Annotated in this window: 39 protein-coding genes (2 of these 39 only partly in view); 27 read left to right on the top strand and 12 right to left on the bottom strand. The window is 39.7% G+C overall.

Translation table 11 applies throughout. The annotated features are described in order from the left end of the window. From WAE59_RS24885 to WAE59_RS24855, 7 genes are all read right to left on the bottom strand, one after another. On the bottom strand, positions 1 to 802 hold the 5' portion of the coding sequence (locus WAE59_RS24885; protein WP_337858722.1) for a hypothetical protein. 275 nt of this gene lie to the left of the window's left edge; 802 of the gene's 1,077 nt are visible here — the first part of the coding sequence; its start codon is at positions 800 to 802; the stop codon falls past the left edge of the window. After that, positions 774 to 1,073: a hypothetical protein gene (locus WAE59_RS24880; RefSeq protein WP_337858721.1), complete on the bottom strand. Its 300-nt coding sequence runs from the start codon at positions 1,071 to 1,073 to the stop codon at positions 774 to 776. The genes WAE59_RS24885 and WAE59_RS24880 overlap by 29 nt, the downstream gene beginning before the upstream one ends. Before the next feature lie 322 nt (positions 1,074 to 1,395). Beyond that, a complete protein-coding gene (locus WAE59_RS24875; protein ID WP_337858720.1) occupies positions 1,396 to 1,674 on the bottom strand; it encodes a hypothetical protein in 279 nt (92 codons plus the stop codon). Positions 1,675 to 1,790: 116 nt separating this feature from the next. Continuing rightward, positions 1,791 to 2,930, bottom strand: a complete 1,140-nt coding sequence (locus tag WAE59_RS24870; protein ID WP_337858719.1) for a hypothetical protein — start codon at positions 2,928 to 2,930, stop codon at positions 1,791 to 1,793. Positions 2,931 to 3,093: 163 nt separating this feature from the next. Beyond that, a complete protein-coding gene (locus WAE59_RS24865) occupies positions 3,094 to 4,230 on the bottom strand; it encodes a histidine kinase (RefSeq protein WP_337858718.1) in 1,137 nt (378 codons plus the stop codon). Between the two features lie 200 nt (positions 4,231 to 4,430). Next, a complete protein-coding gene (locus WAE59_RS24860) occupies positions 4,431 to 5,177 on the bottom strand; it encodes a LytR/AlgR family response regulator transcription factor (protein ID WP_337858717.1) in 747 nt (248 codons plus the stop codon). A gap of 72 nt (positions 5,178 to 5,249) precedes the next feature. Beyond that, positions 5,250 to 8,072 (bottom strand): lantibiotic dehydratase, encoded by a 2,823-nt coding sequence (locus tag WAE59_RS24855; RefSeq protein WP_337858716.1) that lies wholly within the window; start codon positions 8,070 to 8,072, stop codon positions 5,250 to 5,252. 289 nt (positions 8,073 to 8,361) lie between these two features. On the opposite strand from WAE59_RS24855, the gene WAE59_RS24850 reads away from it, so the two are divergent. The 3 genes from WAE59_RS24850 to WAE59_RS24845 all read left to right on the top strand — a co-directional run bounded on the left by WAE59_RS24850 (position 8,362) and on the right by WAE59_RS24845 (position 10,024). Then, positions 8,362 to 8,949 (top strand): Crp/Fnr family transcriptional regulator, encoded by a 588-nt coding sequence (locus WAE59_RS24850; protein ID WP_337858715.1) that lies wholly within the window; start codon positions 8,362 to 8,364, stop codon positions 8,947 to 8,949. 221 nt (positions 8,950 to 9,170) lie between these two features. Beyond that, on the top strand, positions 9,171 to 9,635 hold the full coding sequence (locus WAE59_RS25915; protein ID WP_443147272.1) for a MauE/DoxX family redox-associated membrane protein: 465 nt from the start codon (positions 9,171 to 9,173) through the stop codon (positions 9,633 to 9,635). Between the two features lie 77 nt (positions 9,636 to 9,712). Next, positions 9,713 to 10,024: a hypothetical protein gene (locus WAE59_RS24845; RefSeq protein WP_337858714.1), complete on the top strand. Its 312-nt coding sequence runs from the start codon at positions 9,713 to 9,715 to the stop codon at positions 10,022 to 10,024. Between the two features lie 41 nt (positions 10,025 to 10,065). On the opposite strand, the gene WAE59_RS24840 is transcribed toward WAE59_RS24845, so the two are convergent. From WAE59_RS24840 to WAE59_RS24825, 4 genes are all read right to left on the bottom strand, one after another. Next, positions 10,066 to 11,562 (bottom strand): TlpA family protein disulfide reductase, encoded by a 1,497-nt coding sequence (locus WAE59_RS24840; protein ID WP_337858713.1) that lies wholly within the window; start codon positions 11,560 to 11,562, stop codon positions 10,066 to 10,068. A 1-nt stretch (position 11,563) separates the two neighbouring features. Continuing rightward, complete coding sequence (locus WAE59_RS24835; protein WP_337858712.1) at positions 11,564 to 12,970, bottom strand: RagB/SusD family nutrient uptake outer membrane protein; 1,407 nt, start codon at positions 12,968 to 12,970, stop codon at positions 11,564 to 11,566. 9 nt (positions 12,971 to 12,979) lie between these two features. After that, complete coding sequence (locus WAE59_RS24830; protein ID WP_337858711.1) at positions 12,980 to 16,501, bottom strand: SusC/RagA family TonB-linked outer membrane protein; 3,522 nt, start codon at positions 16,499 to 16,501, stop codon at positions 12,980 to 12,982. A gap of 121 nt (positions 16,502 to 16,622) precedes the next feature. After that, positions 16,623 to 17,759 (bottom strand): FecR family protein, encoded by a 1,137-nt coding sequence (locus tag WAE59_RS24825; RefSeq protein ID WP_337858710.1) that lies wholly within the window; start codon positions 17,757 to 17,759, stop codon positions 16,623 to 16,625. A gap of 1,998 nt (positions 17,760 to 19,757) precedes the next feature. Between WAE59_RS24825 and WAE59_RS24820 the strand changes: the two genes are divergently transcribed. The 13 genes from WAE59_RS24820 to WAE59_RS24760 all read left to right on the top strand — a co-directional run bounded on the left by WAE59_RS24820 (position 19,758) and on the right by WAE59_RS24760 (position 37,285). After that, positions 19,758 to 20,420, top strand: coding sequence for a class I SAM-dependent methyltransferase (locus WAE59_RS24820; RefSeq protein ID WP_337858709.1), 663 nt, complete (start codon positions 19,758 to 19,760; stop codon positions 20,418 to 20,420). Positions 20,421 to 22,421: 2,001 nt separating this feature from the next. Further along, positions 22,422 to 22,982 (top strand): hypothetical protein, encoded by a 561-nt coding sequence (locus WAE59_RS24815; RefSeq protein ID WP_337858708.1) that lies wholly within the window; start codon positions 22,422 to 22,424, stop codon positions 22,980 to 22,982. Positions 22,983 to 23,013: 31 nt separating this feature from the next. After that, positions 23,014 to 24,225, top strand: a complete 1,212-nt coding sequence (locus WAE59_RS24810; protein WP_337858707.1) for a 6-bladed beta-propeller — start codon at positions 23,014 to 23,016, stop codon at positions 24,223 to 24,225. Then, positions 24,206 to 24,805: a hypothetical protein gene (locus WAE59_RS24805; protein ID WP_337858706.1), complete on the top strand. Its 600-nt coding sequence runs from the start codon at positions 24,206 to 24,208 to the stop codon at positions 24,803 to 24,805. Before WAE59_RS24810 ends, WAE59_RS24805 begins: the two co-directional genes overlap by 20 nt. Positions 24,806 to 24,893: 88 nt before the next feature. Continuing rightward, positions 24,894 to 26,024: a 6-bladed beta-propeller gene (locus WAE59_RS24800; protein ID WP_337858705.1), complete on the top strand. Its 1,131-nt coding sequence runs from the start codon at positions 24,894 to 24,896 to the stop codon at positions 26,022 to 26,024. Further along, complete coding sequence (locus tag WAE59_RS24795; RefSeq protein WP_337858704.1) at positions 26,024 to 28,849, top strand: TonB-dependent receptor; 2,826 nt, start codon at positions 26,024 to 26,026, stop codon at positions 28,847 to 28,849. Before WAE59_RS24800 ends, WAE59_RS24795 begins: the two co-directional genes overlap by 1 nt. Before the next feature lie 42 nt (positions 28,850 to 28,891). Continuing rightward, on the top strand, positions 28,892 to 29,914 hold the full coding sequence (gene lepB / locus WAE59_RS24790; protein ID WP_337858703.1) for a signal peptidase I: 1,023 nt from the start codon (positions 28,892 to 28,894) through the stop codon (positions 29,912 to 29,914). Between the two features lie 389 nt (positions 29,915 to 30,303). Then, positions 30,304 to 31,254 carry a hypothetical protein gene (locus WAE59_RS24785; RefSeq protein ID WP_337858702.1) on the top strand — a complete coding sequence of 317 codons (951 nt, stop codon included), beginning with the start codon at positions 30,304 to 30,306 and terminating at the stop codon, positions 31,252 to 31,254. After that, positions 31,235 to 32,611, top strand: coding sequence for a hypothetical protein (locus tag WAE59_RS24780; RefSeq protein ID WP_337858701.1), 1,377 nt, complete (start codon positions 31,235 to 31,237; stop codon positions 32,609 to 32,611). Before WAE59_RS24785 ends, WAE59_RS24780 begins: the two co-directional genes overlap by 20 nt. A 4-nt stretch (positions 32,612 to 32,615) precedes the next feature. Further along, positions 32,616 to 33,755: a glycosyltransferase family 2 protein gene (locus WAE59_RS24775; protein WP_337858700.1), complete on the top strand. Its 1,140-nt coding sequence runs from the start codon at positions 32,616 to 32,618 to the stop codon at positions 33,753 to 33,755. 111 nt (positions 33,756 to 33,866) lie between these two features. Next, positions 33,867 to 34,709, top strand: a complete 843-nt coding sequence (locus WAE59_RS24770) for an AraC family transcriptional regulator (protein ID WP_337858699.1) — start codon at positions 33,867 to 33,869, stop codon at positions 34,707 to 34,709. A gap of 695 nt (positions 34,710 to 35,404) precedes the next feature. Next, positions 35,405 to 35,656 carry a hypothetical protein gene (locus WAE59_RS24765; RefSeq protein ID WP_337858698.1) on the top strand — a complete coding sequence of 84 codons (252 nt, stop codon included), beginning with the start codon at positions 35,405 to 35,407 and terminating at the stop codon, positions 35,654 to 35,656. A gap of 675 nt (positions 35,657 to 36,331) precedes the next feature. After that, complete coding sequence (locus tag WAE59_RS24760; protein WP_337858697.1) at positions 36,332 to 37,285, top strand: glycosyltransferase family 2 protein; 954 nt, start codon at positions 36,332 to 36,334, stop codon at positions 37,283 to 37,285. On the opposite strand, the gene WAE59_RS25910 is transcribed toward WAE59_RS24760, so the two are convergent. After that, positions 37,271 to 37,624 (bottom strand): GtrA family protein, encoded by a 354-nt coding sequence (locus WAE59_RS25910; protein ID WP_443147275.1) that lies wholly within the window; start codon positions 37,622 to 37,624, stop codon positions 37,271 to 37,273. The genes WAE59_RS24760 and WAE59_RS25910 overlap by 15 nt on opposite strands. A 303-nt stretch (positions 37,625 to 37,927) precedes the next feature. On the opposite strand from WAE59_RS25910, the gene WAE59_RS24755 reads away from it, so the two are divergent. The 11 genes from WAE59_RS24755 to WAE59_RS24705 all read left to right on the top strand — a co-directional run. Further along, on the top strand, positions 37,928 to 39,304 hold the full coding sequence (locus tag WAE59_RS24755) for a S41 family peptidase (RefSeq protein ID WP_337858696.1): 1,377 nt from the start codon (positions 37,928 to 37,930) through the stop codon (positions 39,302 to 39,304). Positions 39,305 to 40,635: 1,331 nt separating this feature from the next. Next, the gene (locus WAE59_RS24750; RefSeq protein WP_337858695.1) at positions 40,636 to 41,226 is read left to right on the top strand and encodes an RNA polymerase sigma factor; all 591 of its coding nucleotides are present in this window, start codon (positions 40,636 to 40,638) and stop codon (positions 41,224 to 41,226) included. Between the two features lie 202 nt (positions 41,227 to 41,428). After that, complete coding sequence (locus WAE59_RS24745; protein ID WP_337858694.1) at positions 41,429 to 42,607, top strand: FecR family protein; 1,179 nt, start codon at positions 41,429 to 41,431, stop codon at positions 42,605 to 42,607. Positions 42,608 to 42,736: 129 nt separating this feature from the next. Beyond that, a complete protein-coding gene (locus WAE59_RS24740; protein WP_337858693.1) occupies positions 42,737 to 46,339 on the top strand; it encodes a SusC/RagA family TonB-linked outer membrane protein in 3,603 nt (1,200 codons plus the stop codon). 11 nt (positions 46,340 to 46,350) lie between these two features. Beyond that, positions 46,351 to 47,886: a RagB/SusD family nutrient uptake outer membrane protein gene (locus WAE59_RS24735; protein ID WP_337858692.1), complete on the top strand. Its 1,536-nt coding sequence runs from the start codon at positions 46,351 to 46,353 to the stop codon at positions 47,884 to 47,886. A gap of 27 nt (positions 47,887 to 47,913) precedes the next feature. Next, complete coding sequence (locus WAE59_RS24730) at positions 47,914 to 49,032, top strand: TlpA disulfide reductase family protein (protein WP_337858691.1); 1,119 nt, start codon at positions 47,914 to 47,916, stop codon at positions 49,030 to 49,032. Between the two features lie 670 nt (positions 49,033 to 49,702). Then, positions 49,703 to 50,269: an RNA polymerase sigma factor gene (locus WAE59_RS24725; RefSeq protein ID WP_337858690.1), complete on the top strand. Its 567-nt coding sequence runs from the start codon at positions 49,703 to 49,705 to the stop codon at positions 50,267 to 50,269. A 75-nt stretch (positions 50,270 to 50,344) separates the two neighbouring features. After that, positions 50,345 to 51,508, top strand: a complete 1,164-nt coding sequence (locus tag WAE59_RS24720) for a FecR family protein (protein ID WP_337858689.1) — start codon at positions 50,345 to 50,347, stop codon at positions 51,506 to 51,508. A gap of 116 nt (positions 51,509 to 51,624) precedes the next feature. Next, complete coding sequence (locus tag WAE59_RS24715) at positions 51,625 to 55,293, top strand: SusC/RagA family TonB-linked outer membrane protein (RefSeq protein WP_337858688.1); 3,669 nt, start codon at positions 51,625 to 51,627, stop codon at positions 55,291 to 55,293. A 10-nt stretch (positions 55,294 to 55,303) separates the two neighbouring features. Next, a complete protein-coding gene (locus tag WAE59_RS24710; protein ID WP_337858687.1) occupies positions 55,304 to 56,743 on the top strand; it encodes a RagB/SusD family nutrient uptake outer membrane protein in 1,440 nt (479 codons plus the stop codon). 34 nt (positions 56,744 to 56,777) lie between these two features. After that, positions 56,778 to 57,671: the 5' portion of a TlpA family protein disulfide reductase gene (locus tag WAE59_RS24705; RefSeq protein ID WP_337858686.1), read on the top strand. Its footprint extends 402 nt past the window's final position; the window shows 894 of its 1,296 coding nt (coding positions 1–894); its start codon is at positions 56,778 to 56,780; its stop codon lies off the right edge, out of view.

The raw sequence follows: 57,671 nt of genomic DNA, 5'->3' as shown, positions 1-57,671 counted from the left end.
CTCTGCCGGGAACGGCAGGTTTGAAAACCAGCTTGACAGCGTATGCGGGTTGACTGACAAAAGAAAAATCAAGGCCGAATCCACCGGAACCTACGATGATAGCCAGCATCCGGGCGAGGTTTTGTTTCTTATGGGCAGGGCGAAGGTCATTAATGTCCGCGAAACGGCATAACCGGTCCAATGGAACCACAGTTTCAAATGTACCCGAAGAAGCCAGTACATGCGCCAGTTTGGATAGGTACATGACCAGTTTTTTTCGGCTATCCCCACCACGACCTTTGCCAACAATCCTATAGCATTCTGCATTCAACGTATAATAGCGGCTTAAAAAGCCATTCATCAGTTCATCAGATACCCGGATATCATAGATCTTCTGCTCATTTGAACTGCGTACAAAGTTCAGCTTTAAATCCTTTAGAATAGGAAAACTGTGAAGCTGAACAACAGCATCTTTCATTTTGTAGCTATAGGATGAACTGAATATCAAGTTTCGCTCCAGCATCGTGTACAAAGCGAAATCCAATACCGTCTGGAAAGCAAATCCTTGGATAACAGGAGGCAGAGATTTGCCGGAAACAAAGTCAGGGTGTATCAAAGCCAGTTCCTGCCGCCGCCGGCCTGTGTGTTTACAGAAATCCTGGATAGTGAAACGGGTATACCCGAAAAGGTCGGTTTTTAGACGTTTCGAAATAAACACGATAAAGTCCTGAACGATCCCAGCCTGAGCGCCGAAAGAACGCTGAATGTCCTGGATATTGTCAGCAACCGCGCGGTCAATCCGACTTAGTAATGAGTTGTCCATAATGAATATGTTTGATCAATTCCAGTGAAGCATTTAGGCTAGCCACCTGTATGCGGTCTAGCCTCCAGCTGGCATTTAAATCGCCATCCTTGTACGGTGTAATCAATCCTTCATCAAGCCAGCCCAAAACTGTCCTTTTGCCGTACAGGCGGAATGCTTCTGATTGTTTTATATAAGGCCGTATTTTGCCGCAGGCGCATAGCGTCTTCAAAGCGCCGAGTCTGGCCGATTGCTGCAGTAGCAATTCCAGTATATGCAAGCTGATTTCCATGATAAAAAAATTAGTGAATACGAAGTCGTGTTGAGTTCCCGCCTCTTCGACTTCTCCATCCAAGGATGAGAAGCCTAGCCTGAGATGGAATGAGCTTAAACACAAAGAGGGAGACAGCTAAACTGCCTCCCCCTTTGCTTCTTTCGGATCTACCTGCGTCAGGGATTTACCTCCCCGGCCAAAACTAGCTGCCTACGGTTCAATGCTTGGTTCCAGGTGATCATAAAAAAACCTGTGAGCAAACAAATTCACATAATTTACCCACTCCTCGCGGGTAAATGCTTCGATCCAATAGAAATCAGTACTTCGCAGACGACTACGCCTATCTATCTGCCACTGGCAGATAACTAGCCCGGTTACTGGCCCGGGCTACTGCCTCAAGCTTTAACCGGTCAATAAATTTTTTTGAGCTGGAATTTTGTTTCTTTACCGGATGGATCAGACCTTCCAGAATCCAGCGATCCACATTAGACCGGCCATAGATTCCGTAAGCCTGAGCTTTGGTAAGCGTATCAGGTAGCACATGTGTCGCCTGCAAGGCTTCATCCGTTCCTTTACTCACTGCATCCAGCATTATAAAACTCAATTCCTTTAGTCTCATGCTGCAAATCAACCGGAATTTAAGTAGGCAAAATAGTGTACAGGGGTGGAAATCAAATTCCACCCCGCCTTGAATAGGTCTAGAGCGCGTTTTTAAACGAAAATAAATTTATTTTTTTACCTCATTGCCCGGTTATGTTCTTTTACATGAAAGTTTACTTCTAACCATTCCATGCTGCTTTTAAAAAACCGGTACAATCTCAGGGCATCAGGCAGGCGGACAGAAGTCGATTTATCCTGTAAACTTTTTGCCGAGATGAAGTTTGCATTCTTAGTATAGAAGTTTGAAGAGAAAAATTTAAACAAATCAGCCATTTTAGCTTGCTGGACAATATCTTTCTCAACAAGCAGTCGGATAAATAAGCCAAGCTGAGGAACTGAGGTGTTCAATAATATCCTCAGCAAATGATCCGGCTCAAACCTGTCTTTTAGTTCATGCCTTTTAATTTCCATCAACGCATTTGTATGCTCATATTTCTCATTTAAATAATTTAGAAAATCTAAGCTGATCGCGGGGCCTTGGTTTGTGAACTTTAAATCAGTGAATTCCCTGGCCCGGAACAGTTCATCTTTTTCCAGTACGATTAATTCAAGTTGCTTATGAAGACCCCCAAGCATTAGTAATCTGGCATGAAAGCGTTCTGTGATGTATTTGTAAAAAGCGGGTGTATTGAAATTGTGTCTGATGAGTTCCATAATCAAAGCGCTCGTTGAAACTTTCTGGGTGGTTAAAAGTGTATTTGCAATACATAGCACGTAATGGTGATTCTCGGGAGAATATTTTTTAGTAAACAAAAGCTGTAATATATCCTTAGACATCAAATGAATTAAGTCAGGATCTACCAGGTGCATGCCCAAAAAGTGCTTTAAAGTATACACTTTACTTTTGGCTGCCGGGATTACCAGCCGAAGCTGGCTGCTGGAATATTTGACCTGATTATTGAAGTAGGGGGAATAATTTGTCGCCAAGTAATTCAACAAGTGATCCAACTGACTTTGAGAATAGGCATACATAGCTTTAATTTCCCTGAAATCGGTATGGCCCGACCAAAGTGGCCGTTCCGTAAAAAGGTAATCGTTGATTTTGTCGTTTTGAGCCACGAGCAGTTCCTGCAGGTTTCTCATGGATTTTGTTTTAGCTTCATCAGCATCCTCTCCTAAGAACCTGGTGTCCAGCCGGAATTTGAGTTCCTCTGTGAAATTTCTGACTGAGGCTTTCCATATCTTGAAATCAGCCATGTTTAGGCTTCTTTCCATGAGCTTTGAGGGAGCGATGGAAAAAGCTACGAAGTGTTGTAAGTTTTTTGAATAGTTATGCATTTAGGAATAATTTTTAGATTACATTAATTTCAGGCAATAGTTTGCCCCTCCACCAGTTTGCGAAACAGGTAGATGAGTTATTTTGGGGAATGAATGATTTTTAGCTTGGCCTCTGGTATGACTTTAGGTGAATAAAGACGCTGACGACAAACTTATTCTTGGAGACAGGGCCATAATTGATCATTGCTGATTCTCCATAGATGTAATTCAGCCTGTGTTCTATATTAACCAGGCCAGAATGATTTCCGGAATCATTACGTCCTTCATGAATTGTATTCTCCGTTATGATTAAGAATGCATCATTATATTTTTTAACAGAGATCCTTGCAGGGCTTTCCGGATTATAGATGTCACCATGTTTAAATACATTTTCAGTTAAGGTAAGCAGCAGCAGCGGGATTGTCAAAACCTCCATCGCGGCATCGTTGTACTCGAAGCGGATGTAGATCCTGTGATCTTTAATGATCCGCCAAAGTTGTATCAATGAGGATACTTGTTGAAGTTCCTCTTTTAATGGGACAACAATCGAAGTGTATTCAGCACTGCCTGCAAACCGTGTGATCTTAGACAATAAATGTATCAGGTCAGCAACTGCCGGAGATAACTTCCTAGTGTGACTGTGCAGGAAATTCAGTGCACTATTCAGAAAATGCGGACTAATTTGAGCTTGAAGGAACGCGTTTTTAGCATTTGATAGCTCGACAGCAGTTTGCTGTTCCCGGAGTTCTGACTTTAGTGCGTTTCGTTCCAACTTACTATTTTCATACTGCGCTTTAACAAATGCGTTTAGGAAATAGAAGCCGAAAGACAGCCCGATATAGAAACTCGATCTCCACAGTGACCCGGTAACGAAGGTTTTATCGAAGTTAACTGTTACCAGTCCATCGGCAATCTGCTTTGACAATAACATATTCTTTAACGCATATGCTATTATCAAATAACCGCAGATTAGAAGTATCATCAAAACCGGTAGACGCCAAAAGGCATGTCTTCGCTGTTGGAAGACTATCGGTAATATGACCAGCGCATTGAAATAAAACAGGCCGATGTTCAGTCCGTAGAATGCAATGTAATTTATTGGCGGTCCAAATTCGCCTGAGGCGTATCCGGCAGCGAATACTTCATTCAGGATAAAGCAAGACCAAACCAAAAAATGCACTTTATATCTTTGGAAAAAGCGGTCAAGTTCATCTCTAAAAGAATTTATCGGTTTCGTGTAAGTGAAAGGGTTGGTCATGTAATTTTTAATTGCTAAGCGTCAAAAGCAGGTATTTTTAATCATGAAAAAAAATAAGAGCCTTCTTTTGACATCCAAAACTGTATACGTTTTTAAGTCAAATCATCAGAAAATGATAAACCTATCTGATCCGACTTTGGGGACCTTGACCGTCGTCAAGACAGGAACAAGATTAGACAAATTTGAAACTCAAAAGTTGATCATGCCGAATTAATCCGGCTTGATCTGAGGGTAGAGGCATTTAAATAATTGATAAATTTTTCATTGTAGTTGGTACTCATGGAAACCTTGTGCCCCAGCAGATAAATTGTGTTCCCGTCAATCTTCTTTATATGCCTTTCATTAATAATGTAAGACTTCTGTATCCTGTAAAAACGTTGATCTCTTTCAAGCAGGGCCTCCATTTCCAGCATCGTCATATAAGTGGACAGCCTCAAATCTTCGAGAAAGACATCGACATAATTGCCGGCACCTTGGATGTAGATGATGTCCTTCTTGAGGACTCTGGTTAGCTTGTTGCGCTCCCCTGTGCGCAGGAACAAAGCTTCTGCATCCTGATAGGGTTCAATCATCCAGTCAGGGGTATGTGCGATCACATCGGTTACAACATCCACGAATTCACCTAGGCCTATGGGCTTAAGTAAATAATGACGTGCTCTGACCCGGAACGCATCTACCGCATAACCTGAATGGGCAGTAGTAAAAATAATCTGAAAACTTCTATCCTTAAGTTTCTGGGCCAGCTGCAAACCTGAATAATGCGGCATATCAATGTCCAGGAATATCAATACACTTGTCTGCATCACAGATAATTCACTGGCAGCTTCAATCGAGTTCGTGTAAGTTTTTAAGAGCTGTAGCTTAGGTAAGTGCTTGATGTAATCTTCAAGCGTATCAATGGCAAAGCGGTCGTCATCTATAATGACGCAGTTGATTTTTTTATTCATAACAAGAGGGGGATTGCAAAATAGGTAAAAAATTATAGAAATGGACTAATAATAATCCTGGTTTAGCTGTTTTTAGTTATTTCTGACTGAAACACCAGCCCTATCATTTGCTTTATTCATGAGGAAGTAGAAATTCATCTCATATTCCCGCTGTCGGGTCGTAAATAATCGGTTGAAATGCATATGTAGGAAGTTGACGAAGATATTTTGCCGTTTAGAAGCCTTACATTTACTCAGGCACCTGATGAATGATGTGGTAAAATTTTCAAAACATGACTTTTCATAGGCTGCTAACTTGGGAAACTCCATCTCATAATATCTTTCACACGCCTGGTTCATCACTTTGAAATCTGAAGGTTTCAATTCAAACTCAGCGTTGTAACATTCCGACGTAGTGCTGATCCAGGCATTCAAATAATCCGCTTGAACAACTCCAGATTTCAGAATCTGCACGATGGCTGATTCGACCAGTTTGAATAACTGGCCACTGCTGAATTTGAGGGGCAGGATGGAGCTGACAAATTCACTATCAAAACAGAAATGACTTTCAACCATTTCCATGTTTAGGTCACGGTAGCGTTCAGATTCTCTTTTGTAGGTTTTGATGAGAAAATCCGAAACTAAACCCAATTCCAAATCGGAGTGCAGACTTGCTGAAAGCTCAGGGACGATCTTGCTTGAATCGCAAGGATCATGGAGCTGCACTCGCAGTCTTAAATGATCTCCGTCTTCATTATAACGGACGAAAAACCAGTTTTTTATACGTTGTGTGTGATTTGCGATCAGTGGTTTAACCACTTCCAGCATCAACTCATCCATGTAATTTGGATGGCAGTAAATTTCAAAGTATAACCAGTCGCCGCCGGGAGGGATAATGGATTGTTCCCCAACATGAAGCTGATTTAATTCCTCTGTCAGCCCCAGATAAACTTCTGAATCATGAAAAAGGGTGAATACGAACTCCTCCTGATAACTATCCCCGTTTTGGTCCTCAACAGCGCCACCTGTAGCTCCAGCTACCTCTGAAACGTAAAATGCCTTGTTTTTTTTCAGGTATAGACAGAAGGCCGAGGTGTCAGCGCGATTATCCAGATCAAAATAAAGCGTTTGATCACCGAATCCAGCTTTAAAGCAAAGGGGTATAGCCTTCTTCATAAAATGACTGATCACAAACTCTTCTAATCTATCACCAGAAGCCATGTTAACATCATCCAGTTTGATTAACCATTTCGCCGGGGACAAGATAATATTACCGAAATAGACCCTCGGATAAAAGTTAAGGTTCGGAAATATTTGCTGTAAATCAAGTTCCAGGTTAGTGGTCATCTCCTGAGATTGCAGATCACATAGAAACCGGAAAAGCGACAAATCAGATCTCTTGTAATTATATGCACTGGCAATCTTCGGAATCAATCTTTTTTTGAGTCTTAAAGATCTCAAGAATACTTTTCCCGCGTGGACACGTACCATGATATCTGATATCAGGACAGGATCTTCAGAATGGTCGAAGTTCAGGATGTTCAGCTCATAAGTATAAATTGATGCACGCCTGTTGATATTGTCCGTATGTGGATCCCCGGTATATCCGACATCAAATAAAATCACATCAGGATTAGCTTGCTGCTCAATATCCGCGATATTTTTACAAGCCTCAGTCCACTGCTCATCTTCCAAACTGAAACGACCAAAGATGCCATTTGCTGTACTTCCACCAATGGATTGGATCCATAAATCATCGGCTCTGGTAACAGCCATAACATTAAAAGTATTTGGAAAAGCATGTACATTAAACAGGCCTTCCGTTTTTACAGTTGCTAAGTCAATACCATTCTTACTAAACTCCCTACCTGAAGTTAAAGAAGATAGCAGCATATTTTTGATTTGTCGATCTGCCCGCTCTTCAGTCTTCGAACGATCCAAATTGGAGAAGAGCGCATCAGCCTCCGCAACCATCTCTAGGTCATCATACCCAACACCAGACTCGATATCCAGGGCTTGCATCAAAGGGATTTCTCGGTCGCCAAACTTAGCATAGAATCTGGATGCAAAGTTTGAAAGCGCCACACTCACATTTCCCTGGGAGATTTTAGCCAGTTTTTTAATCATCGGAACTAAATGCCTAACTAAGACTGGCTTGATATTGCCAGATAAGTGCTCTCGTTTAGCAATTACGTATCTCTTTTCGGCAATTACCTGGGGAATCAATTCCCTTAAGTAATCTCTACCAATGATATTTTGCTGCCGGGAGGAAAAGAGTAGCTGAACCTGTATCATTCCATTTAGCAGATCTTCAGCCAGTACCACCCTCATCTCTTCAACTGAAAGCGATGTCATCATCTGCTTAACACATATCGGGTCTGCGCATAAGTTCAAGATCTTCAGAATCAACTCAGAACTTCTAAACTCTGAGATCTGAAACTGCTGGTCTAGACATGTGATCACACGAATCTTACCTTTTATGCGATAGTAACTGCTGTTGGTAAAAAGTAAAACTCCCGGCTCATCATCGACAACGTACCGATTTCGGGAATCCCCCACAGCGCTCCAGTCAGCAAAGTTGCGGAGCTGTTGTTGCCGGTTGATAACTATCCGTCCTGAGTGTTTCGTGCCCAGATGTTTGACCAAAGAGACTGCGCCAAAACTGGCGAAAGGTGTACACCGATACCTTGCCCGGTTAAAATACTTCCACAGAGTAAACTTTACACGAGTCGGCAGCTGATCTAGATCAGCATACTCGCAGTCCTTAATCAGCCCATAGAAATCCTCAGAGGAGGACCGAATAGCCATTTTCAATTCCTGGAGATTATCAGACATTTCAGCTTGAACCGGAAGGAGGGGAGTTCGGAGCATTGCTGTTGAATGCAACCGAATATTATAGTTTGTTTTATTTGTCACATGGGCCAAACTAGCCTTAGCCAGCCTATTGGCCTAAAAGATTACACGAAACCAGGATTAGTCTACACGAAATCGACTATTTCTGCAAGAAATTCTGTCGTAACAGGCTTGGTGTAAGTAAAAGTCGTGCAAGTGTAAGTCTTGAGTATGGTGGCGTAAAAATTTAGGAACGAAAGGTTTTATTTTTTCAACTTGGAATCAACACGCCCATAGCTGAGTAGAGGAATACCCGTTCAATACTGTCCTTTGCAAGAGCTAAGTTCAATCACTTTCAATCAAACCAATTGTCATGATATCCGAACATGCCTTCAGATTCTTTTTAAGAACCCTCGAAAAGTTCCAGGCCCTGGACCCCTTGCTGAACAAAAAACTTCGAACTCATCTTCATGAAACAGAAAGCCCCAGAGGCGAAATCATGCTGCGTACCAGAACCCAGCACCCAGTATTGTACTTTATCATTTCCGGATCTGCCAGGGAAGTAACCATACATCCCCAAACAGGAAATGCCGAAACCACATGGATGTGGTTTCCGGGAGATTTTGTGTATACCAAGCCTGGCTTTTTTAGCCAGCAACCCTCAGCAAGCCGGGTAGAAACCATGGAAGAAAGTATTCTTCTTTATGTCGAAAAAGAACATTTTGATCAACTGGAATCAGAGTTCGGAGAGTTACGCCCATTGACAGAACGTGTCCGCGACCATTATCACCAATTGCTAAAAGCGCACGCATTCGCTCTAGCCGCCTCAACAAACCAGGAACGATATGATCAATTCGTTCGAAGGAGACCAAAAGCTTTAGCTACCCTAAACCACAAACACATCGCAAGTTTCCTGGGCATCAGGGACAAAGGACTGGACAGATATTCCCAGAAAAAATAATCATCCTACGAATTCCACATTTGTGGATCAGATTTCCACATCTGTGGAATTTTTGCAAGAAAATCTTTCAGAACTTTAGGTTAATCAAATCACCCTATTATGAAAATCACTCCAAATCAATCACAAGAAACTTTTTTCATAATGTTTATTTTAAGGCAGGTAGTGGCAAGCCCTGCTGCCTGTTTTAACTGGTCTTAGGTCTAACCGCTCATTTTAAGACAATGAATTTTATCAAATTGAAGCATCGAAACATTACTTCAGCGGTAGGCAGGAAAGGGATAATCGTAGATATTATTTCAGCGATTTTTATCGGGCTATTTATTTATACAGCTTCCGATAAGTTATTTACAATCCAAGGATTCATTAAGTTCATAAATGGACTGGAATTTTTAAACTTCGCTCCAGCGATTATCGCATGGTCTATTCCAGTAATTGAAATACTCATCTCACTCTTATTGCTTTTTCCAAGGACACGGTTTATAGGTTTACTTGCATCAGGAATATTGATGATCGCTTTTACTGGTTATCTAGTTTATATGAAGATGACAGTTGAGCACCTGCCTTGCCATTGTGGGGGAGCCATTAGTAAACTTAGTTGGGTCCAACATATTTGGTTTAACATCCTTCTTATCGTGATAGCCGGTTTGGGAATCCTTCTTCACCGGAGCAATTCAACGGACAAATGATATTTATGCGCGTAGATCAGGTTAATGCTGTATCCTGTGGAAAATACGGCTCTATTTTAAATTTAAACTAAAGTAAAATGAAAAATTTCAAAAACATCGCTTTCGGCCTGGTAGCAGGTATGTTAGCATTCGGCTTCAGTGCATTCACCAATGCAAAAGCCGCAGCTGGAGATGTCTATGCTCAAACAGGATCGGGAACCTATCAGCGAATTAGCAATCCGGGAGCTTATAATCCTTCATCAGACTGTACGCCTACGTCAAGTTCACCTTGCGTTTTTGTTCAGCCCGCTTCTGACACCAATGATCATGGTGATGTACTTACGATTAACCAAGCTCAGGACTTGGAACTGAGTCCTAGTTCAGATGGCACTTACATCGGTCCATTTTAAATCACAAGGGCGCCCTAATTAGGGCGCCTTCGTTACAGCCACTATTTACTTAAAGCTTCCTGAATCAAATTGATCATTTGTGTTGGGTTATCAGACGGAGGTGTTGCCTCATACATCTTTCCTTTGTTGAGAATAAAAACTGTCGGGTAGCCCTGAATCCCATAGGCCGCTATAAGCGGGTTGATAGATCCGGTATCACTACCTTTCCCTCCAGCGTAAAGATTAATTGATGACGGGTGCGTGTACTTCCCTTCCTTTATACTCTTAATCCAAGTTGTCTTGTCCTTGTCAATACTAATTGATACAAATTTCACATAAGGATTGGTCTTAAAGCGGTCTACTACCGGGGTCATTATTTTCGCTAGCTTCACACAATTAATGCAGCCAGTATACCAAAAATCCAATATCACTATGTCGCTCTCAAAATCCTTAAGTGTATAAACTTTTCCCTGTTCATCGGCTAAGGCGAAAGGGTGAAATGGAATTCCTTTACCATATTTTCTTTCAAGTTCCAGCAAAATATGTCTGTAGTCAGTTTTAGTTACTATACCGAGTGCTTCGTCCATGTAATCATCAGTATGTGGCAGTTTTTTATAGCACAGAAAAAACATCGTTAGCAACTTGTCTCTAATGATTCCTGTATAATTCGTTTTGATCCTTTGAAATACCCTTTTTCTGTGTTCAGGACTTTTGTCTACTTTGCCATCAGCATCAAATACAACACTCTCCATTTTGATTTTTTCAAAGAGATAATCACAGTAATTGGGCGATGCAATTATAAATTCAGGAGGCACCCTGCTGATCATGGAAGTAGGAGCTTGCTGAAATTCTTCACTTTCGAGGAAAGCCAGGACTTGCTCAGGGTCGTCAGAGACCAGGAACTGAGACCAGAACCATGAAAAATACCTCAATCCATAACAATTTGCCAAGAGGACTTCCAATATATCTTTAGGTAGTTTGGTAGAATACCCATTTACTGTAGCAATTCTAATCTTGAGAACCGAGTCAGCTTTAGCATTGATGTAAGCGATGTGTTTTTTAAATTGTCGTGAATTTATTAGGTCTTTTGATGTATTGTCGAACGTAAATTGATGCTTATACATTTCACTTTGACATTGGAGTTTTTCCGAACCTTTTCCGGAAAAATAGAAGAACTCACCAGATAGTTCACATGAAATCTCATCTCCTTCCTCTAGAATATAGACGTTGGCAAATGACTGCCAGTTTTCCATGCCTCTTAATCCATCAAAGAATAAGGTCATGTAAAAACGTTCAGCCGGAGCAGGTATAATGAATTTGAATAATTTGTTGTACTTGGTTTCGAGGGTATAAGATGTAATAGGTGCGATTGTAGGATTGCTGGAAAAACTTGAAATGTTAACTGTAACCTTGATCTCTTTTTCAGGGAACAAGTTCCAAGCAGCATCTGTTATCCGGCCTTCTATGGTTACTTGGCCTTCGTTTGTCTTTTTTTCAATAATACTGGCGCTGGCAAAGTTCGCCAGAAGCGCCAGGCACATGAATAGTAATTTCTTCATTTTATCTTGGGTTTTGTGGTATTCCTGAAAGCGAAACTTCATTGTCAGGGATGGGAAAGACGTATCTTTTGTCATTTGGAGCCAGTGTATATTTATTGGAATTGACTGTTCGTGTGAGTGTAATTGCTGCCCCCTCTTTATTCAGACGCTTTAGGTCAGTCCAACGTAAACCTCTCCATACCAGTTCCTTTTGCCTTTCTATTAGAACTGCCGCCAGGGCTTCCTCAGGAGTAGTGGAAATAATTTCTTGGAAAGGTTTAGCTGGTATTGTAGCGTTGGCATCCCACCGCTTTATTTTCAATTGATTTAGGAATTTCATTGATTCAGAAACCTCGTTCCTGCGCGCCAGGCACTCAGCCTTAATTAAGTAGATTTCATCCGTTGCCAGACCGACAAAAGGGAAAGCACCTCCATTTCCGTAATACGTTCGCTTTGGATCATATGTCCCGTCTAATTGCTTACTAAAGTAAATCGGCAGTCTAAGGTCGTTGGGTTCATACATACTGATTATTTCTTTAGACATCTCTATGGATGTATTGTTGCCTATTGAGGTATAGGTTCCGTCTGCTATCGCCAATCGCGCGTAGATTTGTTCGTCATGATTATTTCCGAAGGGGGCAGTAGCAGTTTTGTTCAGGGTTTTGTAGTCAATTAGCTTATTATATAACAGCAGGCATGAATCTGAGTGAAGCTCGGCTAAAGCGTATTCCCTCATACTTAAATAGACTCTGGATAATAGCGCGTGTACAGCCGCTTTTGATGGTCGTGTTCTTGCTGATGGCAGGTCATTATTGAATAGTTGGCTGGCAATGGATAGGTCCAATAAAATCTGGTCAAAATTTTCTTTTACTGTCGATCTTGGCCGAAGCTCATCCACTGAAGGTTTGAGCCGGATGGGCACGCCTAGGTCAGTCGCAGAAGTAGTTGCGTCATAGGTGTTAGAAAAATTACTCACCAGATCATGGTAAGAAAATGCCCTTACGAAAAGAGCAGAAGCCCTGACCCTGCTCCATTCTTTATTGTTGAGGTTCGTGACTTCGATTTTTTCCAGTCCTGAGACGATATTATTCGCATAAAATATTGTGGAATAAGGTAAGTTCCAGTGAAGGCATGGTTCCCCTTCATAAAGATCCTTTGACCAGATGTAAGAATTCCTGGAAAGCGCTGTAAAAGAAGATTGCCATAGCAGGTCACTGCTGAATGCATATTCATCAGAAGCTAGAATACCCAGTCCTATACCGACGTTCATGATCTCGGTATTGTCTAGAAGCTTTTGAAATTCCTCCAAGCTTGTCGGTTGTATAATTTGAGTGCTAGGTTTGATGTCTAGAAAATCCTTTTTACATCCTGTGCTTATGATTGTAAATACCACCATGAACACGATAGTTATTATAAGTTGCTTTTTCATTTGTTGAAATTAAAAAGATGCTTTCAGGCCAATGGCAAAAGATGTTGGGGTAAGATATCCTGATCTCTGATCTGGATCTATTCCATGCTCATTAGCACGCCAAAGCAAACCGATGTTTGTGATGTAACTATAAATATTTAAACTTGTGAAGGGCAGTTTCCCTAACTGGCTTTTCTGAAGCGAGTAGTTGAAATTAATGTCCTGAAGCCGGATATGATTTCCTTTGCTAACCAGTATTGCTGCATCTGTATAGAATGCAGATCTGGAGGAATTGTTGGGGTAGACAGCCGAAGGTACGTTTGTTTTCAACTCATCGCCGGGATTTTGCCAACGCTGCTCGTAATCAGGTTGAATAAACGAGCCTCCCGCTACATAGAGGTTAGAATAATTCACAGACAGTCGTTTGAAATAGTAACCCATCTTGTAGGTCACATTAAAGGAAAGCTCGAAATTTTTGAATTGAAATGTGTTCCTCACCGCACCAAATGATGTTGGAGTGGCAGAACCAAAGTAATCAAGCTGGTTTCTATCCTGAGAACCTCTTATTTTGGTATAATCCAGGCTGACGAGATTGTCTAAATATCCCTGGGGGTTTCCATTAGCGTCCAACCCTGCCCATCTGTAAGCGAAAATGGAATTTATTGGGTATTGTTCCAGGGGAGACAAACTATTCGTACTGGAGCTCACTATGCTTCCATTGTTGCCTATCGATGCTTTATATTCAGTGATCTTATCCTTGACGAAGTTTAATATGAAATTCGTCTCCCACCTTAAGGAACGATTTATATTCTTCGTATTCAACTGCAGGTCTATTCCTGCGGTGTGAGTGTTGGCAGTGTTGCCTGTAAAGGTCGATATCCCAGTTTGTGGAGCGATTGGGCTAGTCGCAATCAAATCGAGGCCGTCTTTGACATAATATTCAACACTTCCCGAAATTCGATTTTCCTTTAAAGCGAAATATAGACCTAAGTTTATGTTTTTCACCCGTTCCCAGCGTAAACTTTCGTTGGGAGGGTTGACAATCGTGTAATAAAGTGAATTGGTAAACTGATTTGTAAACGACGGGACAGCAGTAAGATATGCTGATATTGAGTTATTGACATTTCCGTTATATCCGTAACTTGCTTTTATTTGAAGGGCAGACAACCAGTCTGCAGTTAAGAAATTCTCTTTTTGAAGGTTCCAGGCTAATCCCAATGACCACAACGGTACGCCTTTTTGATTTGCTTTTACGCCAAAAAGGTTCGATTCGTCCCGGCGGTAACTGCCCGTAATGGTATATTTTTCATCATAAATATAGGTGGCATTGGCGTAAAATGATAGGTATCTGTTCTTAGTGGCGGACTGGACCATACCTGAGGGAATTCTGGACAAACCCGTGTTATAATAGTTTCGGAATTGGGTGACATAATCCACTGCTATGTTAGTAGCTGTTTCAGCGTTATATCCATATAGGGTGTATGAATTATTAGAAAATGAATCGTCCCGAACCTCATACCCCGCTATTGCAGTGGTTGAATGTTTTGGGTTCCAGGTAGAGTTGAAGTTTAACTGAGCCCGGCCGTAATTCGACCTTCTGGCCGTAAATGTAGGAGTATAAATATCTCCGGTTGGAATTGGTAATGTAGCTACACCTGTATTGGAATTGACCTTACTAAAGCTGTTTATGAGGTTCCGGGTATAAAACGAGTCCTTGCCGTATGTATTCTCTGCCTTGGTATTAGCAGAATAGAACTGATAATTCAACCCAAATGTAAGCCCTTTAATAATCCTGTAGCTGATACCAAGATTTAGTCTGTAATCGGTTAGATCTTGCTCCTGGTTTGATGTTCCGTACTTCAGCTCATCGAGTGGACGATATTTCCAGTCGAGTAGCGCACCCCTGCCAGCAGTGTCTGTGTAGGAAGAGCGTAAACCAGAATTAATTACAATTGGTAAGGCATTGCCGTTCTCATCGGCGACCTGTTCGTAAGGTAAATACCCAGTCCTGTTATAGGTGAATGCGTTATCAGACTTGGATTTAGAAAAATTCAGGTCTGTAGTCAAATTAATACGATCATTCAAAAATTTATAGGTATTCGCGCCTTTTAGCGTAATCCTCGAGTCAGACTGGGCGACGGCGTTCGGCCTATTTTTATCCAGACCGACGGAAAAATAATAAGACTGATTTTTACCACCGCCCGCAATGTCAGTGGAGTAGTGTTGCTGCAAACTCCTTCTGATAAAATATCTGCTCCGCTGCTCTCTATAATCCAACTTTCGGAAAACCTCAATTTCTCCATTTACCTGACTCGCTAAACTTGGGTCTTGTTTTAGCTTTTGTAGCAGTGCAACTACTGGAGATATGGTTGCGTAACCATTATTGATCGTCGAATTGAATGCACCCCTCTCGAACAGAAATTTTTCAATGTCAATATAATCACTTGAATTTAACTGGGGCTGATGATACAGATCCGGTTTTTCACCAATAGTCACATCGGTTTTTACACTGACCAAAGCTTTAGCATTCAATAGGCCTCTTTTTGTAGTAATTACAATCACACCATTTCCGGCACGAACGCCCCAAATAGACGCGGCTGCGGCATCCTTAAGTATGGTGATATTTTCAATATTATCAGGATTGATTGCATTTAAATCACCCTCGAAAGGAAAATTATCAACCACAATTAAAGGCGTGGTATTCGAGAAAATTGTACTTCGCCCGCGGATGCTAAGACGAGTTGAATTGCCCGTGCTGTTATCTAACAAAAGACCATTTGTCACTCCTTTTAAGCGGCTTATTAGATCCGGGGATACCGTCCGGTTTAATAGCTTATTGTCGATAACAGTAAAAGATCCGGTAGTTCTTTCTTTTGGGATTTCCTGGTATCCAGTGCTTACTATAGCCACCTCTGAAAGGAGATCAAAGCCTGCTTTAAGCGTAATCGTAAATGGCCCCAGGTTTCCAGGGTTAAATATAATTGAAGTACTTTCGTAACCAACATACTTTACCATTAAAACGCCTTCAGAAACATCTGACATCAATCTGAAGTTTCCTTGTTCATCTGTTACAGTCCCAAAAGATGTATTATCTATCGTCACGTTTGCCCCTGACAGTGGAACACCAGCAGTATCTAACACACGTCCACTAATTTCAATCTGCTTAGATGGATTTGCCAGGCGCTTTTGCGCAAGCTTATCTTTAATCACGATCGTTTTATTGACAATACTATATTCCAGCTCCGTACCTGATAGTACTACCCTCATTACTTCGGGAATGGGAGAGTCCTTAAAATTTGCGGCGATCAGTTTGTCACCATCTAATTTCGCTTCATTCCAGGTCACCCTGTAACCAGTTTGTTTTTTGATTTCCTTGAAAAGCTGAGCAATACTAATCCTGTTATTAATATAATCCAGCTTCTGCGCAGCCAGCTTCGTACTTAAACAACTTAGTAGAACGACGATCAATACGGTGGTTATTCGCACAAATCCCGTCGGGAATAGCGCATGCCTTAAGCATTCACCCAAATTTTTGGTATAAATTTTATACATTTGAATCGATTGGTTTAGTTATAGTATGATATCCAAATTTTTTACAATCCGAACCGATCGCCAGGAGTGCCCCCAAGCACTCCTGAATTTTGCCATCTAATTCGGATTGAAGCTATTACCTTTATTTCGTCACCGCAATCCTCCTTCCTTCAATCTTGAATTTTACATCGCCAGTACGCTCCAGCATACTTAAAACCTCGATGATCTGATCAGACCTTGATATAGCACCCCCAAAAATTTGACGTTTAACCTCCGGATCACCATAAACGAAAGACACATCATACCACCTGGAGATCTGCGCCAAAATATTCCCTAAAGGCTCTTTTCTGAAAATAAACTCCCCCTTTGTCCAGGCAACAGCCATATCAGTATCCACCTGCCTGATCACAAACTCATCCCTCTCAAAATGAGATTGTTCACCCGGCCTAAGAATTTTCCCCATATTCAGACTAACAGAACCCTCAACCAGCGTAGTGATAACCGGCTCATTCGCATAACAGCTGATGTTAAAACTTGTCCCAAAAACCTGAGTCATCTGCCCACCTGAACGCACTACAAAAGGATGCTTCTTATCCGGCTTCACCTTAAAAAAAGCCTCACCTGAAAGCTCAACCTCGCGTTTCAAAACCCCGGCAAAAGAAGAGGGGAATTTAAGGCTCGATTCCGCATTGAGCCAGACCTCAGTACCATCCGGCAATACGAGATTAAACTGACCGCCTCTTGGAACCCGCAATACCTGCAAACCAGGCAGCGGGGAAGATGAAGCAGCGCCAGCGCTCACCTTAGAGCCATCAAGATAACTTATATCTTCCCCACTAGCCACAATTCCAGTTTTCCTACCATCCAAAACAATCGTGCTCCCATCCGCTAGCACTAAGCTGGCTTTATTGCTTCCCGGCTGAATAACAGTAGCAGTCATTGGTTTAGAATCTCGATTCAGCAAATCGTTCCTGCTAATCAGGTATCCAGCAGCGGCAATTGCTAAAGCAGCTGCTGAAGCAATCAGCCAGGAATCCAATCTGGGGAGCCGCTGCAAAAAGCCCACCTTTCTACTACGATCCGCACCTCTTTCATCCTCCAGCATCTGTTCAAGCCTAGCCTTCACCACAGCGGAAATCCGCTCAACCTTCTCCTGCCAGTCCCCAACACTCTCGTGCTGGAGCTGCATATACCAGTCATCCAGCAATGCAACCTCTTCTTCAGTGCATTCCCCCGCATTATATTTTTTAATTAAAAGCTTAGCCTCTTCATCTGTCATTATTCCTATTCAGTTAACGGATTTGTTATGATGACAGTGAAAAGAATCTATTTACCTAGATGAAACTTAAAAAGATTCTACTTTCTCACCTGGTGGAAATGTTCGCCATGTCTGCAGCCACAATGATTTTGATAGATTAACTGCGGACATCTCAGGGTGAGGGATATGGTTATTGTCACTTTAGGGTGGTCACGAGCCGAGATTTTCCGCGTCTGTTGGATTTTAGTTCGTCATACAAATTGGGACTTTTGAATTACGACCTCTCGAAAGTTAGGTAAAAATTAAGAAGGAGTTGGTAGGATTGAATTCAACTTATAGATAGAAATATGATAATTTTAAAAATAACCAGAAATAATCATTTCACAATTTTTAACCAAGAATAACCGTATGAAAAAACAATCAGAAAGAACTTATTTGGTTCATCTACAGTAACTCAGTTGCGGGAGTAAATTATTATGTGATTTACACATTTACCTATGTTCACGACTTTCCGACGTGTCATAATACATTTAGATACTGAGTCTGTGGTGGCCAGATTCAGATTTGAAATCTGCCGAGGCTTTCCTCGGTTTAGCAGAAATTAAAAAACGTCAAATGAAAGTCTTGGCACGCAAATAAACCCGTTGTCGCTCCCGATGAACTTTGACAGAAATCATGACCTATTACTTTAACTTATGATAATGAAGCAATCTGCGTTACTTACTTTTCTCCACTACGCTTTAGTGTGTATGATCTTCTTCCTCTTGCATCAATTTAAATTTCTAGCACTGTCTCCTCTGCATGCTAATCTTGACCTATGCGATGCCTATTGGTATAATGATATGCGAACAGGGGGCTATGAGTTCATTGCGAACAAGATGTGTAACATGGCATATTTTCCATTGTTTCCAGTTTTCTGGTCGATTAGCAACCTGAATTCTCTAGGTATCACTATCTTGAATCTGATGATTTTCTGTATTTCGTATAGTTTTTTGATGCGTAAATTTAAATATCATTGGTCGTACCTGATTTTGATTTGTTCGATGCCAAGCTTCATATTTTTCGCTCTCCCTTATTCTGAATCATTATTTTTTTTGTTTGGAGTTATTTTGATTACCGGGTACCAAAAAAACAATAATTATCTTATTTTTCTCGGGTTATTAGGATGTGGATTAACTCGCTCCGTGTCCACATTTTTCATACCTGCGATAATTTTGACTGAATATATTAATTATCGCAGCAATCGTATTAATGTTCAGCTTTCCGTATTTATAAAACGTTCCGTTTTATACTCATCTGCCTGCTTGATCAGTATTTCTGCCGTATCTTGTATGCAGTTTTTACAAACCGGGCACTGGTTCTATTTCTTGAAAATTCAAAAACTTTGGGGCCGGCATTTCGAAATGCCGCAGCTTCCTTTCACTACAGCGTCTCCGGAGAGAGTGCTAGGCGTGGATTCGATTGCGCTAGTTATTGGGATTTGCGCAATGTTTTTTCTGTTCAGGTGGATTATTGCCGCCTTTTTGCCACATTTTAAATCCTCAACGTCAATGTTGACCATGAGACTCCCACGCGAAGTTGTATTTTCTATGTTATATCTTGCAGCCATCGCATTTCTAGACAGCTTTTTTACTGATGCAGTTGATCAGAGGACTAAGATATGGAGCATGAACAGGCATATTTTTTGCACACCCTTTGTTGTTTGTTTTTTGATTTGGTTATTCCAGCATAGACCTGATTCAATAGACAGGAAGGCCATGATTATAATTTTGATTGGCGGAATCTTATTGACGTCATTATTTCAATATCCATATCACTTATTCTATTATGTGTTATTTTTCATCGTATTTCTCCCATCCTTTCTACTCCCCAGAAAGGTAGGCATACCATTTTCTAAACTAATCCTCGGTACCTTCTATATTACAAACATCGTCATCTTCCTTAAATTTTATCATTCATTCTTGAATGATTTGTGGGTAGGTTGATAAGCAAAAAGTCATTCTATTAAAAAACGAACATATGAAAAAGTCATCATTAAAAGCTTATCTGCGAAAGTCTCATCAAGAAGTATCTCATAGGAAAAGAATAGAAATCCTTTCTGATATTCTAGCCACTAATATGTCATCACTCAGTAATCATTCTCTTTGGAATTGCTTAGATATTGGATGCGGTGACATGAAGATTTCTAGCCTTATATCGCAGAAGGCCAGCCAGATTAATTTCAAATGCATCGATGTATTCCCAAAACCTGAAAATCGAATTGATATCAACTGGGATAATTATTTGCAATATGACGGGGTTCAAATACCCTACGAACAAAACTCTTTCGATGCTGCAATATTAGTAGATGTACTACATCACTGTACAGATATTACGGGCACTTTGAATGAGGCGAGAAGGATAACACCTTATATCATTGTCAAAGATCATTTAGAGTACGGGCTTGTTTCAAGAACGCTTCTACAACTGATGGATTTCTATGGTAATTGGGCCTACGACGTAAATGTTCCAAAGCGCTATTTTTCGAAAGAATCATTTGAAAAGCTATGTAAAGAATGTGGATTCAAAATACTCAGCATGCAAATTGGCATAAACCTGTACAAAACATTACCATTGATTGCACGAATTACAAAGCCTGAATGGCAATTTATAGCAGTTTTAGAGCGCGAACAAATTGATTGAGTCGCACATGATACTATTCAAGAATATCAGCGTGTGTATATCAAAAAAGGTGAGTGCAATTTTATGCTTACTTATTTCAACATTAATGCTATGTTTTCTCGCTATTTACAACGGTTATCCCCTTGTTTTTAATAACGATTCCGGCATGTATATAGAGAATGCATTCGACAACTGGGTTGCTCCGGACCGGCCTAAGTTGTACGGTTTATTTATCTTGGTTTCGAGTTTAGCTAGGTCTCTTTGGCTTGTAGTTTTTGTACAAGCCTTGATAGTATCATTAGTATTATGGTACTATTTTAAATACTTCGCGACTGGAAAATTTCACCTCACCTACTTACTGTTCATGGCAACGATCTCATTTGGTACAAGTGCTTCGTTTGAGGTGAGTTGGATTATGCCAGATGTTTTCACCTCAGTGTCTATATTATCCCTTGGGTTGTTGCTTTTTGCTGGAAATATTACGAAGCGTGACGCAGTTATCAATTCTCTGTTAGTTGTGCTTAGTATAAGCGTTCATAACTCCCACTTCTATATTTGTCTACTTTTAGTAATGATTGTTTACGCTTTATTTTTCGTCCCAGTAGTGAGAACACTTTATTATAAATTAGGTTTGAAGCACTCAAAAGGCCTCTATTGTTTTTTTTTGATTCTATTTAGTTATTTCTTTATGGGCGCTGTTCACTATCTAAACGACGGCCACTTTAAGACTACCAGAGGTGGTAGTGTTTTTATTTTGAGCAATTTTATAGAAATGGGGGTTGTTGATATATATTTGGATGATAATTGTGACCAGCACTCCTATAAATTATGTAAGTACAAAGATTCATTACCTAATAATTTCCTTTGGGACTACAATAGCCCTATTAAAAAAACTGGCGGGTGGGAGGTTAATCGCGTTGAATACTCCGCTATTATTAAGGAAATTATCTCAACGCCACCCTATCTTAAAATGGTAATATATCAATCTACTATTTACACTTTCAAGCAATTTTTTAATTTTGATTTCGTCGATATATGGAAGCCTAGTGAGCGGATAAACAGCGCCATACGATTACATTTCCCTCAGGAGTATCCATTGCACATGAGTACTAAAGAAACTAATTTCAAACTACATGTTGCCCTCATGCATTACCTGCAGAGTCTCATCATTGGTGTCATTTTGTCCTGCTACGTATTAATATTTTTATTCACTAAAATACGCAGCACCGATAACTTAATACTTTTTTACATATTAATGGGGATGTTAATCAACGCTTGGATATGTGGGACGTTTTCGGGCGTATTCCCTCGTTACCAAGCTCGGGTGGTTTGGATGTTACCTTTACCATTGTTTCTGATTATAAGTCGATTGAACATTTATGCGAGCATAGCTCAGTCTTTAAGTTTGCAACGAAGTAAGACAGGTTGATAGATAACTTATGAGAATTATATTAATTGAAGGTTTTAGCGAGTTTTCCTGATATAAATTCCTACGGCTTTGTGATCACAAGCGTAGGCTAAAGGCTATCGCTAATCTGTATCACCGATTAGATTGCTGTTTTAGTATTTTTTAAGTTGGGTAGAAACGAGTAAATACATGGTAGAATCTAGGAAGACTTGAACGATGGTTTTAGTTAAATTTAAACTATTCAAATATTGCAGCTCTAACAATTACATAATCACCAATTATAACCCTATTATATGAAAACTTACTCATTTGACGCTAGTCCATGATTTAGCTAACTCCCACTGGAAATTAAATTTGCTCAGTTCCCTTACAGTTAATATACTCGTATCTTCTTCGACCACCTAAGTCAGGTTTGAACTTTGGACAGGACTGAAATGTCTGCTGTATGAATATCGAATTGCTATTATTTGTCTTGGAGAATCAGTTTTTAGCACAGGCAAACCATTAATTCAAATAATAATTTTAAAGTTCTGTTAAGCTCATAATTTTTCCTCATTAGCATCAAGGAGCACGTAGTGCTTAATTACATAATAATTTAATTTAAACCCAATGTTATGAAAAAAAACCTAATTAAAATATCTGTAGTTGTATTCGCAGCCGCAATGTTTTTTCTGAACATCAATGTCGTGATGGACACGGAAGCTGAATCAAATTTTCAGCTTAGTGCCATTTCAGATGTTTTCGCCCAGACAGCTTCCAGTACGACTTCGAGCACCACAAGTAGTGCCACAAGTAGTGCTACTTCAAGTGCTACCAGTAGTGCAACATCGAGTACTGTTACCAGTACGACTTCAAGTACCGCAGGTGGATCAAATGCCTATCCAAACATGCCACCTCCTCCTTCTTCCTGGGGATCTGGCAATCCTTTTGGGACCGGTCTATACTACTACTATCTTCCCGTAACAATGTCAGCTGGACAAACTATTCAAGATATCTCCAAGGACGGCGGCACGACATGGGCCTTCAATGCCTCATTATTTGGACAAGGGTTCACAATTGGCAATCCAAGCGGAAATGGCAGTACTATAACCCGGACGATCACATTTACCTCTACCTTCACCCTAAAGTGCTGTAGCCGAGGCGGAACTGATAGATGTGATTTTCCTACTTGCTAACGCCCATTTTATTAATCAAATAAATAATTAGATGAAAGCAATGCGTGACTCCCTGACTGCTAAGTATTACAACATTAAAGAATGTTCAACTAAATTTTTCACCTTGATTTGTGGTTTACTACTCATAACTGCTGTAACAGGGTGCCAAAGAAAGTCTAACTTCAAAATCAACCCGTTAACATTTGATATTGACTCCGTCGGTCAAGGTAAAGTGAAATTTATTAAAGGCCTTTCCCTCATTAATCTATCTATTCCAAATGAACGTATTTCCTATATCGACAAACTCTATTCAACTGATAAGTATATAATAATATTTGATAAATATAGTTCGAGGGTTTCAGTGTTTGACCACAGAGGAAAGCATTTACGTGATATCGGGACACCGAAAAGTAGCTTGGGCGAAAAACCAGTAATAAATGATGTAAACTTCTATGAAGAGACAAACGAAGTTGAAATTTTTTCGCTCCCGGAACGAAAGCTAAAAATATATGACTTGGAGGGAACCTTAAAACGGGAGATCAGCAGTAAGTATGATTTTTTAACCATGCACAAAACGAAAGATGGATATTGGGTTTATGGCTGCTTTGAATCCAACATTAAGCGCAGTCTATTTACTTTCACTCGGAATAAGTCCAATCTACTTCTTCTTTCAGAGGATTTGCAGTCTATAAAAGAATCCTATTGTGAGTCGGAAAATTTTTATGATCGTTTAAATTCTAATGACAACTTCCATACAAATTCCAGAGGTGAACTTTACTTCAATTATGGTTTTAGTGATATCATATACAGAATTGAGGGAAAAGATGTTCAGCCAGCTATCTATCTGAATTATGGGCTTGAAAAGCTTCCTTATGATCACCTAAAAACCATAACAAATAGAAAAGAGTTTGACGATGAAGTTTATACATCTAAGCAGCTTTATCCAGGCTACAAAACACGGTTACAAATTGGTGATAGCCACATATCGTTTATTTCATCGTACTACACATTTGGGTTTTCGGATCAATATTCTGTCATATGCTCAATGATAGACGGAAAAATGAAATTATCCGGAATCAGTGCGGTAACGAAGCAGCCGTTATTATCCAATCCTGTGGGTATAAGTAATGGTAAAATGTTTTTCATGATAAATCCACTAACTCTAAATGCCGAGGATAAAGAAATGTTGAATGCTAATTATGACGTCGAGCCCACAGAATTTTCCACCTTATTATTTTATACCGATGAAAAAAATGTCATTTAACAAGTTCCTTATGCCAATATGCGTGGTCGGTCTACTGGCCGTTAACTTTTATTTGTGCTATACATTGTTACAAAAGAACAAAAGTGAACGCCAATTGGCATCGAAAAATACGGCCTTAACTAAACGTAGTTCGTATATGCTTGCGACCTACAAGCAGGCACTTGATCTCGACCTTGAAAGTGGACTAAAAGAAATAAAAGTTGGAGTCTATTTGAACCTTTTGACCTGTGGGAAATGCAATATGGAAACAATAGCATTTGTAAAGAAGAAATTCGAATTATCGGATCTGATTTTCTTTATTGATGATCAGTTTAAGAATGGTGTAGGACAACTTGATATTAAAGGTGCTGAAATTAAGTTTGTCAAAAACGATCATTTTTTTCAATCTAATTCACCGTTTTTTTTCGTTCAGGCTCGAGGTGTCAACGTTTTAAAATATACTCATGATAATAATTATCCAGACCTGACAGTTACCTACATCCGTAAAATTGAAGGCTACGTGAAATCGATTAAAAACAGGAAGGTCTACACAGGTCAGTTTGTTAATGATCACAGTAACGTTATCCAAATCTCTAACTAATAAATAGAACATGCGTCAGATCTTTAACTGTATACTATTGCTCTTATTCGCAACTTTGCCTACGGAAGTCAAGTCTCAGGCAACTCCAATGGAAATCAGATTTGATCCAGCCATGGCAGGAGGTTTACCCGCTTCGGATATCTTCGACCAGGTGACATACATACCTTTAGAAACGACCAAGGAAAGTGCTTTTGGCACTATTTCGCAACTTTATTGTACAGATAAATACTTTATTATCTTTGATCAAACTACAAGTGCTATCTTGATTTTCCTCAATAACGGGAGGTTTCTTCGGAAGATACTGAAAGATCCGTATAGTGGTCCAAAAATCTACTTTGATCGTCCGAGGGAGCGTATAATGGTACCGAAGGGATCCAATCTTCTGGCGTATAGTTTGGAAGGTGAACTTCTAAGTAATCTGCCTACACCGCACATTGGTGTGCCTTATTTTTTGACGAAGAACACAACCGTGTATTATGATTATCGCGTAAGTAATGAACACTTACCTGATACAGTTAATCACGAACTATATATTGTTCAGGATGGAATCCGTCGAGCGGAATTTTTACCGTACAACATGAAAAATAATGTAGTTCGAAACTTTGACTGGCTTTCCGTAAATCATCAACCGTTCTATGATACTTCTGCAGATTCCATTGCCTTTTATTGTAAACCATATGATTATGGAGTATTTCAAATCACACCAAGTGGAGTCAAGAAAGTTTATCAATTGGTGCTGCCGATGTCTTTGACATTTCCTGATAGCCTCCTCACCTCAGGACACTATAAGCAGGGAACCTTGAGAAGTTTCTTTGAAGGAAATATTGAAAAAGTTAACGGGTTGTCGTTTACATATACATTGAAGAATAGCTTTTTTTTCAAGCTCAATGATTATAACTCCTCAATTCATGACTCATACATATATAATCTTGAAACTGGGAACGTAGTTAGCACTGGCAGTATTTCAGGGGATCAGTTGACAAGTTTTCTTCCAATCACAGACTTTACATCGGGTACCGAGTTTATGAATAGGAATTTTCTTACAGTAGATACAGCATGCATTTATTGCTCGATCCCCCCCGCCGCTTTATTTAAGGCCTACGAGTCACGAGATAATAAGAAACAGGAATATGCCCCGCTCTTAGTTACCCTATTCAATAAAGGAAGTCGCACTGACAATCCGGTAATAGTCAGGTTACGTCCTAAGCATTTGTACTAATGTTCAAATCGGTTTTAATGCTCTTTATTTGTTGTTGCTCAGTCGTTCAAGCGATGGCGCAAGTTCCAGGCAAAGATTTGTCTGGGCAAATTATAGGAGTTGTTCGCGACTCTTCAGATTTGCATCCAATTCAAGCTGCTACAATATCTATTTATAAGAGATCTGATTCAGCTCTTGTGACTTATCTGTTAACAAATAATGCCGGTAATTTTAGAATAGGAAAATTGCTGGTTGATGTGCCTTTAAGACTTACCGTAAGTTATGTCGGTTATCATCCGAAAACCGTTAATTTTATTATTGATGGAAAAGGGGCAAAGCTTTTTGATTTAAAAGAAGTCAAATTAAGGCAGAGAAGCATAACACTGGGCGAAGTTGCGATCACTAACTATAAACCACCAGTTGAAATGAATGGCGATACATTAGAGTTTAATGCAGATGCTTTTAAACTGGACAAAAATGCTGTTGTAGAGGACCTATTGCGCAAGCTGCCAGGAATAATAATTTGGGGAGACGGAAAAATCACAATTAACGGTCGAACAGTGAAAAATGTGCTCGTTGAAGGTAAGCCGTTCTTCGGAGGCCAGACAAAGGTTGCAACGCACAACCTACCAAAAGACGCTGTGGAAAAAATCCAAGTTTACACAGACAGAAACACCAATGCAAGCCCTCTTGATTCTCTTTTGAATTTAAATATAAAACTGAAAAATAATAAAAAAGTCGGAGTATTTGGGAAACTGGGGGGAGGGTACGGAACTAGAAATAGGCGTAATGGGGAAGGAATGTTAAGTCTATTTAACACACGATCGCAACTGAGTCTAGCCGGATCGAGTAATAATACAAATGTGTTAGCTAAAGATGTTAATGCGATGATTAATAATAGCTCTTTCAAGGGAGTGGGTGTCAATATTGAGTTTCAGCCGGACTTTTCTATAGAAGGTCAGCACATGTCTAATACGGTAGGTATAAATTATCAGCATGATTTTATTGATCTTCCGACTCCAACAAATAAAAACAGATTGGATGGCAGCATTTTTTTAAACGATCAGACCAGGGAATTAGAGAAAATAACGAAGACATTAATTGCCGTGACGGAGAGTCAACAACTAATCCAGGATTATAAAAATTCTGGGTCTTATCGACAAATAAATAAAAACCTTTCCTCAAATTACAATAAAAAAAATGATCAATATGATTTTTATTTCAGTCCTAAGCTCAATTTAAGTCGTAGCTCCACAAGGTCGACCTTTGAAAGTAAATCTTCCGAGAACCTGACGTCAACTAGAAGTATTCAGACTGGAGACTTATACCAAGATAAAAATGATAAATATTTTCTGATAAAAACCGGTTTTAACCGTGGTTATTACAAACTTGATTACACATCATCCATTTATAATTTGATGGAGAATCAAACCAATCAAAGTAAATTTACTGACCTTCAGTTTCCGTCAGGCAATTCTTATGTTAATAGACATTATAAAAACTCAAATGTTGATTATTATAATGAGGTAAAGGCGTCAATTGATCCTAAAAAGCTTTTTTTGAATAAAGTTAACTTGCTGGGAATAAATCTCGAGATGGAAAGCTTAATTAAGTTCGAACATAAAAATCGGGATAACCAGGTAAGTGACGCAGATTCGTTAACCAATACTGTAACGCGCAACGACCAGCTATCGGTAATAAATCAATATAAATACCTCGAAATATCCCCAAAACTTGCTTTTAATAAACTATTCATTAAAGAACTTGTAAATAGATATCGCAAATCTCTTTACGTATATGGCGCTTTGGTTTACCAGTCTTTTCGTCAAAACTCTACTTCGACAATTAATACCCAGATTTTTGATAAGACCTACGGAAATTACCTTCCAAACGGCAGTCTTTATTATGCAAATGATCAATACGGGGATCACCATTCAACAGCTAGGCTTGAGTATAAGAAATTCACCGTATTCCCGACTCTAGACCAGCGAGCTCCGTTACCTGATGATGTAAACCGATACTATCAATATTTAGGAAATATGGGGTTGCGACCTTCCATAACTGAGGAGGTAATTCTTAACTTGGATTATACTAGCTTTCATTTGCGAAATTTTATTGATACCTATTCTCTTACACTCAAAACCGGTTTCACAAAGGATAACATTGCAGATAGCACAAACTATGATAATGCAGGGCGAGCTCTAGGCTACCTCACAAACGTTGAGGGAGCCAAATATTTCATAACTAATGGCGAAGTTTACAAGGCTTTCAAATACAAGGATAACCAACTTCAGCTTAGTGGAAAAACATCCTTTACAATTGCAGACAATCCGTATTACTCTAACGGAGCTTTGTGCATGACATCTAGCATTTACTCCAACAGTTCTTTGAGTGCATTGTATACCGTAAGAGATTTCCTTGCATTCAGCTATTCCGGTGAATATTCACAATACTTATCAAAGCTTAAAGGCCCTTCACTAGATAATCGATATCGGAACAACACAATAAAGCACATATTGAGTTTTAGTATCAATGTTGTAAAAACATTAACTCTTAGTAGTAACGCATCTCTCAATAGGACATCATCAACGTCGCAGCCTGATCCAAAAAGCTTCACGATTTGGAATTCTACACTATTGTATCGCTTTTTGAAGACAAACCAGGCTGAATTAAAATTTTCTGCACTCGATCTATTGAGGCAAAATACGAATATCGTTAATTATGGAACTAATAACAATATAACGGTTGGGCAAGTGAATGTACTGCAGAATTATTTTCTGCTGGCAATTGCGTATTACCCAAGAAAGTTTGGCAGTTCTAAAGCTAATAAGAAAGCTAACAAATAAACTATAGCAAACTAATCAAGTTAATTCAAAGAAAATGCACTAATGTTAAAACGATACTCCACAATAGTATATATAGCCATAGCTGCCCTTTTGATGCGAATATTCGTATTGGGTTTCTACTCTGTGAAGTCGGGAAGCATGTCGGGGACATTACTTAAGGGAGATATTGTAGTTGTTGATAAGCTATCTTACGGAATAAGGATTCCTTCTAGGCCAATAGAGATTCCTTTTCTAGGAGCCTTTTGTTATTTTTTGGGCATTCACTCGTGGGCATCGAAAACAAAGTGGAACTCTGTTCGGGTGTTGTCCATTATGGATATTAAGATGGGAGATGTTGTTGTTTTTCAACGCGGAGGTAGTGGAGAATATCTTTTAAAAAGGTGCATCGGATTGCCTGGCGATACTATTGCAGTTATCCATGCTCAAACGTATGTAAATTCGGTGCTTCAGACTCCGCCAGCCGATGCTTTGCATAAATACACCATTTACACTACTAATAACTATTCTACCAAGGAGATTACTCGTGTTTTCAACATTGACAGCGAGAGAATTATAGAAGGTGATCTTAAGCATTCGTTAGTTACTATCACCGAACGCCAAGCAGATTCATTGAAAAAATCTAAATTGATATACAAGATGGAAAGACAAGACTTCCCTAAAGGTTCATTTTCCCCTTATCTCTTTCCATTTAGCGTAAACTACAACTACACTAATGAAAATTATGGGCCAATTATTATCCCTAAAAAAGGTATCTCGGTGCCACTTAATCTCGATAACATCAACCTTTATGCAGATATAATCCGTATCCACGAGCATAATAATTTGATTGTCAATGAAACTGGAGTGTTTATAGATAAGAAGCCGATCGTCAGATATAAATTCAAGGGTGATTATTTTTTTGTAATGGGAGATAATCGTGGGATTTCTGTTGATTCGAGGTATTGGGGATTCCTGCCGGAAAAGGAAATCCTTGGAAAGGTCCGAATGCGTTTGCGGATTCCATGGAGTTTACGAGAAGCGATTTCTAATGGTGGTATTACTCAATTTATCCAAACTGTTCACTGATGTATAAGACAAAAATTCTAATAGCTTATTGTACAATATTGATTTCGATGATTGCATTTTATAACAAGTTCCCATTGTTAACAATGGAGTCGGGGGAGTATATAAACGGGGGTTTTTCGAAGCAAAATTTCTCGGACATATATAGCTATTTCATCGCCCATTCGAGTTGGGGCAGGTCATTATGGCCAGTGATATTAACCCAATCGGCACTTGTGTCATTATTAATATATTACTGGTTCAAGTATTTTTCAATAGATTCAACCCGAAACATTATTTATGTATTCTGCGTTTTTGTAGTCAGCTTTTGCATGAGCTGTTCTGTTGTCGCCTCTACGATAGATCCAGGTATCTTCAAAGGCATTGGCATACTCTCCGCTGGTTTACTTTTCATGGCTGATGACCTGCGGGGGAAGGACTACTGGATTACTGTGATTATCTTGTTGATCAGCGTACTTATTGACAGTGGCACTGGTATCTGTGTTATTTCTCTAATGTTTTCAAGGTCAATTTTGAATTTGTTTAGACGTGATAAATTTAAGGTCAGCAACGCCAGACAAAATCGTTTAAAAAAGATTGTTCTCGCTGCTATCGGCAGCGTCATACTACTTTCTTATTACCAGAGGGAACACCGGAATTGGACTAAAGATGAAAACTGGAAAGTCAGAAAGATTGAATTTTTCACGAATAGCGGTCTGTTAACCGGCTATGTAAATTCCATGAACAAACATGATAATAATAAAAACGGTTTAAAAATAACATTGTCCGGTAAACCTGAAATCAAGAGCGGGTACTCACATAGCGACGTTTTGCTATTAAGTGCGGCCATAGATCAAATGCGTTCCGAAAAAGGCTTCAACTATACACTTATAAAAGCGATACTCAAGAATTTCGGTAAACAGTCATTAAATATCCCAATTGAGCTATATCCCATTCCATACCACAACTCCCAGAGTTTTAAATCTATTTATCATTGGTTTAATTGGGAGTCAAGAGAATACCTAATCACCAGGCAGTTACAAAATTGGTTAGATTTAAGATACTTAAGTTATATGCAACTGATCATGCTCGGTGGGAGTTGTTTGGCCGGTCTCGTTATGCTGTTAACGAAATTGAAAACTGAAATTGGCGCAGTCTTTCTGTTTTCATATCTCGCATATTTTATGCAGAGCTTTTTTACTTCTTTGGCGGATGGCGAAATAGTGAGTCTGAATAATCAAATATGTTGGCTGATAATCATTCCATACTTGATACAGTTTTCCAGGAGCAACTTTTTAAAGAGAGTAACGGCTTCTCTAGTAACTAGAAAAAATCCTACTTGTCATGACATCTCAGAGAATTAGAAATTTAGCCTCGAGGATAGGATTTATTCTCTCAGCCATGCTTATCACATCCTTTATGGCAATCTACAACGGATATCCTCTATTTTTTAATCATGACAGTGCCGTGTATATTTTTCAAGGTCTTAGGAGTGAAAATCTCCCAGATAGGCCAATACTTTACGCAGTTTTCATTTTTTTTATTGGTCGCATGTATTCTTTGTGGTTCATTGTTATTTTTCAGTCATTTGCCATGTCTTTCATTATTTTTTTATATTTTAAATATTTAAGTCCACCGAAGGGACTTGGAGCAAGATATCTTTCCTTTGTCGCTTTTGCTTCTCTCTTTACAAGTCTATCTTTCGAAGCATCCTGGATAATGCCCGATTTTTTTTCTTCGATATGTGCGTTATGCGTTGGACTCATACTTTTCACACCAAAGATGAATCGGTTCGATAGTATCATAGCGCATGGCTCTATCGTCCTTTCTGTGGGAATGCATAATTCCCACTTTTATATTTTCCTAGCTTGCATACTGATTTTTATTTGCCTTAAAGTATTTAAATCAGTCCGAAGAGACTACGCAAAACTTCAGATTCAATCCGCAAAACTTCTTGTGCTGTTGCTGACAATTTTTGTCGGAAATATATTTTTGATTGGGGTACAGTATTTTTATACGGGGTATTCCAAGGGTCCTAGGGGTGGGGACGCTTTTCTTTTTAGCAATCTCGTTGAGATGGGGATAATGGATGAATACTTAGATCACGCCTGTCCATTGGAAAAGTATAGCATCTGCAAATACAAAGATTCACTTCCAAACAATTTCTTATGGGATTCTAAAAGTCCAATCAATAAAGGTAAGGGCTGGGAAGAAAATATTGATGAGTATTCTGTTATAAATAGGAAAATAATTTTCTCAAAATTTTTCATTAAGGTGATATATAAGTCATCTATTTATAGTATTAAGCAAATATTTAATAACGATATGTCAGATAACGTTCAACATGGGGAGTATGTTATTCAGGCTGTTAAGACCATGTTTCCTAGGGACATTCCTGATCATGAAAAGTCCTCCCAATATCATGGAAATTTAAATATTGGATTCGTGAATTATTCCCAGATTGTGATTTTTGGATTCTGCTTCAGTTTAAATATTTTATCTCTATTATATTTCCCTCTTCCAATTGCCCAACGATATCTCCTCATTTATTTTTGTGTTGTCTTGATAGTCAATGCTGCCCTTTGTGGCTCTCTTTCAGGAGTTTTTCCTCGATATCAAGCTCGTGTAGCATGGATATTACCACTGCCCTTGTTCCTTTTTATGAATCTTAACAGCCGAGCAAGAAGCATACACTCTAAGTTATTCACCCTAACCAAATAGAAATATGGAATTAACCATTCTCATGCCTTGCCTAAACGAAGAAGCTACTTTAGGTACCTGTATTATGAAAGCACTTAATACTATCAAAATTAACAATCTGGATGCAGAGATATTAGTCTCTGACAACGGAAGTACAGACAATTCTATCAAGATAGCTGAACAGCTCGGAGCTCGGGTGATTTCGGTGGAGGAGAAAGGATATGGTAGTGCATTAAGGTCTGGAATTGAGAATGCTCGAGGGAAGTTTATTATTATGGCCGATTCAGACGATAGTTACGATTTTAATGACTTTTATAAATTTGTTTTAAAACTTAGAGAAGGTGATGATTTAGTTATGGGAAACAGATTTTTAGGTGGAATCGAAAAAAATGCAATGCCATTTCTGCATAAATATCTAGGAAATCCAGTCTTGTCTACAATTGGGAAGGTTTTTTTTAAGGTGAAAATTGGCGATTTTCATTGTGGTTTTCGGGGTTTCAATCGTCAATCTATGCTTGATATACAATTGTCTACAACTGGGATGGAGTTTGCATCTGAAATGGTGGTGAAATCATCCCTAAATAATCACAAAATATCTGAAATTTCCATCAAGCTTTATCAGGATGGTAGGTCTAGGTCACCGCATTTGCAGACTTGGAACGACGGGTGGAGGCATCTGAGATTTTTGTTATTATACTGCCCAGCGTGGTTGTTTTTATATCCAGGAATATTTTTTTCGACTGTTGGAATGGTTGTTTCTATAATATTGCTTCCACAACCATTCCATTTGGGTTTCATAACTTTTGATGTGCATACAATGTTGTATTCTTCGTTTTTAATCCTGACCGGTTTCCAAATGATTTCATTCTACTGTTTTTCGACCATATATGCAAATAGAAAACAACAAAAATACGCATCTCCGGGTATATTCGGTCTATATACTTCATATTCGCTGGAACGCGCATTGATCGTTGGTGTTGTGATTATAGGGTTTGGTATCATATTGTCAATATATGCAATTAGCCAATGGACAGACCGATCTTTTGGTGACCTAAGCCCTTCTAGGATGCTGCGTATAATTATTCCGTCAATTACACTGTTAATGTTAGGAATCCAGGTAATTTTCAATAGTTTCTTTGCTAGTATGTTGAGAATAAATAGATAGTTTCAGAGTGTGTAAAATAATACCCAATAACCCAATTTGTGAATTTTATTCCCCGTTCGTATTCGTATTGTCTAACTAAATCGTTATATTGCTTTCGTTAACACTCTTATTATGATACAATTTGTCCCTACAGATTCCAAACCTAGAAGCATCGCTCTCGAGAGTTTATATTTTACCCATCAAAACCAGTCCACATCAGTTTCTACGACGGCACAATTTATTTACATCGTAAGTGGCGCAGGAACTTTATTCATTGGAAATATTATAACTCCCTACCAAAAGGGAGATCTTATATTCATCGGGTCAAACGTACATTACGTTTTCATCCCACCCAATGAAAGCGATCATCCATCAGAGGCGATCGCTGTGAGTTTTATACCCGATTATATTAAAATGTTGCTTGATATCCCTGAGCTCTTTGAATTGAAAGCATTTTTTAAAAAGTACTCATTTGGATTTATTTTAAAGAAAAATCAGTCCACCCATTTTCCTCTTCTATTTGATCAACTTAACGGAACTTCAGGTCCCGACCTTTTATTCAAGTTTTTTCAATTAGTCAGTGTTTTGAGTAACAGTGAGGCTCTTGAACAGTTTCAGCCATTTGCCTCAGCACAAAATAATGAGAATAGGCGTTTGGAAAAAGTGCTGGCTTTCGTTCGGCAAAATATAGGTAAAAACATAAATCTAGTAACGGTTGCCAGTGTTGCAAATATGACACCGAATGCATTTTGCAGATTTTTTAAGCAGCAATGCGGTTGTCAGTTTATAACATATCTTAACACAACTCGTATAACCATGGCCTGCAAGGAGATCATCTCAAATGGTCACGTTCTGTCAATTTCAGAAACTGCATACCGAGTTGGATTCAATAGCGTCACTAATTTTAATAGAGTATTCAAGATTGTGACAGGACTATCCCCAACTGAGTATTTAAACGAGCATCGATTAAAATAGGGCCATCAATCCATCTATAGAGGCGGCGCCAAATTAGTTTAGCATTTTATTAGGTGAGTTTCTATCCAACCCATCTGTACCACAGAAATTCCTCCAACGTAGTTAGCTGTAGGGTGATTTGCAAAGTTATAGTCACTAAGAATACCCAGTTCGCAGGTTGAACTTTTATTTTAAATAATATAAATGTAATAACATAGCTCAGGTAATAAATTGTCTGTAGTGGATATTGAAAGACACCGGTTAGATAGATCCCAAGAGCCAAAAGTATAACTAAAGCAAATCCTTCTTTATTGCTTACAGGATATTTCTGTAGCCATACTAAGAAGGTTACGGAAAACGCTGTGGCGCTAAGATGTCTGTTCAGGCTCCAGATATTAGTCGAGTTGTTCAGCGTATTGGTCAGGCATACATCCAGAATTGTAATAGCCGATAGGAACAGAGCGGAAAAAAAAATGTGCGGGGGCACTTCCACTTTAAATATGCCCTCATTGCTAATAAATGTTTGAAAAACCCATTTAAAGCAAAAAGCCATTGCTATAATTCCAACCATAAAAGCCAAGGCATCTAACCATAGGATACTGGTTGGATTACTGGTCGTGAGTGGGAATTTTGGAAAAATCCATGTCCTATCCCAATATTTCATTACGGATGTGAAGTATAGCCATTTGCCCGTTTGCAGGCCTTGAAAAACGATCGTGACACATAGTCCACAAAGACTGGCGAGACAACTGATTGCGGTCCTTAAAGAACGCGTCTTGAAATTGTCAGCTGAACTGGAGAAAACGAGTTCGCAAATAATTAGAGCGGGTACGAAAATGACACTTACGGACCTTGCTGTGGAGGCAAAAAACAATCCAATGAGCTTTATGCTGGGGGAGTTGTTTCGCATGCCATTTAAGGCAATTGTACTGCATAGAAAAAAAATGGATTCCGAATACGGCAGGTAGAAAAAAATGAATGACGGGGTGCAGAGAATGAACAAAAAAAATAAAAAGTTGAATTTTTCTTTCCTCAATAGAAAATAAAATGACAGTTGAAATATTAAGCCATTGAATATCGCCATACCTATTGGGGAAAGATTTGTTAGATTCCAGATTGTTGGGAATAGGGGGAAAAAAGCTAGATTACACTGAGCAGCTTCCACATATTCATAGCCAAAGCTACGGATCGAGTTATACCAATTCGAGTCCCAATTTAAAAGGTTCACGTTGTTTGGAATCGCATAGACCACATGTGTAATTAACAAGGCTAAGTATATTAGGAAGACGGCGCAACTGTAAAAGGCCATTAATTTGATAAAATTGACTTGTGATTTATTCATATACCTATTTATTAAGCAACACACAGGTCCTAAATTGCTTCTCTTTTTTTAAAGTCATTGCTTGGAATTATCCATATGCTTGATGAAAATTACCTATTTGATGGTTTGGCCAAATCTAAGCTCCGTTTATTTATGCCTAACACTTATATTTATAATGCAGTGCGATTAGTACACTACATAACGCGTCAGTAATATTCAACCCGGTTTTTATTTAACGTGCTTTGTAGTTTGTGTGGCAGTCCCGGAAATGCTTGAACCATTGTTCGCAACAATAAATCTACAGTAACTTTGATAAAATAGAATGACCCTTATCTCAGTAATAATACCAGCATTTAACGAAGCTGGAAACTTAGAAATCCTTACGAGTCGATTAATCGAAGTATTTAAGGAGATTCCCTATCAACTTGAAATCATCGTGATTAATGATGGCAGCTCGGATGATAGCCAGGCTACGATAGAAGCCCTAAGCTCGGTATTTAACAACTTTTTTTATCTCAACTTGTCAAGAAACTTTGGGCAGCAAAGCGCGCTTAAAGCCGGTTACGACTATTCTCGAGGTGATGCCGTGATATGTATGGATGCTGATTTACAAAACCCTCCTGAGATGATTTTTCTTTTACTGAAGAAATGGGAAGAAGGATACGAGATTGTGCTTTGCAAGCGAAAAAATGCAAATCAAGGCGCTGGATATTTCAAAAAATTCTCATCTAAGTTTTTTTACAAAGCTCTAAGCCTTCTGTCCGAGGTTCCTGTCGAAAGGGATACTCCAGACTTTAGACTTCTTGACAGAAAGTTAGTTCAAATCATTAAGCAATTGCCGGAAAAAGATATCTTTTTACGGGGAATCATTTCTTGGGCCGGATTCAATAGAGCCATAGTCGAATATTGTCATGGACCACGTTTTAGAGGACATACAAACTATTCGATAGGAAAGATGGTAGCTTTGGCTGCCACTGGCATAACAAGTTTCAGTGCCCGGCCTTTGCACATCGCTATATATATGGGACTTTTTTTCTCAGGACTTTCATTACTCTTCATTACTTATGCAATTGTACGTTATTATCAAGGCCATACAATTTCCGGCTGGGCATCTTTAATTGTTACCGTCACCTTCTTGGGAGGTTTGCAACTGTTTATTTTAGGAATAATCGGATTATATATAGGTAAACTATTAATTCAGGCAAAGCAGCGGCCGGATTACGTTATAAGAAATACCAATATGGAGTTTTCTACTGAAATATCATCTTTTAAATGAAAAATTTAATTGTACGAAATAGTTTGCTGTTTGTACAATTACGACTGAAATCAAGTAAGCTATGTTTGTATCCCAATTAAAGTAATCTATCATAATTTTTAAATTCAACATAGAGAATAGCAGTGCAAATAAGTTTGTGACTAAAAATCTCAGAAACTGATGAGAGGTCTTCAAAGACGACGTTATAAATACAAAGTTCAAGAAGAGGTAGAATCCTGAGGTTATACTAAAAATTTGTGAGGTCAATAGGGCTAGCCAATATTCGGGAAATAACGAGTTTCCTATGTCGTGCATATGGTAATACTCCAGCGATAAGCTAAATGTAGCTAGGTTGATCATAAAGCAGATTGCCCCAACTGATAGATATCTATAGACATGTAAAGGTAGAAATTTCCTAAACGAAGGGTACATCAAATCTAAAATACTACCGATTAACTTTTTCACTGTCATCTCCTATTTAAAATTACTACTAATATGCATGCACACTCGATACTTACTGACTATAGATCAAGGGAATATAATAAGCTAATGTACCAAAATCCCGTCATAGAACTAGGCACAAGTTCAGTCCAACAAATGTCAGGTCAATGATAAAAAACCGGGAATTGTGTTTATATTGGTTAGCTCAATAATTCTATAAATATGAAGAACGTCTATTTTGCATTAATAGTTTGGCTATTTGTGTTGCCGCTGAATTCAAATGGTCAATCGGCGAAACTGCTTTTTGAAAGTAAAGTCCCGGTTAGCCAGATGCATAAGGATATAGACAAGATCCACAAGGATTTGAAGAACCATCATCCAAACGTCTATCTTTTTATATCTAAAAATAATCTTAAATCCTCATTAGATAGTTTGAAGCAATCTATCAAAAGCCCACTAACCAGAATGCAGTTTAGATATGTAATTTTAACGGTTTTGCAGAAAATCGGAGATGGGCATCTGACTTTGACATTAAATGGGAGTAAGGTTTCTCAGCAAGATGCATCATCATATTTTGGCAACGATGTTCTCCCGGTCGATCAATTCAATTATAGAGTGATTGGTAATAAGTTATATTTTTTTAATACTCATTTTCCAGGTCATTACACAATAGAGCCAGGTTCAGAGATAGTCGCAATCAATGACATTTCCGCCAAGGAGATCATAGGTAGAATGATAAACGGGTTGTGTTCTGATGGACTCAATGAGACTTTTAAATATTTTACACTAAATGCCGTTTTCGGAAATATTTACGCAAATACATTCGGCAGACAGGACACTTTGACATTCCAGGTTAAGACAAATGAGGGAACACAAATTCTCCGAGCTGGTAAAATCAACGGCAACTCCGGCAGAGTATTGCAGAATGCATTTCCCGCTCCCTATTTTCGTATTGTCCCAGATGTGAATTTAGCAGTACTTACACTTAATAGTTTTGAGAAGAATGTTCCATTCAATTTTCCACTGTGGTTTAAACAAATTAAGGTTTCACAGGTGGGTGCTCTTGTATTGGATTTGAGGAATAATAAGGGAGGGGAGCAATTGAGTGTGACAAATCTGTTCTCTTACCTTATATCAAAACCGACCTATTTTGCAAAAGTACCTAGCGCTATTTTGAACGATAAATCTAAAACGCCTTCAGAGAGTATGAAGTTTGGCATAACCACTATGGTCGATCCGGCTGAGAACTCATTTAAGGGTAAAATTTATTTACTCATAAACGGAGGAACTTTCTCCGCTGCTGCAATTCTAGCCGCGAATTTAAACCTCATAAATCCAAACATCATAATTGTTGGTGAAGAAAGTGGTGGGGGGAGGTACGGTTGTACTGGAGGACTGTTTAGAACACTCGATCTTGCAGATACTAATTTGAGTCTTAGTTATGGCCAGGTTCCAATCAAGAGCTTAGATAATTCGGAGCCCATAGGACGAGGAGTAATTCCGGATATTTTAACTAGATATGTAATCGATGACTATATTCAAGGTAGAGACCTCGAATCAGACTGGGTTTTAAATGATTTAGCTAAGAAAAAGAACTAGTGTCTGCCGTGACACGGTGATGCCACCGGATTACGAAGATTCGAAATACCTAAACTTCACAATCACTACCTAGCTGGAATAAGATCACGATGTTCAAAACAATCAAGATAGTATTCTTTGCACAATTGATCAATCGCAAGTTCAGCTGATGGGTGGATTTACATTGTTCAAAACTCTTATCTTCACAAAGTGAATGCGGCAGATGGTGGCATCACTTTGCTGGGAAGCCCGCTTTGAACTGCCATGAATAACAAAGGCATGGCTTACTATAATGGCTATTTATACATTACAGAAAATAGCAGATTGCATAAAGTTGATAAATCAACAGATAATTTCAGTGTTTTAGGTAATGCCCAGTATCAAAGTTGTCATCATTTGACATCATTGTAATCTTAAAAAAGTCATACTTTTGAATAGCTCCGCGGCGCCTAAGCTGCGGACTATTTTTCGATCAGGGCTATCGTAGCAGTTAAATAGATTGTTTGGTGCGACTATGCTCTTAAACTCATTTCACCTACGTAAAATCTTGGGGAATAAGCGTTCAACAATTATCAACCAGAATCCGGAGTAGCGGCTTTGGTACTGACACTCTCTTTAACTTTAATCCCCGTTCAGATTGTAAATAAGTAATTACTTCAAATCTTGAAGGCCCAACCACATTAACTGCATCCATTATATCAGTGGGCGGAATAAAAAGTTCTTCCGAAAGGAGAACCAGGTCGAGAATGTTATTTACATCGATGTCATCAGACTGGGGTTTGCGATCTCTAATTTCTTTCTTAAGCATAACTATAGATTTCTTTAAAAACTGGCAATCAGCAGCACAAATCATTACGGAAATATATACGAATCCCAGCTTTGGCCTGGATTTCCGTTCCGCATTTTACCTCCTCCATTTCCGCATCTGACCACCACTAAATGTCAGTCACTGGTATAAAACTGCTTTGCCGATGCCAGATAAGATAACGCACAGGAAAATATTCGACAGACTTCAGAAGCTGATCAAACAGTCCAATCGTAGCAATATATGACAGGACTCAAAATTCCTATTTATTAATATCCTTTAGACCATCACTTCACAGACCGTGCTAAGTAGTTTTGTATTCTTTGATGGCAATTGATGTTGATAAACGGTACTTAATAATTATTTTTGATGCTATCGGATGTCTGAAGGAACTTAAACTGACACAATGTGTGATTCGCTGAATTTCAACTTTTTCACTCTACTATTTTAACTGATTTTTAGGAAGGGTGACACATGCACTTTAATTTTTGTCGGGATTTGTATATACTTGCGAAAAAGAATAACTTTAATTGGAGGAATGGTAATAATGAATGCTTATAGCGGATATACCGATCAGCAACTGGTGGTTTTGCTTAAGCAAAATAATGAGACTGCATTCCGAGCCATTTTTGATATATGGCATAAAAAGTTATATCACTTTAGTTTACGTTACCTCAACAGCCGCGAACAATCAGAAGAAGCTGTACATGATGCCTTAATTAATCTTTGGACCTCACGGGAAAAAATTGAAGAAGACCAGCCCTTAGGAGCCTATCTTTATACAATCTGTAAACGACTGTGTCTAAACCGTATACGTGAAGCAGCAAGATACAATGCTGCCTCAGAAAATTTATGGGCCAGGTATCAGGATATAAGTCATAGCACCGAGGATATTCTTAATTTGGCAGAGCTGGAAGCCTTTACAGCATTAGGACTTGAAAAATTATCAAAGCAACAACAACTTGTCTTTCGGATGAGTAGGTATGAGGGATTAAGTCAACAGGAAATAGCCGAACGCCTGAACATCTCAAAGGAAACAGTAAAAAAACACAGTGCCGAAGCGCTCAAAACATTACGTGTTCATTTTGAGGCCTACGGCTTGTCCTGTTTGTTTTTTGTGTTTATGAGCAAAATGTAATCGTCAGTTATGGAACACATTTATCAAATGTTGCTCTGGCTACGCATATCGTTGAGTAGGAAACAAATTTTCTCGATTGATGTGCCTATCGTCGGATAACATTTATCAAGAAAACATTTATATTTTAGTATTTCACTACTCCCTATTTCATTTTGTGGTGTAATGTATCTAGAAAGCCATCTTCAATTGGCCTAAGCGGAAAATGAATTCGGAAAATATCATCATTCAAAACCTTCTTCGGAAATATGCTAATCATCAAATCAGCAGGGAAGAGTACGACATGCTCTTAAGCTATATCAGGAAATATGATTCAGTAGATGATTTAACTTTAGTTATGGATGAGGATTGGCAAAATCTGCCACTTGGATTTCCTGTTTCTGAAGCAAGAAGTGAAAGGCTTTTTAAAAATATCATCTCAGATCTCGTTCATAGCGAGGGAAATACAGACATTAAATCTGCTGGTAAGAAAGTTAAAATATGGTCGTTAATAAGCATGGCCGCTGCCGCGTTGGCTTTGATCATTATGAGCATATGGATATATACCAGGAATGAACGCCCTTCAGGTACGCCTCGTAATTTGACTCTTTCAAATGACATTGCTTCCGGGGGTAACAAAGCCACTTTAACACTAGGAAATGGAAAACAGATAAACCTTAATGAAGCGGAAAGTGGTATTTTGGTTGATGGACATCACGTGACTTACAATGACGGCGATGCAATTGATGTGTTGGCCGATGGGGACTCGGATTTATCAAATAGGCAGATCCAAACGATAACTACTCCAAGAGGCGGGACCTATCAGGTCACATTATCCGATGGAACGAAGGTATGGCTAAATGCCGCTTCAAGTCTGACGTACGCAGCGGACATAACTGGACATGGGTTTCGTAGCGTCTCTCTTAGTGGAGAAGCGTATTTTGAGGTGTCAAAAGATACTACTCATCCCTTTATTGTAAAGACTAGGGGGCAGGAGGTGAAAGTGCTTGGAACCCATTTTAATATTAGTAGCTATCCTGACGACAAGACTATTAAAACAACTTTATTAGAAGGTTCTGTTCGCGTAAACAACATGATCCTGAAGCCTAACGAACAGTCAATTCTTGAAAATAGTCAGCTCAGCATCGTTCCTGTGAATGCAAACCAGGTAGTGGCTTGGAAAAACGGAAAATTTGTGTTTGTCAGCGAGCCGATTGAGAGCATTATGACAAAACTTTCCCGCTGGTATAATGTGGAGGTAATTTACAAAGGAGATTTTAGTGATGAGATATTCACTGGCTCAATTAGCAGGTATGACAATATCTCTAAAATACTCGAGAAGATAACTTTTACCCAGGCTGTTCATTTTAAAGTAGAAGGAAGGAGGGTTACTGTCATGCCATAACTATACTTTCTATTGCGTAGGTAGCGAAAAAAACGGGAGTGCTCTGACCTACCCCCGTTCAATCTGTTTGGCCTACGATTTAATTTTTTTGAAAGACTAATATCAACTCAACCAAACCAATCAAAATTAATGAAAATTAATGAAATTCTGGGAGCATACCGGCGTGCCGGTATACCCCGCAAACTATTGATGATTATGAAGCTGACCACACTCATAATAATGGTATCCTTACTTCAGGTAAGTGCGCTAACCAAAGCGCAGATAACACTGAATGAGAAAAGTATATCTATGCAGAAAGCCCTCTTCAAGATAAGTGCCCAAAGTGGTTATGACTTTGTTTATTCGGATAAGGACCTCAAAAATCTCAAACCAATAAGTATCAGACTAGAAAACGTAGGAATTCAAAAAGCGCTGGAAGTTTGTTTTGCAAATCTGCCCCTGATTTATGAGGTAAAGGAGAATACCGTGCTGATCAAAAAAAAGGAATTTTCATTTCTAAACCAACTATTGTTCACAATATCCGCTATTGACATACGCGGGATAGTGCTGGATGAAAAAGGTCAGCCATTGCCGGGAGCTACAATAAAGATCAAGGAATCAAAAAGAATGATTAACACCAATGAAAACGGAGAATTTCAAATTGATAACGTAAATGAAAATACTATACTGCAGATTTCTTTCCTGGGTTACAAAACAAAAGAAATAACTGTTGGACAATCACGTAGCATTACAGTTAAATTAGAGCTAGGTATATCAGATCTAGAAGAAGTTGCGGTGGTGAGTACAGGCTATCAAACCCTTAGCAAGGAGCGCGCTACAGGCTCATTTACGACCATTGGACAAGAGCAATTGGAAAAGCCATCCACGAATATCGCACAGCGTTTGATAGGCACTACAGCGGGTATGCAGGCGACATTGGATGCAGACGGTAATCCGAGATTCGAGATCAGAGGGCAAACGGCCTTAAATATCCGGAACGACTTTGGTATCCGGAACCAGAATGCCGCCCCTTTAGTGGTGGTGGATGGATTTGCGATACAAGGGGATTTCAATACAATTAATCCAAATGACGTTGAAAGTGTAACAGTTCTTAAAGATGCTGCGGCTGCTTCTATCTGGGGTGCCAGGTCTGCCAATGGAGTGATCGTGATTGTCACTAAGAAGGCGAAGACAGGAACACCATTAAATGTGAACTTTTCAGCTTTTACCAGAATTTCAAAAAAGCTCGATCTTGACTATGTGAATCCTCTAGCTACGGCTTCAGAAACCGTCGACTACGAAATCAAATCATTTGAAAAATGGGGCGGGGACATCAACGATGGAAGTTTTCCAGATGGTGTAAGTTTTTCCTGGGCCCCGGCAGGAGTGGCCCTGACGGAACAAAAGCTAGGTTTTATTTCAGCTACGCAAAGGGATGCGTTACTGGCAAAATACAGGACCATGAGCAACAAGGATCAGATTAGGGACGAGTTGCTTAAAAATCCAACGGTCCAGCAGTACAATCTCGATATCTCTGGGTCAACTGCAAAAATGAACAACCGATTGTCTTTACTCTTTGAAGATGCCCAATCAAATTTTAAAGGTTCCGATAACAAAAAGTATACGGTTAACTACCATACTGATGCCGATATTTTTAAATGGCTACAACTGAGTTTTGGCGGATTGGTGAACTACAACAAAATCAATAGAAATGGCGTGAATTACAATGTAAATCCTTACGGCGCACCCAATCCACTTGAAGACATAAGTGCTTTGGCCCCATATGAGATGTTGAGAAATGAAGATGGTTCCCTTACTGACCTTTCACGATACTACAAGCCAATTTTGGAGCGGCTGGTACCAACGGGCCTTTTCCCTTATGCTGACTGGTCTTATAACCCTATACAGGAAATAGCCAATCGCAAATATAAGACAGAGGATTTGAACTTGCGGCTGCAGGCGGGGTTGAAATTTAAGCTCCTCAAAGGACTGTCGGTTGATACCAAAGTACAATATGAGCTGGCGAATTCTTTCAACAGTAACTATGACAACGAGAACACCTTTGAGGTGAGAAATACAGTGAATACGGCGGCCATATGGGATATGACAACTAACCGCATTACTTCAAATCTGCCAAAAGGAGGCATATTAAAGCAGGATAGAGCGAAAACTGAAGCTTATGTATTCAGAAACCAAATCAACTTTGACCGGAAAATCGGCGACGACCATGAAATTAATTTCATAGGTGGTTCAGAGATTAATAATGTGGTATATCAGACCTTCGGAAACCCGCCAACCTATGGTTATAGTGAGCAGACGCTTAGCGTCGGTACATTTCCTAGGGGACCTGGCGGACAGTCGGCTCCTATTTTAAACTGGATGGGTTATCCGCAGGTTTTGCCTTATTCCAATAAATTTTCTTATACCACTGATAGGTATTTCTCTTTATTTGGCAATGCGTCCTACAGCTATAAAAATAAGTACACGCTTTCTGGTAGTATTCGTACAGATGCTTCAAACCTGATTACCGACGACCCTTCCTATCGTTATGCCCCTTTCTGGTCAGTGGGATTCGGCTGGCAATTGGGCAAGGAGCACTTCTTGCAGCAGATAGAATGGGTGGACCGCTTGTCGCTGAGGGCGACTTATGGCTATAATGGAAATGTCGATAGATCTACCTCTTTCCGTCCTTTGTTAGGAATGGGGGCTATTCCTGATATTTATACAGGTGATATGACCGCGAACGTTTCAAGTTTTGGAAATCCCACTTTACGATGGGAAAAGACAGGTACCTGGGATTTGGGCTTGGATTATAGTTTGTTTAAAGGACAGCTTTATGGCAAGGTAGATGTTTACAATAAATCCGGCAGAGACCTGATTGCTACACTTTCGATTCCAGCAGCCAACGGAACTACCATGCAGAAGCTGAATAATGCGGCCATGACCAACCGGGGAATCGAGGTGGAACTGGGAACGATGCAAAAGATAAAAGGTAATGAGATCACCTGGCATGGAAACCTCAATTTCTCGTACAATAAAAATAGGATTACCAAGTTGTTTGTTGCCAACTATCACCCTGCCTGGTTAACTTCAGGCGGCTCGGTCGCCTACGTTGAAGGTCAGGATGCCAACACGCTCTGGAGATTCCAATACGCCGGGATCAAAAATAATCAGCCGACCCTGTATGGACCAAATGGAGATCAGTTTGATTTTTCAGCTTATCCTCCTGGTGACGGCAGGGATTTCCTTTTAAAAATGGGAACTGAAATAGCACCTTATACATTGGGCTTTATCAACTCTTTTAAGGTTTATGACTTCAATTTGTCCTTTGTCGTGACTGGTAAGTTCGGTCACAAATTCCAGAGAAAAGGATTCAACTATCCGCCAAGTTTTACATCGAAAATATTGCCTAATAAAAAAATTACTGAAGTACTCAATGGAGATCCGATGAAGATTGTTCCACTCCCCTTAAATGAAAATGAACCCAGGTATTATTTTTGGGGCCGGTTTACCGAAAGTTTGAGTTACCTGATCGAAAATGCGTCACATATCAGGATGCAGGAGATCAATCTTAGTTACAACCTGCCACTAACATTAGGTTCTAAAGTTGGCATGAGAAGGGTGCAGGTGTTTGCCCAGGGAAACGATCTTTTCACAATTGTGGCCAATAAGGTTGGAGAAGATCCAGAATATCCAATGGGAACGCTGAAACCACAGCCAAGAATTTCCTTAGGTCTCAAATGTGAATTTTAAAAATGAAGACGATGAAAAAAATATATAGTCACCTCTCGAAAACAATTATTCTAGCCGGACTTACTTCCTTGCTTTTTTCCTGCAAGAAATTCCTGGAAGAACCACCATCTAAGACGTCCTCACTGGTGGTAAAAACCACAGCACAACTGAATGCCCTGTTGGATAACCAAAGGACCTTTTATACAGAAGAGAACCAGTCGCAGACATATAGCACGGATGACTGTGGATTTACAGTTGAGTTGTATAATGGAGGCCGGAATACCTTTAGCACGTTATCTACGATACAGTTCGCGACCTGGGATAACCAATACATTCCGGACGAATCCAGAGACCGGTTGTGGAATGGAGAGTTTGCAAAAATATTTGCGGCCAATCTTGCGCTAAGTAACCTGGAGGATGTGACTGGTACCGCGGAAGAAAAGGCAATTATAAAGGCTGACGCCCATTTCATTCGTGCCTATAGCTATTGGATATTGGCCAACACCTATTGTCTTCCATATACAGAAGCGAATAAAAATGAACTGGGCCTCCCCATAAAAATCAGTACAAGCTTTGAAGAACCGATCCAAAGACAGTCTCTTGAAAAAGTCTATCAGCTAATCGAATCCGATTTGGCAGAGGCCCTCAAAACCCCGGTTTCTTTGACAAGATCAGGTAAGCCTCGTCATTGGCGGGCCAGCATTGCAGGCGTGAATGGATTCGCTGCACGTTATTATTTAAACAGGAATAATTATGCGAAAGCCACTGAACATGCAGATGCTGCCTTGGCAGACTATAGTTTACTGGTTGACTATAACACCGAAATGCGCTATGGTAGGGATGGATTTGTAACGATCAACCCAGGCACGCCACAGGCGCAGGCAGTTACGATCAAATATCCCTATACGCATGATAACCAGGACCAGACAGACATGATAAAATGGAAAGAATTCCTCTATTACCGTGTTCTGGATAATGCCAACTGGTGGTACATTCCAAGTCAGCAACTTTTAAACCTCTACGATAAGTCAAATGACCTCAGGTACCAATACCACATCGTTGAAAATTACTCTTATGATCGCCGCATGACGAATCCCTCATATGATTATCCGGGATATATATTTTTCTTTAAACAATGGATCCCCTCCGGGCCTACCGTAGCAGAAGTGTTGCTAATTAAAGCCGAGGCGCAGGCTCGTCTGAATAATCCTTCTGCCGCAATGACAACTGTTAACTTGTTGAGGGTGAAACGTATAAGAGCTGGTGGCCCGGTAAATCTGGTTGCCGTGGATAAGGGCGATGCGATTAAAAAAATCTTAGAGGAAAGAAGAAGGGAGATGCCATTCGTTCAACGCTGGTTTGATATCAGGCGATACAACAACAATGACGACCCCAATGATGATGTGGAATTGAGTAAAACATTTTATCCTTACACAGGATCTGGTGTACTTTTCAATCAGGCCCCTAAAAGCTATATACTGCCGAAAAATTCAAGGAGATTTGCTGTACCACTCCCTAATCCGGAAATCATTTCCAGTAACGGCGCAATTAAGCAAAATACTTACTAAGCGTAAATACATTATAATTATATACATATGAAAAATTTTTGTCATCTTTTGACCTGCTTGTTGTTGGTTTCTATGGGTAGTGTTGCTCAGGTTCAGAAAAAAGCAGTCTATGAAATTAATGGTTCGATCAAAGGATTGAACAACGAAAAAGTTTATCTTCTTGTCAGGCCATCTGATGAAGGCATAAAGTACGATACCTTAGTTACCAAAGGTATCGGCGATAAATTTAAGTTTGCAGGCACCATCCAAAAGCTTCGCTTTGTGGAGTTATATATTGGTGATATTCGTTCCAGAAAGAATGCTTACTTTTATTTGGAACCAGGTAAAATACAAATTAAAGGGAATATTGATTCGTTAAGTTACTTATCGGTGAAAGGTACTAAAACAAATAATGAGCTTACGGAAAACCAACTTTATCTTGCACCCATTTATGAGCGAAGATCTACATTGTACCAAAAGTTGAGAAATCTGGATGAAAATAGTACAGAGGCCAGTGCTTTGACCAAGGAGGCTGAGCTGAAGGCGGACTCCATCAATGCGTATAAAACCCGGTTCATGCAAACCCATCCGGCTTCTGATATCAGTTTGGGTTACTTATATGTACTTCAGAATGACTTATCTAATGATGTAATAGAACGCACCTATAACAATTTTTCTCCTGTGCTTAAAAATTCCCAGACAGGTAAGCAAATCTATACTAAACTTCAAGCCAGTAAAACAGTAGCGGTCGGCCAAAAAGCTCCTGATTTCTCGTCTTCAGACACGAGCGGTGTTAAAGTAAAATTAAGCGATTTTAAAGGAAAATACGTTCTTCTCGAATTCTGGGCACACTGGTGTGTTCCCTGCAGAGCACAGCATCCGCATTTGAAGGAATTATACCAGAAATTTAAAGATAAAGGCTTTACCATCGTCCAATATTCGGTAGATCTTAAGAAAGATGAACGTAAGTGGAAAGACGCGATCAAACAGGACGGGCTTACCTGGACCCAGCTTTCTGATCTGTCTAAGGGACTGTCACCTGTTGCAGAATTGTATGGAGTACAGCCGATCCCTGATAGCTTTTTAATCTCTCCTGATGGTACCATTTTAGGGAGAAGATTGAGCCCGAAGGAACTGGATGAAACGCTATCAAAATTAGTGAGGTAGACTAATGGTCGACATTAGATTTGTGAAGGGCAGAAGTTCATACTTCTGCCTTTCTTAGTTAAAAATTGCGGGAAAATTAATTGATTAATGGACAAGCTGTGGACAATAAAGATTCCTCCAATTATGGTATCCACGAACATTGCAATTTTAACGATCTCAGCTACTAGGGCATATATATGCGTGTGCTGGACTAGATGATCTACTTACCAAGCAGAATTAAATGCGCTGCTTGCGGGAGGCGATACCGAACATTTAAAATTCTCTTGACCGGGACTTTGTTTTTTATAAAGTAAAATGCGGCTTATCGCGAGATTGTATCAAACCATGAGCGTTTGTAGAGTTTCAAAATAACGCGCAGTTATACAGTCAGGCAGCTAAAACTAGGGTTTCACAATCCTTCGACGGGGATATTATAATATTTAATTCATAAAAGTTTTGCAAAAAAAAAAGTCATTTTAATAAAAACCTAAACTATAAAGTTGTCTATAGGCCTTGTTAGTTTCCAAGTTAAATTGTGGTTTTCTAAAATTGGGCCATTTTCTAAATAACAACTTCAAGCGGTCTCATTAATTGTGTTAAAATCTTATTGTTGTTTCGCGTTTTTTCACCAAATTAGTTGTATATTCTGTTTTTACACAGAATAACCCTTCGAATAGAAAACGTAAGAACAGTGTTGAGACCTAGTAAAGATTCATTAGAAGACCGTTTGTTTTCAACTTTATTTGAGCAATATTATAAGCAGATTTATGGCAATACGCTTCGGTTGCTCAAAATCCAGGCAATTGCAGAAGATATTGCCCAGCAGGTTTTCCTGAATGTTTGGGAGCGTCGGCACCAGTTGCCTGAAGTAGCAGACCATAAAGCATGGCTGTTTCAGATTGCCCGTAATTTAATTGCCAGTCGTTTTCGTGAGAAACTTTTAGAAGAAAAGTATCTGGCCTTTGCGATTGAGATGCTGGAAAGCAGCAGTGAGAGCCCGGAAGATATTGTCATGAATATTGAACGAAATGAATTGCTTGATAAATCTTTGGAAAGTTTATCCCCTAAACAAAAAGAAGTTTATCAACTCAGCAGGCAGGATGGAAAAACCTATGAAGAAATCGCTCAGGAACTCGGTATTCGTAAAGATACAGTTAAGGAATATATACAAATTGCCCTCTCTAAGATCAGGCAGTACCTGATCGAAAATAAAAACGAGCTCATTTCTATTATTATATTCTCGAACATTTTACATTAAATTTTTTTTCCTTCCCCCCCTTTTTACAACGGAGTGCGTCTACTGTAAATAATGGGGATACAATCCGCTATCTAGATGAAAAAAGAGAAATATCAGGTACTATATAAGTTATGGCTTGAAGGCAGGATGACCAATCAGGAGTGGGCATGGTTCCGCGATGCCGTTATTGACAGGCAGAATGATGCGGTTCTAGATGAGCTGATCGACGCGGATTTAGCCAATAATGAATTTGATAAGATTTTATCGGCTGAAGATTTAAATCGCGCATATCATGCGATTCTCGACCGGGCTGAGAGAAAGCCACTCGAGACCAAGGTAGATCATTTATTTACGAATGTAAGAATGTGGCAGTTGGCTGCGGTAGCTGCTGTTTTTATCCTAATGACCATAAGCTTATATATTTATTACTCCGGACCCCGCCTGGAAAAAAGTAAGCCTTTATCGATAGCTAATCAGATTCTGCCTGGGGGTAATAAAGCAACCTTAACCTTGGCCGACGGAAAAACAATTACACTGAGCAGCGACCAAAATGGTGTAAGTATAACTGCAGGAAAAATAAGTTATAACGATGGGTCTTTACTAAAGGAAGTGGGGACTACAGGTTTGACCAATGATCTGATGGAGATTCATACGCCAAGAGGAGGCCAATACGCACTGACCCTTCCCGACGGAAGTAAAATATGGCTGAACGCTGCCAGCACTCTTAAATTCCCCAAAAGCTTTGCTGGTCATTCTGCCAGGGTCGTCGAGTTGGCTGGAGAAGCTTATTTGGAAGTTGCCAAAAATAGAGAACAACCGTTCAAGGTGAAAACTGCTGGTCAGGAAGTTGAAGTATTGGGAACGCATTTCAATGTAAACGCTTATAGTGATGAGGTAAATATAAAGACGACATTGCTTGAGGGAAGGGTAAAAATAAATAATGCCGTTATATTGAGACCGGGCGAAGAAGCAGTACTGGCCGCTGGCAGAATTGATGTACATCAGGTGAGTGCATCGGAGGCTGTTGCGTGGAAGAATGGAGAATTTATGTTCAATGATGAGCAACTGGGCGTCATCATGCGGAAAATAGGCAGATGGTATGACCTGGAGATACAATATCAGGACGAAAAAATTCAGACTCAGCTATTTGGAGGAACCATAACCAAGTTCGGGAACGTTTCTGATGTGTTAAGAATGCTAGAATTAACCGGCGGTGTTCATTTTAAAATTGAAGGAAGGAGGATTATTGTGATTAAATAAGTACCCGACATTGATGCCTGAATTAAAAGGGCCAGAGTGGTGGAACACTGCTGGCCGATGCCTGGCGTTAAATTAATAAATATTGCTCATATCAACTAACAACCAAACTTAAGCAAATGTATAAAAATTATACCAGGAAACGGGGTATGACATTGCCGTGTTTCCAGAAAATCCTGCTCATTATGCGACTAACCACCGTAATATTAATTGTAGCCATTATGCAAGTCAGTGCATCTGGCTTCGCCCAAAAGGTAACATTCAAGGCAAAAGCCGGGTCATTGAAGCAGCTGTTTACTGAAATTAAAAAGCAAACCGGATACAACGTAGTGTGGAAAACAGACGAACTAAATTCTGCAAAGCCAATCAACGTCGATTTTGTAAATACAGCGCTGGAAGATGTGCTGAAAATAAGTCTTTCCAATCAATCTTTAGACTATACAATTGAGAAAAAAACTATTGTCATTAGACAGAAAGAGCCTTCCTTACTAGATAGGGTTATCAGCACTTTTGCTGACATTGACGTGCGCGGCCGAATTCTGGACGAGAAGGGCCAAGGATTGCCCGGTGCGACTGTCAAAGTTAAAGGAAGCAGCAAAACAACTGTAACGAATAGTGACGGAGAATTCATGTTGCAAGGCGTGGACGAGAATGCCATTATTGTTATGTCTTACCTCGGATACAAGACCGCTGAGCTGAAGGCAAAGCAGGATCTGGGGGCAATTACTTTAGTTGCCGACAGTGGCAACCTGTTGGAAGTAAATGTAACGGTAAATACAGGTTATCAATCTTTAACAAGAGAAAGAAGCGCCGGTTCATTTGCAAAACCTGATCGTGAGGCTCTGGCTAACAGATCTACAAGCATGAATGTCCTGCAACGTTTAGATGGTCTGGTACCCGGTTTGACCGTAAACAGTGCTCCTGGATCTGAGTCTATTCTGATCAGAGGACTCAACTCTATCAACTCCAACCGGTCACCTTTGATCGTTGTCGACGGGATACCTACCTCCAATATCAATTCAATCAATCCTCAGGATGTGGCTGATGTAACTGTCTTGAAAGATGCAACAGCAGCGTCAATTTGGGGAGCCAAAGCCTCCAATGGTGTTGTTGTCATTACTACAAAAAAAGGCACAAGTTCAGAGGGCATTAAGGTTAATTACGATGGTTTTTTTAGCTTCCAGGGGAAACCCGACCTCGATTATTTGCCGGTATTGAATAGCCAGCAATATATTCAGGCGGCCAGAGAAGTTTTTGATCCGGTTACTTTTCCCTGGAATACGGCGTCCGCATATACCTTAGGTGCTATCGGCATGCCTCCGCATGAATTGATTTTGTATAACCAATACAGGGGATTAAGATCTGCTGCTCAGACCAATACTAGCCTGGACAGCCTGGCGGGATTAAGTAACAAGGGTCAGATTGAGGATCTGTGGTACCGCAACGCAGCATTGATGAACCATACGGTCTCTTTGACGGGTGGTGGTAAAATATATTCTTTCTATGGTTCAGCGTCTTACACAGATGCAAAATCGAACCGTCCTGGAGCGCAGGATCGTACTTATAAAGTCAATTTAAGACAGGATTTTAATTTCAATAAAATCTTAAAGGCTTACGTCATTACTGATCTAACTAATAATGTGAGCTCCTCTCCAAGAAACGTATCGGTGGACACCCGCTTTTATCCATACCAACTGTTCCGTGACGGAAACGGGAATTCGCTTTCCATGCCTTATGTTGCTTCGTTAACAGATTCAACCCGTAAGGCAGCTGAGGCAAGAAGCCGACTTTCATTAGACTACAGGCCGCTTGACGATGCCGGACTGGCTGCATCGAGGACTAATAATCTTTTAAACAGGATGGTTGGCGGAATCACAGTGCAACCATTGAAATTTCTAAAGTATGAAGGTGTTTTTGGTTATGTAAGGGGCCACAACAAAAATAGCTTATATGATGATAACAGTAGCTTTGTACAACGGAACGAACTGGTACAATTTACGGTTGCGGCAACACCATCCGTTGCACCAGTCTACTACCTGCCAACATCCGGAGGGAAATATACTGTAAACAACTCACTGCAAAAAGAATGGACTATCCGTAACCAATTTATTTTTGACCAGAGTTGGAAACAATCTCTTCATCAACTTACTTTATTAGCCGGACAGGAGGCCCAGGAACAGATGCTTACCTTAAATCAAAGCATAGCAAGGGGATATGACCACCAACTCCGCAATGCCATCCCTGTAGACTATGCTGCGCTATCTTTAGGACTTAACAATCCTATAGTGGCGAATAACTTAAACAGGAGTGTGCTATCCTCCGACTTTTATTCGGAAACAGAAGCACAGACAAGATTTTCATCGTACTATGCAAATGCTGCTTACACCTATGCGCTCAAATATTCATTAAATGCAAGCTGGCGTGTTGATAAAAGTAATCTTTTCGGCCTTGATAAAGGCGCACAAGGGAAACCTGTCTGGAGTGCCGGTGTAAAATGGCTAATGAGCGAGGAGCAATTTATGAAGGGCGTACCATTTCTAGATTACCTGGCACTGAGGGCTACCTATGGAGTTACAGGAAATTCTCCTATTCCGGGAACAGCATCATCTTATAATATCCTTTCTGCTGCGACCTCAGCTTCATTACCCGGTGGAAGAAGTTTCTCTGTGGCTACGCCAGGAAATCCAAGTTTAACCTGGGAACGTACTAAAACAACGAATATTGGATTCGATTTCAACCTTTTAAAGAACCGACTATCAGGATCTTTTGATTATTACAACAAAAAGACGGATGATCTTGTAGGGCAACTTCCTTCTAATACGTTGACTGGTTATTCTGTTATTGTTGGAAATTATGGCAGCCTGAAAAATAATGGTATAGAAGCCGTCCTCAATTCAGTTAATATCAATTCAGCTGATTTTAGGTGGACTACATCTTTAAACCTCGCCTACAATAAAAACGAGATTACCGGCATTAATTACTTAACTCCTATTACTACCGGTCAGCAAATGATCAACCAGCGATATTTCCCGGGATATTCTGCCTTTGCGTTATTCGCTTATCAATATGCAGGGCTCGACGCATTAGGAGATCCGCAGATCATACTTGCCGATGGAAGTGTTTCAAAGGCCAGAAATATAAGTAAACCTGTTGATATGCGTTATATGGGAACCACCCAGCCACCCCTAAGTGGGGGGTTATCCAATACTTTCAGCTACAAAGGATTTTCACTGAGCGCAAATGCCGTCTTCAATCTGGGACATGTGATGAGACGTGATGTGGGCACTTATTTTAGTGGTAGATTGATAGGTAGCAATGCACTAGTGCTGGCTGCGGGCAGATATACTTCATCCGTTAACCTGGCGCAGGGAAACGTGAATTCGATTTTTGCGGAAAGATGGAAGCAGTCCGGTGATGAAAATACAACCAATGTGCCATCCTATGTAAGTAATACCTCGCTTTCCAACAGCAGGCGTGATGTCAATTATTACACTTATGGAGACCTCAACGTTCTGGATGCCTCATATATTAAATTAAGGGACGTCACACTTTCTTACCGCTTACCTAAATCGGTGTTGAGCAACATTAAAGTCAGCGATATTACCTTCAGGATGCAGGTTTCCAACCTGATGCTGTGGAAAGCAAATCGGTATGGGATAGATCCTGAATTTCAGGGTTTTAATCTAGGCGTAGCTAGCGGTGGAGATCCCGAAACGATTTCTGGTGTAAATCGTGCAGTGAGAAGTATGCAAGGTATGGTCACATTTGGCGCTCATGCGTCATTCTAAAAATATAGACATGAAAAAATTATTTAGTTTTGCTTTACTAGTATGGTTGTCATTTTCGATGTCAGCCTGTAAACGCGAATTTCTTGAAGTTACCCCTGCAGGTAAATTGATTGCCACTAAAACATCAGATTACGATTTGTTGCTTAATAGCCTTACGCTGGGGAACCAGTTCATGACGTATACGCAGGCGATGGGTGATGAAATGGCGGCGATTGAGCCTTATTATGCAGGAACTACAATTCAACAGCAGCGTTCATTTCAATGGGCCGATATCATCTATGAACAAAATGATGATGCACCGGAGATTACTTATCCGACTAAAGCACTTTATATCTATAACATCGTCATTGATGAGGTATTGAGTTCTACTGGCGGTAGTGAAGTGCAGAAAAATACAATACAGGCTGAGGCACTTGGGGGGAGGGCATGGACCTATTTTCAATTGATTAATTTCTTCGGGAAACCCTATGTTGCAGCAACGGCCGCAACTGATCCGGGTTTTCCAATAATTGATAAGGCCAACGTTACGTTAAAAAGCTTTTCCAGGGCCAGTGTTAAAGAAGTTTATGATTTTATTATCAAGGATTTGCAAGCTGCGATCCCTCATTTGAGTGCCAGCCCCCTTCACCGCTTTCGGATGTCAAGGCCAACCGCAGAAGCATTATTGGGTAAGGTTTACTTATCTATGGGTTTGTATAGTGAAGCACTTCCATACTTAAACGCGGCCATGACAGACATAATTAATTCCAGCTATCCAGTTAGACTTTATGACTACAACGTCACTTTTGGATCCGGAGGCTCATTTTTGCCTAATTCAGTAATTGGCCCTACATTGCCAAACCTCTACAACTATGAGGAAAGTCTTTACTCTAGGCAAACGACTGGAGATTGGACATCAACATCTAATGCCCTTTTGTTGTCGCCTGCTACGATGTCTCTCTACGGCTCATCTGATTTACGTAGAAACTTCATGAAAAACACCCCATATCCAAGTGGAACTGCCTTTCCCCTTGGAATGGCAAGGCGGGCGGGGCCTTTTTCTCCAATCATAGGCATGTTGGTTCCAGATGTATACCTGATGCGTGCTGAGGTGAAAGCCAGGCTAAATGACCTGCCCGGAGCAAAAAATGATGTTGAGTCGCTTAGAATTAAAAGGATGCCCGCCAGCGACGCGCCAGTGCCGGCTGCAATTATTTCAGATAGGATATCACTTGTTAAATTTATACTTGATGAACGCATCAGAGAATTTTCAGCTCTAGGCTACCGTTGGCTGGATATGAGGCGCCTGTCTGTTGACAGTGAATTTCAGTCGACAGTAAAATCTACCCATACGCTATATACCACTGGAGGAACGGTGTCTAGTACATTTACACTAAGACCTGAACGGTTAACATTTAAAATCCCACCTAAAGTTTTAGCTGAGAATCCAGGAATGCAAGACAATCCATAAAACAGTGCAAATAATATTTCTAATGAAGCTTAATATGAAGAATATACTTGTAATTACTATATCAACGCTGTTAATTTCGTTCGCAGCTAGCGCTCAGGATACAAAATCTCCTAAGCCAAAAATCAAATCGGAAAGCCAATTAGTTCGGGAGCAACTGATTGAAAAATTATATTTGGAAAAATCTGGACGTAAATCAGAGCAAATCGCTGCGGAAATCCTTGAAAAGATTGACACTGATACCGCTTGGGCGAGTGAAAAAGCTAAACGGGATGCTTACCGTATTCATCCGCTTTACGCCTATTTAAACGCGGAAGACACGGAGGGTTTTAAACGTTTTCTATCCAGCTTAGGCGAAGTTAAAGGGACTGAGAGAATCCATTTTGCAACAGCAGCCTACGTACGTCAGCTAGTAAAGAAAGGGATTGACCTGGATTTTGCCGGCGAGCTTATTCAAAAAGAACGGGGCTGGGCAAAAAACAAAATGCTGGAAGCGAACCAAGCGTCCGAAGATAGAACAAAATATGAGGGCCAGACATTTGGGTATGCAATGTTTACGGCAGACTATGCTCAATTGCTCTATAAAAAGGGTGAAAAAGCCAAATCCTTTGATCTATATAAAGAAGCAATGAAATATAACCAGCACAGGAAAGAAGCAGAACTCACGAATGCATATCTAGTCGTTGCGTCTGAAATGCTGCCGCAAGATGTTCTCAACAAAGAAATGGAGACTCTGATCCGCAATGGGATGGCGACTGCTGAGATTATAAACAGACTTAAAACCGTCTATGTGAATAAAACTGGAAGTGACGCGGGATTCGAAAACTATATCGCATCTTTTAACAAAGATAAAATCAAAGAGAAAATTGAATCGCTGCGTAAAATCATGTTAGACGAAACGGCTCCGGGATTTACCCTAAAAGATTTGAAT

It is taken from the genome of Pedobacter sp. GR22-6, assembly GCF_037402555.1.
Classification (GTDB): Bacteria; Bacteroidota; Bacteroidia; order Sphingobacteriales; family Sphingobacteriaceae; genus Pedobacter.
Note: the sequence above shows the minus strand (reverse complement) of the source record. Positions and strands in the feature narration are given on the sequence as shown.

Coding starts and splice junctions, on each gene's coding strand:
- WAE59_RS24880 (WP_337858721.1), bottom strand. CDS start 1,073: ATGGAAATCAGCTTGCATATACTGGAATTGCTACTGCAGCAATCGGCC.
- WAE59_RS24875 (WP_337858720.1), bottom strand. CDS start 1,674: ATGAGACTAAAGGAATTGAGTTTTATAATGCTGGATGCAGTGAGTAAA.
- WAE59_RS24870 (WP_337858719.1), bottom strand. CDS start 2,930: ATGGAAAGAAGCCTAAACATGGCTGATTTCAAGATATGGAAAGCCTCA.
- WAE59_RS24865 (WP_337858718.1), bottom strand. CDS start 4,230: ATGACCAACCCTTTCACTTACACGAAACCGATAAATTCTTTTAGAGAT.
- WAE59_RS24860 (WP_337858717.1), bottom strand. CDS start 5,177: ATGAATAAAAAAATCAACTGCGTCATTATAGATGACGACCGCTTTGCC.
- WAE59_RS24850 (WP_337858715.1), top strand. CDS start 8,362: ATGATATCCGAACATGCCTTCAGATTCTTTTTAAGAACCCTCGAAAAG.
- WAE59_RS25915 (WP_443147272.1), top strand. CDS start 9,171: ATGAATTTTATCAAATTGAAGCATCGAAACATTACTTCAGCGGTAGGC.
- WAE59_RS24845 (WP_337858714.1), top strand. CDS start 9,713: ATGAAAAATTTCAAAAACATCGCTTTCGGCCTGGTAGCAGGTATGTTA.
- WAE59_RS24840 (WP_337858713.1), bottom strand. CDS start 11,562: ATGAAGAAATTACTATTCATGTGCCTGGCGCTTCTGGCGAACTTTGCC.
- WAE59_RS24835 (WP_337858712.1), bottom strand. CDS start 12,970: ATGAAAAAGCAACTTATAATAACTATCGTGTTCATGGTGGTATTTACA.
- WAE59_RS24830 (WP_337858711.1), bottom strand. CDS start 16,501: ATGTATAAAATTTATACCAAAAATTTGGGTGAATGCTTAAGGCATGCG.
- WAE59_RS24825 (WP_337858710.1), bottom strand. CDS start 17,759: ATGACAGATGAAGAGGCTAAGCTTTTAATTAAAAAATATAATGCGGGG.
- WAE59_RS24820 (WP_337858709.1), top strand. CDS start 19,758: ATGAAAAAGTCATCATTAAAAGCTTATCTGCGAAAGTCTCATCAAGAA.
- WAE59_RS24815 (WP_337858708.1), top strand. CDS start 22,422: ATGAAAAAAAACCTAATTAAAATATCTGTAGTTGTATTCGCAGCCGCA.
- WAE59_RS24810 (WP_337858707.1), top strand. CDS start 23,014: ATGAAAGCAATGCGTGACTCCCTGACTGCTAAGTATTACAACATTAAA.
- WAE59_RS24805 (WP_337858706.1), top strand. CDS start 24,206: ATGAAAAAAATGTCATTTAACAAGTTCCTTATGCCAATATGCGTGGTC.
- WAE59_RS24800 (WP_337858705.1), top strand. CDS start 24,894: ATGGAAATCAGATTTGATCCAGCCATGGCAGGAGGTTTACCCGCTTCG.
- WAE59_RS24795 (WP_337858704.1), top strand. CDS start 26,024: ATGTTCAAATCGGTTTTAATGCTCTTTATTTGTTGTTGCTCAGTCGTT.
- lepB (WP_337858703.1), top strand. CDS start 28,892: ATGTTAAAACGATACTCCACAATAGTATATATAGCCATAGCTGCCCTT.
- WAE59_RS24785 (WP_337858702.1), top strand. CDS start 30,304: ATGGCTGATGACCTGCGGGGGAAGGACTACTGGATTACTGTGATTATC.
- WAE59_RS24780 (WP_337858701.1), top strand. CDS start 31,235: ATGACATCTCAGAGAATTAGAAATTTAGCCTCGAGGATAGGATTTATT.
- WAE59_RS24775 (WP_337858700.1), top strand. CDS start 32,616: ATGGAATTAACCATTCTCATGCCTTGCCTAAACGAAGAAGCTACTTTA.
- WAE59_RS24770 (WP_337858699.1), top strand. CDS start 33,867: ATGATACAATTTGTCCCTACAGATTCCAAACCTAGAAGCATCGCTCTC.
- WAE59_RS24760 (WP_337858697.1), top strand. CDS start 36,332: ATGACCCTTATCTCAGTAATAATACCAGCATTTAACGAAGCTGGAAAC.
- WAE59_RS25910 (WP_443147275.1), bottom strand. CDS start 37,624: ATGATCAACCTAGCTACATTTAGCTTATCGCTGGAGTATTACCATATG.
- WAE59_RS24755 (WP_337858696.1), top strand. CDS start 37,928: ATGAAGAACGTCTATTTTGCATTAATAGTTTGGCTATTTGTGTTGCCG.
- WAE59_RS24750 (WP_337858695.1), top strand. CDS start 40,636: ATGAATGCTTATAGCGGATATACCGATCAGCAACTGGTGGTTTTGCTT.
- WAE59_RS24745 (WP_337858694.1), top strand. CDS start 41,429: ATGAATTCGGAAAATATCATCATTCAAAACCTTCTTCGGAAATATGCT.
- WAE59_RS24740 (WP_337858693.1), top strand. CDS start 42,737: ATGAAAATTAATGAAATTCTGGGAGCATACCGGCGTGCCGGTATACCC.
- WAE59_RS24735 (WP_337858692.1), top strand. CDS start 46,351: ATGAAAAAAATATATAGTCACCTCTCGAAAACAATTATTCTAGCCGGA.
- WAE59_RS24730 (WP_337858691.1), top strand. CDS start 47,914: ATGAAAAATTTTTGTCATCTTTTGACCTGCTTGTTGTTGGTTTCTATG.
- WAE59_RS24720 (WP_337858689.1), top strand. CDS start 50,345: ATGAAAAAAGAGAAATATCAGGTACTATATAAGTTATGGCTTGAAGGC.
- WAE59_RS24715 (WP_337858688.1), top strand. CDS start 51,625: ATGTATAAAAATTATACCAGGAAACGGGGTATGACATTGCCGTGTTTC.
- WAE59_RS24710 (WP_337858687.1), top strand. CDS start 55,304: ATGAAAAAATTATTTAGTTTTGCTTTACTAGTATGGTTGTCATTTTCG.